We start from the raw sequence: 56,625 nt of genomic DNA, 5'->3' as shown, positions 1-56,625 counted from the left end.
ATCAGCAGCCGATTCGTACAAGCTGTCTTGATTTTCAAAGATCAATTTTTAAATTATACCATGACCGGAAAAAAGCGCAAGAATTTTTTTAATAAAATTCTCGTTTAATTACAGATGATTGTATCCCTGCGGTGCTGGGACAAATACAGTCTTTGGGGCAAAAATAAATTTTCCTGGGATGTTGGCCAAGGGGGACAGGAAAGCCCATCCCCCAATTTTTCTCCCAGGAGGGCCCCAGTATGGCCCAATGCCAAGGGGAAACCAAGGACCTGGCCCAGGGAATCCCAAGGGACCGGGTTTGGGGCAGCCCTCCTCATTCATCCCCTGGCAGCATGATTGTCACTACGGGTTCGCCTGCATCTCCGGGTCCTATGTGAAGGATGCAGTGCACGGTCTCATGCTCTCCGGGACGCATCAAGAACAGCACCTCGAACGCCACCCGGTCCTTGCCACGAGCCTTTTGGGCGGTCATGATGCTTTGGAAAAAAAGATCGTGGAGTCTGCCTTCGATGCTCTGGCCCTCTCCTTCGAGCCCAGGAGGCGGGATGATGTACTGGTGGAACAGCCGTTCAGTCACGGCCACGGGCACCTTAAAACCGGACTGCCTGGCCTGCGTTGTGACATCGACCAGAACTCCATCTGCGATTGCCTGGGCACGGGTGTAGGTGTAGATCACGTTCCAGGATTCATCGTTCGACATGGGAGCATCCTTTTGATTTAAATATTGAAAACTTCAAAAGGATATCCAAAATCATTTTCAAAGGCACTGGCTTGAAAGCTTGATAGAACTCATGTTTGATATAATTAAAACAAATCATAGATGTAATTAATAAAAAAGAGGGCGATGCGAAAAGCACCGCCCCTTGGAGTAATTCAAGTTGTTTGACTAATTTTTAATTCTAGTCAGAACTATCTTGTCGTCATCAAGTTCAACTTTGAATTCGTCTTTGACCTCGAATTTATCATTTTCGATTTGTTCATTGAGTCTGTTGATAACTGATTTTCCGATCATTATGCTCATGCGATCGTTGATAAAAGGATTTTCTGTTGAGTCGTTTTTCTTCTCTTTCTGTTTTAAAATCAACTTCGGAAGGCCAAGTGCGATTGCCCTGATGTAAATTTTATCGACCACAGAGGAAGAGACATTGAATTGTCCCGAAATTTCAGAATGATAAATTTCGTCATTATCATTCTTGTCTTTGAATTTATCAACAAGTGCATGTGCAAAATTGTTGATCTCCTCCTCAGAAACCTTTCTCTTTTTAGTTCCCTGGTCATTCATAGTCTATCTCCTTCAGGTAGTAAAATTGAATTAAATCTGGCAGTTAATTGCAGTGGTGGTTGTCAGAGTCTTAAGCAAATTCCATCATAGCATTGAAATTCATTTTGTCAAGACCGATAGCGCAACGACCGGCAAGAGATGAAGACATGTTGCCGTTGATACTTCAAAAGCCGACAATTATAAATCTAAATTATAATCATTTGCAATGAGATGGGCATTTAAAGCCTCACAACGATATTAGAGTTCAATGTGCTGCACAGAAGGCGTACTCATAATAAAAAATGCGTTCACGACATAGTTAATTCAACTAAAAAACTGCTGTGTTTTGATATTCCAATCAAAACACCATGAGTAATGTGATTAGATATGATTTGTAATCAATCTTAAGAATTATGATTACATTCTATCTTGTCGTCCATGTTTTCGCCGTTTGAAGTAAAGTTTTTTGTAAGATGTATCCGAAAAATTGCTGTCAAGCATAATCCAATCTCCGCATATTGACGCACAAGATCACCACCAATTGAAGCATCAGTGGCAGACATGACTTTGAACAATTGCTCTATTGGTCGAAAATTGATTATGAGTTCATCTAGTATGTCAATGTTTGCTTTGCTATCATTCGAGTTATTCATTTGATCCTCCAATCAGCATTCAAGTGGATTTTTCTTTTGGGAGGATATCCTGAACGGCAAAGGTGGTCACGAGGGCGAAGTTTAATATCTATCCACTCTTTAAGTTCAATATGCTCACCATACGCATGTCCAGATTATCCCTTATACAATGCCTTCAAGATCGCAAGCATCGAATTTTCATAAAATTTTGTATAAATATATGTCACGTATAGTCTGCAATGCAAACGCGCATGAATTGTATCAGCGTGATGCATTGATTGTATAACAATTTAAATGGAGATATTATAATGCAAATTGATTTCGAAGAAGAAGGATTAAAGTTTTTTGTTGCACGTTGTATTCATGCATTTGTTGCAAAACATAAAATACCTGAAGATGCAACTATACGTGTGATGATGAAACCTGTTGCGATTGGCAATGAAGATTATGACATTGATGATCTGGATGTTACATATAGAATATTTGAACACATTAAAATTGTTATAGAAATGTAAAAAGGAAATTGGGTTGTGATGCTTTGGCGTCACAGCCCCTTTTTTAAGTTCGATTTCTAGCCTATAATTGCGTCTAAGTTGATGGGCGGTTTCATTGTGATTGCTAATTCATCAAGCTCACCCATTCCAGGTTTTTACTTCAATAACATGGATAAGTAGAGAAGAATTCTCGCCCTGTACAAAGATTGCTTTTTGAATTCCATCATTGACGGAAAAAATTTATTTACAGCAATGTCAATGAGAGCTTGTGTGAGACAGGATAGACAAGTAACTGTATGATGACAGCCCCCAGCTTCATGTTGTTAAACCTCTTATAAAAAAAGACAGTGGGAGCCACAGCAGCTTTATTGCCGTGGCTCCCCTTTTTACCTTACATTCGAAATGTCTGAGGGTTCGTATTGGTCGACTTGGCCGGTGCCTATGCCCATCCAGGTCAGGAGAATTTGATTTCGCTCCTCATCGAACTCCATGCGAAATTCGGTGTTCTCGGGGTACTCGATCCCGGAAGCCTTGAGCTTGGAGAGGGAAAGTTTGATCCCTTGTTTCGTCAATCTAGCCCGAGTTGAGCTTCTCTCATACAATCCGGGTAGGGTCATGAGGTTCTGTGATTCGACGGAAAGTCTCATCAGGTGCTGACGCAAGCTCTGCATGGAACTCAAGCCCAGGGCCTGCTTTGCCTCCATGGCGGTGACACCTGCTTCACACAACTGCCGAAGCTTGATCGGATCGTACTTCGACTCCATCACCTGCTTCTTGTTCTCGGGTGATATTTTTTTCGCCATTGTCGATACCTCCAGTGGTGTTTTCCATGGGATATCTTTAGGAAGGACAACAAAGAGTCACGAATTAGAGGAACTTGCCGTTTGAACCCCTTTTGCCAATGGCCTCTGGAACGTGCATAAACCCCTCCTCCTGCCCGTTTTGGCTTATGGGGCAGAGTTGGGCAGGGGTTTGATGAAATTTCGAGCTGGAGGGCGTTTATGTGCGAAATACAGGGCGAGTCGTGACAGCTGCACAAAAAAAGGGAGTGTGGAAATATTCACTCAAGATTTCGGTTGACCGAAATTCATCGATAATTGACCATTGTAATTAAGCTTACCCACGGATGGTCTTTATCTGCATCTGCAATTAAAAAAAGAAAATGGACTCCTTCTGAAGACAACTTGCCTCAGAAGAAGTCCAATTGAATTTATCCGTAATACTTGCTGATTATCCAGAAGAGCAAGAGAATTCCACCAATTTTAAAAAGGTTCATGATTGCTGCACCGTTAGAAAGCTTTGATCCGCAATTGAAACAGGCGGTTGCTTTCAAAAGGTTCTCTTCACCGCACTTGTAGCATTTCTTCGTTTGCATCATACCTCCGATTTTGAGGTTGTTGATTTTAAACCGTCATCTTTCTCATGATTGATGCTTTTAAAGCATATGGATACCTCCCATTTTATGGAAATATCTATTTAAAATTGCTGAATAGTGATTACCCTGTAATTAATTGCAATGCCATTCTGGGCAGACTATTCGCTTGTGCAAGCATAGCTACTGCCGATTGTGTTAGTACCTGGTGTCGCACAAATTCGGTCATCTCTGTTGCAACATCGACGTCGGAGATACGGGATTCTGATGCTTGGAGGTTTTCGGCCTGGATGGAAAGGTTAGAGACAGTATTTTGTAGACGATTTTGCAGTGCGCCGAGGTTTGCACGGATGCCATCCTTTTTTACAATGGCCGCATCAATTTTTCCTAGCATCCTTTGTGCTAATTCTTGACTTGCGATTGATTCGACTTTTACACCTCCAGAAAGAAGAAATGAGTCAGAAATATTATTTTCTAAGACATCCCAAGTTCCTCGAACATCAAACCCTCCACCACCAACAGAAATGATTATAAGGTCTTCTTTGACATTATTTATCTCTAGTTTTTCATATGAACTTGAGACAGGCACATCGTCATCGGTGTGCCCATTGTTGTTTGTATCTGAATCTCCGCTATATCTTATTTCCATGTTGCGATAATTCGAAACTACGTTGGGTCTTGCAAAGTCATAGTTAACAGTCTTTCCATCTATTAAGTTTGAGTCGTCATATTTGGCATTGCTAAAAAATCCGTTATCTTCAATTATGAGGGTTTGATTCACATTTCCTCTTGTAATGTTGTTTGGAGGCGTTGTGAACCAACTTGTTGTCCAAACATAATCATCAAGATTTGTTCCAGCTAAATGCTTCCCGTCTCTTGTGAATACTTGAATGTCGTTGTCATTAATGTAGCTGTTAATTTCAATTGAAACATTCTGAGCTCCAACGGGAATAACACCAACAAGTTCCACTCCACTATTTATAAAGAACCATACTCCTTGGGTTGCAATATCATTGTTAACATAAGGAACATTCAGTGGCTCTGTCGCTAAGCCCAAATTAACTAATCCTGCGTCGGCAATGTTAACGTAATAATAATCTTCAGAACTATTATTACCTGTTCCGAAGTGGATTTTTGCAGCCCCATAAGAAGTCAACGACGTTCCATCATGAGTGCCACTTAGACTACCATCCAAAAGTTTAACCCCATTGAAGTCTGTTGACTTTGAAATCCTTTGAATCTCCAATGCCATTGCTTGAAACTCAGAGTTGATTATCAATCTTTGATCGGAAGTATAGGTTCCTGTTGCTGCTTGTTCTGCCAACTCTTTCATACGGATCAGCTTTTCGTCGATGACCTGCAGTGCTCCGTCTGCCACCTGAATCATTGATATAGCGTCGTTGGCGTTTCGGATTCCTTGGTTTATGGTGGAAATATCGGCGCGCATCATTTCACGGATAGCCAGCCCAGCTGCATCATCTGCCGCTGAATCCACTCGCAACCCCGAGGATAAACGTCGAACGGATGTGCTCAGTGAATCATAATGGGTGCCGAGGTTCCGACTGGCATTCATTGCCATCAGGTTGTGATTGATTACCAGAGACATCGATCTATCCCCGCCTTGCTAGGAAAATAATACCTGCGCCGTTCGTCAGGAACTCTAAAAACTGTTGATATACGAGGTGTCGGCTAGAAAACTCGTATATAGTTTATGTTTATATGCAAAAAATAGTCCATAGATTATGTTGACAGTGCGTTTCATCGTCTATCCTTGCTATTTCAAGGAGAGGCATGATGAACGATTTGCAGACCGCTTTTGGTGATCATTTGAGATTCTTGAGGAAAGCCAAAAATATGACTCAAGAAAAACTGGCGGAGAAGTCGGGCCTTTCCGTTCAATACCTTGGCGATGTTGAACGAGGAAAAGCCAATCCGACTATTGCGATTCTGGAGAAGATTGGTAGTGCTTTGGAGGTTTCTCTTGTTGAATTGTTTGACATTGAGGATTTCCAGGCACATAGCGACGATTTGAGGCAGTTCGTTCAAGAATACGTAATAAGGGCAGACAGTGAATCGATTCGCCGCCTGTACGGCATCATCAGGATAATATCTTCGTGATGGTATCCTGACGTACTTCATAGTAAACGGTCCTTCGGAAGACAAATCGTCAAGCATGCGCTTCCATCCTCATCAGGGCCTACCATTCCGAGCAATTCACTTTCTCTATGGTTCGGGGGTGCTTCAGAAGCATCACGTCAAAGAACACGTGTGATCCATCCCAGCGACACAGATGCCGCAGCTTTGAGCATTTCCAGTACATCATGAAGTCTGCCACGGGCTGATTGTCCCTCTCCTTCCAAGCCAGCAGCAGGTGTGATATAAAGGTGAAAATGATTAGCCGAGATTGCGGCGTGTATTTTGAAGCCGTCTTTTTTGCCTCCTGACTGATCTCGATGAGAACCCTGCCCGCAAGTGCTTGTTTTCGAGTGTAAGAATAGATAAGTTCAAAGTTGTCGAAGCGCATAAGGACTCCGTCTAGGTAAGGGATGTTGAGTCCTGAAGGTATCCTCGGGCTTGATCGTTGGTCACGGAAAAGATGCCAGGGCAGGGCCAGTGCAAGAGACGACATTTCGGTTGACCGAAGTTCTTCTGCAATAGACTAAAATCATACATGCTATTGGTTGACGAATGATATGAAAGGAGGGGGGCAATGGCTGACGAATTTGATGTAAACGCTAAAGTTTCCGACGAAGCAAAATACGTAGACGGAAAGATTTATGACCTTCCCGTTGGGGATATTCTTGAAGATAAGGAGCAGCCCAGGAAGTTTTTCGACAAGCAAGCCCTGGAAGCCCTCAAAGAGTCTATCAAAGCATATGGGCTCATGCAGCCCATCGTTTTTCGTCAAAGAGAGGATGATGGAAAGCTCATTGTTGTAGCTGGAGAGCGGAGGGTCAAGGCCATCAAGAGCATCCTGCGGAAGGCGAAAGAGAACCCTGACGACCCAGAGCTGCAAGTACTGTTTCAGCGTTTCAGAACTATTCCAGGAATGTTTGTTGAGGGAAAGCATCAAGAAATCGCTCTCATTGAGAACGTCCAGCGTGAGAACCTGAATCCGGTTGAATTGGCTGAGGGTTTAGCCAAACTCAGAGAAGAAGGAAAATACGGGCTGGATCACCTTGGAACGATGATTGGCAAATCCATGTCCAGTGTAAGCGAGATATTGTCTATCAATAAGATTCCCGAAGAAATTCTTGATGAGGCTCGAAAGCGCAAAGATGTTTCCCAGTGGGTGTTGGTCGAAGTAGCCAAAGCCAAAGGACCGAAAGCCAAAGCCAAGAAATGGGACCATCTAAAAGACAGTGGCATGACCCAGGCAGCGTACAAGAAGAAAAAGAAGGAAGCTGCCGAGATGGACGAGGAACGAGGGTTTAACTTTGGCAGCAGCGTGAGGGCCGTAAAAACCGCCTCGACTCAGCTCCAGAAATTGAAAGGTCCAGATATAGGCAGCATCCAGCCAGAGCAAAGGGAGGAGCTCCGTACTCAGCTTGAGACGTTGCGAGATGAGTTGGAGCAGGTGCTTGAAGGGTTGAAATAGTCCCGCCGTATTTCTAAACGTAACAAGTCGATCGCTATGGATACTGAATACAAAAGGGTAGCTGGCAATCTCGACAATAGCCAAAACCTCTGCTGTGACAATCCAGAGGTAAAAGAAGTTTTAGATTTAGTTTCTGGCGATGTACTTCTTGCGCAGGAAGCAATTGGTAGTGACGTGAATAGTGCAATGACGTTGCGTAGAGAATTGGCAAGACAACATAAAATTACTGAGGACGATCATTTGCTGATGATTTGTCCTTATTGCCATAAACCTCTGCGCCTGAATTGTCACCGAAATGGAGATCGATTTTATTTCGCACATATTCAACGAGAAAATAATTGCCCCCAACTCGATAAGAAGAACTGGACCAAAGAACGTATTCTTGCCGCCAAATTCAATGGTCAAAAAGAGTCTCTGCCGCACAAGGCGATGAAGGAAGATTTGCGCAAGGTATTGGAATTCGATTCTAGGTTCTCTGGCATCGAAGTTGAAGAAGTAGTCAAGGGTGAAGACCCAAGCACTTGGCGGAAACCAGATGTTCGGGCTTTGTATAATGGAACCCTCCATGTAGTTTTTGAAATTCAATTGTCCACCACATTTCTCGATGTCATATTAGAAAGGAGAGATTTTTATCGTGAAAAAGGTGAATTACTCGTCTGGGTGTTTAATAAGTTTTCTCTTTGCAATGCCCGGATGATGGAGTTAGATACTTTTCACGCTAACAATATGAATGCCATAGTGTTAGATCAGGAAGCTCGAAACTTGTGTGATCAACATCAAAGACTCTGCTTAAAGTGCTTTTGGGTTGAGCCGAAGCTTCAGGATGGCAAGCTTTCTCATTCAGGGCATTCGACAATAATTGACTTTGAGATGTTAAATAAAGACGTCGAGAAGCAGCTATTTTATTGGTTCGATTACAACTCTAAAAGAGCAGCTATTGCTGCGGAGTTGAAAAAGCAAGCGGAAGAAGTTCGTCTTCAAAACCTGAAGGAACAGTTTTTCAAATCTTTCGATCCGGCACTTGATGTAGACGATTTGGCCAAGCATGCAAGTCAATTCTTTCCTGAAATGAACCTATGTGACAATAAGATCAAAGTGAGACTAAAGGGTTACCTGCGGATGATGAATGCTGCTAAAACTGGTGATCCTAGCGCAAATGGAAGTGGCTGGAATTATACAAATTTTAAGAACATATATGACAATGTGTTTATATCACATACACCTCTCTACTTCTTGTTTTGCTGTGCAATGAAAGCATATGGCAGAGATGAGACGAGTGATTCAATAAAGGAACGCAAAGTGGAAGCATGGGGATCAATTTGTTCAGAGGGTAAAAAATCAAAATTCCATCACGATCCAATATACACTACTTTGACAGAAGTGTTGTTTCCTGAAGCTCATGGCATTTACACTGAGATATTTGCCAGGGCATGCCATCAATGTCACACCTCAAGCAAACAAAATGCCGCAGACTAAAAATTTATACTGTAGCGATTAAATGCGTCTTCATGTAATGCGGTAGGCATCGCCGATGGCTCCTTAACGAGGAAAACAGTAACTCGCCGTGTAATAGAAAATGGCAGTGAGGTAGTCACGACAAGGTATAAAGACATTAGTAGTTGACATGAACAAGTTTTAGAAGTTGACTGGATTAAAACTGAATTTTCAGACTGATGAATGGCAGAAGCACCGTGTTCACCTTGAACTGTTACGAGATGAGTGAGCAAGTTCTTGACGTGTTGTGCCAACTTGAATTATTCAATAAAACAAATTCCCTAGACAATCCTCGCAAACTAAGGTGGTTACACGAATTCTGGGATGAGTGCTAGTCTCCTCTCCGTATGCAAATTAGACAAAGTCAACTGCTTGTGTTAACAATAGTGGAATCTGTGAATGATACGCGATATAGAACTGAAGAATGATGGATCCCGAGAGTACGACCCTACGCCAGGACGTCCGAAGCATCGTTGGAAAAAGAATTATGCTGGGTTTCAATCTAGTGGAGGACACTTGATAGGCAAATGCCCTCAGGATTTAAAACTTAGTGAGGCGACTGAACTGTTAAAAGATGCAATCCCAGATTGCGCTTCTCCATTTGACACAACGCAATATCCAAAAAATTTTTACAATGTTTATCGTGGTGTTGTATACCGTGCGGTCGGTGGGGAATTCAGCAACTGCTACCATGGATTCCCTTGTAACAAAACAAACGACATTGACTCAAGTATCATTGCGCAATTGAAAGAACGAGCCAAAAAAAGTGGGCATGCTAGAGAATTTAAAAAATGGATGAAGATGTATGGCTAGATTCAACATTGAGAATAAAGTCTCAATTGAAATGAGCAGACTAACCAGTAGCCGACATAAACGATTCGGCTATGGTGAAATCCTTTTATCCATTGACAACACACCTGTATGGTCTTCTGGTCATGAACCGAATACTGTACCCTTAAAGTGGAATTGGCTTGGCTTACTGTCTTTTTTAGCTAGCAACTGGTCATGGATTTTTACAGAGCAAAATATTCCTTTTGCAGTGCCTCCAGAATCTATTCCTACATACTGGAATGGTGAATTTCAGAAAATTAGAAACCTTATTTTTTCTAAAGACCACTCCACGCCTGAAAAGGAATCTAATCTTAAATCTTTTTTTCTACGACATGATCTCTCTGAATCTGTTCCTGGGATAGAGATTCCTTCGGTATTTATTCTTCGGACAGGAAAAAATTTAATTTTTTCAGCCGAGCAAAGACAAACTATTGTGGATTTGCATAAAGCGTATAGCTTTTTTGAGAATGTTGGTAATGAAATTGTTTCATGGATCAAAGATATTAACGATAGAAATATCAAGTCAATTCTTAACGCATGGAAAAATAAAGACGATAACTCAAGAAAAATTATCAATGACAAACTGTACTTGATTGCAAGCATGAATCAATATGACTTTAATTATCTTTCTAATTCAAATCAAGATTATTGGGAACTGGAGTGGGTAGATCACATCCTCATTGAAAGTGAAATTTTTGCTGCTGCAAGATTAAGCAGTGGATATGTAACATTAGAGCAGCAACGAAATATTTTAAATTTAATCAAATCATCTGGGCATATAGATAGTAAATTGCTAGAAGCAGCAACAACTGAGATAGGTTGGATCCATTGGGGGAGAGCCCCGTATCGGCAGGGTTATACTATTGCAGCAAAATTGCGCGAGTATTTAAAAGTAACTCATGACACTCCTGTTAACCCTGACGACTTACTGAAATCATGGAATATTCCAATTCATGAACATGTCTTTGGAGGAACATCTCTTGAAGCTGTAGCCTGTTGGGGGAAAAAACATGGTCCTATTATTATTTTAAATACAGCAGAAGGAAACAAATGCTCACATTCACATGGGAGATTATTCACCTTAGCTCATGAAATCTGCCACCTCTTAGTTGACAGGAACAGTACTTTAGATGTCTGTGAAGTTTTAGGAGGTGCTACGCCAAAATTCTTTGAAAAAAGGGCTAATGCATTTGCTGCTGAGTTGTTATTCCCTCAAACATTGGCAATGCGCTTAGTAAGAGACTCGGAAGAACAAATTGGTACTTTAGTAGGCGGCTGGAGTAATGAATACAATGTAACTAAGGAGAATATCTCTTGGCAAATTTTAAACAACGAATCAACAAGAACACTTTTGGAATCTGATGAAGCCACTTATTTGAAACAATTAACCTCCATGCCAGAAGAGAATGACTGACGTTTCATGTAGCAGCAATCAATAACTTTACACCCTTATCTCCATCATTAGTATGGTTGTGTAAGTGCCTAATTGCTGCTGCGGTTCTCAGGTCGCATCGTTACACCAACTTTGGCCAACCATTCGACGAAACGGGAGCTTTTAACACCTATCTATTACCCTTCGCTAAACATACCCAGCTCGTGAGATAATTCTATGACTTTTCAATGGTTAGAAGCTGGTTGTCTGCAAGAGTATTCAGGTCGAGTATCGTCATGTGCGACTGAATTGCCAGCTTAATCTTATTGCTCAATGTCGTTGGGATTTCGATTATGCCTGATAAAAATAATAAAACAGTCACCGATTTAAGCTTAAGTCCGTATCGTGGAGAGCTATCGCCAGAAGATGTAGCAAAAGGAATGGAATGCGTAATTGACAATGCGAAAAGACTAGCTAATGACGCACGGATATTATTTGATGCAGGAAGATATCCATCTTCATGCGCTTTGGCAATCCTTTCGATAGAAGAGATAGGAAAGTTATCAATACTACGCCGCATAGCTTTAGGCGGAGACGATGACTCAATAAAGGCCATATGGAGAGAATTTTCGTCCCATACAGATAAGAATTTTATGTGGATGTTTTTGACAATGGCCTTGTCTGGAGCTAGAAAGCTTGCCGATTTCAGAAAGCTGTTCAATAGATCAAACGCAAAGCTCCTGAATAATATAAAATCAATGAGTCTTTATTCTGGATGTTACGGAAGAAAACATTGGTCCAATCCACATGAGGTGGTGGATAAAGAGCTAGCCATCTTTTTACTTAAAACTGCTGAGTTACTGTCAACTTCGAATAAAAGGTGCCCATCCGTTAGAGAAGTCCAGTTGTGGATAGAATATATGCAGCCAGTCTGGAATACTGACTATGAATCCCAAACAAATGCTTTGGCAAAATGGCACCAGGCTCTTACAGAAGAAGGTCTAGCCGAAGATGGAAAATATAAAATGGATGACTTTGTTAAGAATGGCGTAGTTACGCCATTTGGTAAGGATTTAAGTGAATTTTAACGAGTAAGTATATCAAAACAGCACGCCACCCCGGTCAACCTCCTGGTGAACCGGAAGCCTCTATCACCTATTTAACACCTCCGGTGAACTGTTGACAGTCAAAACAAAAAGTTAATAATTTCAATGGATACAACCAAGTTTTCTGGAATGGGGTTCAGGGGGTCGAAGGTTCAAATCCTTTCATCCCGACCAGAAATTTCAAGGGCTTGCGGTGAAAATCGCAAGCCCTTGGGTTTTTGGTAGGCTGTTTTGAAAAAAATCACTGTTTGCCAGCGTTTGCTTTTATCACCCCCCGCAGGCGTCGCCTGGTTCTTTTCGGGATGGCAGGTACGCCGGGGAGGGGCAACAAAACCCCGCCCCACGGAAAGGTGAGGCGGGGCGGGTTGACGGCCATGGGTGGCAAGGAAAACAGCGAGACGGTTTACGGCTCGAAGTTGATCAGGTCAAAGTACATGGGCACATATTTTGAGGTCTTGCTTTCCCACGGCAGCTCTTCAAACTGATTCCGCCGATAGAACCCCGTGACATCAATCTTGTTCTTCTTGTCCCGCCGTGCATCCACGGTGATGTACCGGCAGCCGGTTCTGTTTTCCGTTGTCAGTAACCACTTGAGCATGAACAAAAACAGGGAGCCAAGGTTGTTGCGCTGGTAGTCAACGTGAATGCCAAAGCGACCAATTTTAACGGCAGGGAAAGCCCGATAAGGATACTGGACGCAGATGTCTGGCAGGCTGTCGTCGCCATTGATGCGAATGGCGTCGTTCTGCAGCGTGGCAAAGCCCAGTGGGATTCCGGCCAATTCCGGATCAACCACTGATTCCAACTGATAGGTGACCGCCACCTTGTCTTTGAAGTGCCTCTCCGCATCATGCCTGATGAATTCGTCCAGGTCGCGGTCCTTGTCTTCTGGACGCAAACAGGAAAACCCCGTGAAGACCGAGAAGTCCTCCACGGGGTTTATGCGAAAACCGTTGTATTCCAGGCTATTTCTGGGCACGCGCAGCAGCGATCTTACGCACGGCTTCGTGCATTTTCTGGGTGTTGAACGTCGGCGGGGTGTACGGCTTGGGGTTCATCGCGGCCGTGATGAATTCTGCAGCACCCTTCCCCGTCAGCGCCGGGGTCGCTTCAATGGGCCTTGCCATCTCGCCTCCTCTGCGGGTAGTGGGTTGAATTGAGTTATCTTGCAAAGTGAACTTTTCTTGCCAGTAAGCAAGCAAGGCCATGCTGTCAAATTAATTCTACACAACCAGGCTCATCAAGGCGGAATAGTTTCTCCAGACATTCTGTCCGATCTCAAACCAACAACCCACCCCAGCCTCCGCCGCAAGTCCCCTGGCCCTACTGCGCCAGCCCCTTCGCCTTCACCAAGTGCTCCTTGTAATTGGTTGCAAGCTGGTCTTTTTGATACAAAACGGTTTTTTTGGGTACGAAATAGATCGTTTTAGACTCTTTCATCTTTCCCAATATCGCATATGAATCTTTTTGTGGGGCGAATGCGTATCGAAATCGAATAGCACGTCGCTCCGCAAGGAGAGCGCTATGTCTGGTGATGCGATTCTGGCGATTCTGGACGCGGCTGCCGGGGAATTTGGGCTGCCGTCCAACGTGGTCGTGGCCGTGGCCAAGGTGGAATCGGGCCTCAACTCCTACGCCATTCGGTTTGAGCCCCAGTATCGCTGGCTGGTGGATGCGCGGGACCTTCGCCCGTTGTCCACCCCAGGCGCCAGCCCCCCACAATCCTTTCCCTCCCTGCGTGGTTGCAGCGGCCTGACGGAGTGGGCCGCGCAAAAGACGTCCTGGGGACTCATGCAGGTCATGGGCGCCGTGGCCCGGGAGCGCGGGTTTCAGGGCGTGTTCCTTTCCGAACTGTGCGTCCCCGCGGTGGGCGCGCACTATGGCTGCAAGCATTTGCGCCATCTTCATGCCCGATTCTTCGACCGCCATGGCTGGGCCGGGGTGCTGGCCGCCTACAACGCGGGCAGCCCGACGGCGGACGCCGGCCGGGCCTATGCCCGCAAAGTGCAGGAGCGCATGCAATGAAAGGCGACACCGAACCCGGCGCCGGGCCGGTCGGAACGCCCATGTCCTTGTTCGCTCACATTCTCGGCCAGGTCCTTGCCGACGCGGACGGCGGGCTGTCCACCATGCGCGTGGTGGCCTTGGTTTCCTCTTTGGCGTCAGTGGGAGTGGTGTTCGGCGTGTGGGCGGCCCACGTGCTGACCACGGGCGAGTACCAGGACCCGTCAGTGCTCCTGGGCATCACCCTGGGCGCCAGCGTTGGCGGCAAGGTGGCGCAGCGGCGGTTTGAACAGCCCCCTCGCGAGGAGCAGCAATGATTTCCCTGACCTCGATCCTTCCCCTGCAGGCCCGTCTGGTGGTGCTGGTAATTTTGATTGCCGGCGCGGCTTTTGGTGGGTGGGAGGCCCGGCGCATGTTCGACGAGCCGACCATCATCGGCCTGGAAGCGAAGGCAGCCAGGGCGGCCAGCGTGGAGGCCCTGCGCACACTGGACCGGCTGCGCATGGCCAACGCCACGGCGGCCGTGCAGGGGCAGTTGGCCGCCTGTCTGGGCAGGACGGCGCAGATTCCCCGGCTGCTGGACCGCATCGCCTCGGCCCGGAAGAAGCCGGCAGTCGGCAGCGCCGCGCCGGTGGCTGCCGTGCCGGCCACTGAGGATCCTGGATTCGATCATCAGGTCATCATCGAGCTGCTGAATGAAGGGGCACAGGGGAAGGTGGACCAGTGAAACGCCTGTTCATGCTTGCCTTGCTGTGCTCCCTGACCGCTTGCGCCCCCAAGACGCCGAAGGTGCCGGCGGAGCCCATCGACGTCATCCAGCAGTTCACCCTTTGCGGCCGGCCCGTGCCGCCGGTTTACACGCCATGGACCCTGGACGTGCCCGAGGTGTTCCGCGGCTGGGAGCTTTGCGCTCCGGTCAATATCGAGGCCACGGCCCGCAACTGGAGTCTGGCCCAGGTGTACATCGGCCTGCTGGAAGACGCCCTGGACTGCTACAAGCGCCAGGCCTCGGCGTGGCCTTCGGCCCTGGAGGATGTGGTTGATGGACGCAACGCAACTGGTGGCCGAAGCGCGGAAGGCCTGGGCGCAGGCGCGAACCCGGCGCAGACACGCGAGGAGGCAGGGCGGTGAACGACGGGCACGAACAGACCCCGAAGCGCGTCTTTGCGGAGCCGGAGGCCTCGACCTTCACCGAGACCCAGCGGCGCGAACTCCAGGCGATCATCCAGAAAGCCACGGCTGAGGCCATGGCGGAGGCCCTGAGCCCCTTCACCAGCGAGTTGCGCGACGCCTGCCGGCCTCGCTGCATCCTGAACGAGGAGCAGCAAAAGGAAATCGGTCATCTTTTCGGCGTCTTCCGGGATGTGGGCGGCCGCGACGTGCCGGACGGTATCGAGCGTTTGCGCGGCGTCATGGCCTGGTATGCGCGGGTGGACGCCCTGGCCTCCCATCTGAGCAAGGGGCTGATCCTGTTCATTTTGATCGGTCTGATCGGCACCCTCGGCACCGTGGTGACGTTGGGGTTGCGGCAGTGGCTGCTGGGCGGGGGCAAGTGATGGCCAGCTGGCCCTACAATACGTCCCTCTGGCAGGGCCTGCGCGAGCGGGTGCTGCGCGAGGAGCCGCTGTGCCGGTTCTGTGCGCGGGCCGGTGAGGTCGTGTGCGCCACGGTAGTGGACCACATCACGCCCATTGCCGATGGCGGTGCGCCCTTCAACCGCGCCAACCTGCAGCCCCTGTGCGCCTCCTGCCACAGCCGCCACAAGCAGCGCCAGGACAACGGCGGGCTCCTGTCCGGTTGCGACGCCACGGGCTGGCCCCTGGATCCCCTGCATCCATGGAATCAAGGGGGGAACCAGGGGGGGAATCAGGAGGGCGCGCAATAATGGGCGCGCGCGGACCCAAGCCCCAGGGCCAGTATCTGCACGCCGTAGAGGTGGGCAAGCGAGTCAAAGAGCCGCCTGCGCCTCCTTCGGGGATGTCCGTCCAGGCGCGCAAGCTCTTCGTGCAGATCGTGGCGGAGCACTCCCCCGGCGTGTTTGACACCGAGGCCGTGTGCCTGCTGCGCCAGTTTTGCGAGGCCGAAGTCCGGGCCGTGAAGGCGGACAAGGCCCTGCGCAAGGAAGGCGAAGTGGTGCTGGTGCTGACGGAATACGGGGAGGTCCGCCGCAAGAACCCCTGGCTTGCCGTCTGGAAGGAATCCAATGCGCTGCTGACCTCCCTTTCCACCAAGCTGCGCAAAAAGGGCGTGACCATCGACCAGGACGCCGACACGGCCCGGCCCAAGAGGAAGCTCTACGGTGGCTAGCCCCTTCCGCCATAGCCTCCGCGCCGCAGCGGTTATTGAATTTCTGGAGACCCTGCGCCTGCCCGACGGCACCGGGGCCGGCCAGCCCTTTGTGCTGCGCGACTGGCAGAAGGACATCATCTATGAGGTCTACGGCCCCGTCTGCGCCCACACGGGCCTGCGGACCGTCCGCGAGGCGCTGCTGTCCATCCCGCGAAAGAATGGCAAGACCGCGCTGGTGGCCGGCCTGTGCCTGGTGCATCTCTGCGGCCCCGAGGCCATCCGCAATGGCCAGCTCTATTCCCTGTCCGTGGACCGGGACCAGGCCGGCATCCTGTTCAACTACGCCTGCGCCATGGTCTACATGGACGATGAGTTGCAGGCCCGTCTGAACGTCATCGAGTCCCGCAAGCAGATCATCGACCCGGTGTCCGGCTCCCGCTATTCGGTGCTTTCGGGCGAGAAGAAGGGCAAGATGGGCAAGAGCTCGTCGGTCATCTTCTTTGACGAGCTGGCCGAATTCGGCAGCGACCGCGCCCTGTACGACGCCCTCATGACCTCCCGCGGCGCCCATGCTGAGCCCCTGGTATGGGTGTTTTCCACCCAGGCCCCCGACGACCAGGCGCTGCTCTCCCAGCTCATCGACTACGGCGAGCAGGTCCGGGCCGGGGAGGTCCAGGACCCCACCTTCAAGTCCTTCGTGTTCGCCGCGCCCGAAGACGCGGACCCCTGGGACGAGGCCACCTGGCACGCCTGCAACCCGGCCCTGGGTGACTTCTGCTCCCTGCCCACCATGCGCGAAACCGCGGCCAAGGCCCAGCGCATGGCCAGCGCCGAGGCGGCTTTTCGCAACCTGCACCTGAACCAGCGGGTGGACGCCGCGGCCCATTTCATCACCCCCGGCGTCTGGAAGGCCAACGGCGCCGAGCCCGACATGGACGTGTTCGAGGACGCCGAGGTCTTCGCCGGCCTGGACCTCTCGGGCAAGAACGACCTGACAGCCCTGGTGCTCACGGCCTGCGACGCCGGCGGCACCTACCACGTGCTGCCCTTTTTCTGGACCCCCGGCGACGGCCTGCGGGAGCGCGGGGAGCGGGACCACATCCCCTACGTGCTCTGGCGGGATCAGGGCCACCTGGAAGCCAAGCCGGGCAAGACCATCGACTATGAATGGGTGGCCCGCAAAATTGCCGAGCTGCACGCGGCCTTCCGCTTCGCCTCCCTCAAGTTCGACCGCTACCGCATTTATGACCTGCTGCGGGAGCTGGACAAGCTCGGGGTGGACGCCTGGATTGACGGCGAAGAAGACGAGCTCCCCGACGGCATCCGGCTGGTGAAGCATGGCCAGGGCTTCAAGGACTTCACGCCGGCCGTGGAGACCGTGGAAGACCTGGTGGTGGAGGGCCGCCTGCGCCACGGCAACCACCCGGTGCTCTCCTGGTGCGCCGCCAACACGCGCATCCAGACCGACCCGGCCGGCAACCGCAAGTTCGACAAGCAGAAAAGCACGGGCCGCATCGACGGCCTGGTGGCCCTGGCCATGGCTTTGAACGGGGCCGTGGTGGGGGTGACGCCGCAGGAACAGTTTAACCCTGTCGCCGTGTGGGCCTGACATGTTTGGGTATTTGAAACGCCTTTTTTCCCGCGCCACCACGCCGGATGCCGTGCAAAGCCCCGTGCGCGGGGTGGTCTGGAAAAGGCCCCTGGCCGGCGTGCGCATCACGCCCGATGACGCCTTGCAGCTTTCCGTCCTGTGGGCCTGCGTGAGCGTGATTTCCAAGGCCCTGGCCTCCTGCAACTGGGAGGTCTATGCCGAACGCCCCGACGGCAACCGGGACCTGCGCCGGGACCATCCGGCAGCCCGCGTGCTGAACGTGCGCCCCAATCCGGAGATGACGGCCTTTTCCTTCAAGGAGGCCATGCTCATTCAGGCCCTGATCTTCGGCAACTTCTTCGCCGAGATCGAGCGGGACATGGCCGGCAGACCCGTGGCCCTGTGGCCCATCATGCCCGAACGGGTGGCCTTCGAGCGGGACCGGGCCACCCGGGAACTGGTGGTGCGGGTCAGCAATTATGGCGCGCCGGATGCGGTGCTGCCATACCGCAATGTCTTTCACCTGCATGGCCCCGGCCTGGACGGGGTGTCTGGCTTCGAGGTGGTGCGGGTGGCCGCGGAGAGCCTGGCGCACACCCGCGCCATGGAACGCTTCGGGGCGGCGTACTTTGGCAACGGCGCGCACATGGGCGGCCTGCTGACCACGGACGCCAATCTCAACCAGGAGCAGGTGCAGTTTCTGCGCGAATCCGTCAACGCCGTGCACCAGGGCGTGGACCAGGCGCACAAGTTCCTGATCCTGGCCAATGGCATGAAGTACCAGGAAATGAGCGCCATGCCGGACAAGGCGCAATTTGTGGAGTCCCGGCAGTTTCTGGTGGAGGAGTGCTGCCGCTGGTTCGGGGTGCCCCCGCACAAGGTGGCCCACCTCTACCACGCCACCTTCAGCAACATCGAGCATCAGTCCCTGGAGTTTGTGCGCGACGCGCTGACCCCGTGGGCCAAGCGGATGTGCGAAGAGGCCGCCTTCAAGCTGTTTCCGACGACCAACCGCCAGTTCACGGTGGCCATGGACCTGGACTGGCTCACCGAGGGCGATGCCAAGGCCCGGGCCGAAGCCGACGTCCAGCTGGTGGCCAACGGCATTGCCACCCGCAACGAGGTCCGCCGGCGCCGCGGGCTCAACACCCTTGGTCCGGAGGCGGACGTGCTCACGGTGCAGAGCCAGAACGTGCCCTTGGACAGCATCGGGCAATCTCAGCCGGCAGATGAAGACACGGACGGCACCCCAGGAACCGGCGATGTCTTTGCCGCCATCACCAACGGAGACAGGGATGAAGCCTAAAGGGTTCCATGTGGCCGCGCAGGGCAAGCGCGGCGAGGTCTGGATTTACGAAGACATCGGCGAAGGCTGGCTTGGGGGCTTGTCCGCCAAGCGCTTTGCCGACGAAATCAAGGCCCTGGGCAAAGTCTCCCACATCACGGTGCACCTCAACAGCGCGGGCGGGTCCGTATTCGACGGCACGGCCATCTACAACACCCTGCGCAAGCACCCGGCCCGGGTGGAAGTGGAGATTGACGGGCTGGCCGCCTCCATCGCGTCCATCATCGCCCTGGCCGGGGACGAAGTCCGCATGGCGGCCAACGGGTTCTTCATGATCCACAACCCCTGGGTGGTGGCGGCCGGCACGGCTCTGGAGCTGCGGGAAATGGCAACAACCCTGGACAAGGTGCAGGGCCAGTTGCTGAAGACCTACTGCGACAGGACCGGCCTGGGCGCTGACGTCGTGGGGGCCATGATGGACGCGGAAACGTGGATGACGGCGGAGGAGGCCTTGGCTCAGGGCTTCATCGACGGCGTGGCCGGCGAAATCGCCGTGGCGGCCTTCGCCCATGTGGACATGCAGAAATTCAAGCGCGCCCCTTCGGCCCTGGTGGCCACCGCGCAGGCAGCCTGCGGCATGGCCGGCCGGCCGCGCCTAGCCGCCCGTCAGGCCAGGCTGCACCGCATGCAACTCACGGCAAAACGAATGTCCCCTCCATCAGGCGGGGTTTCTACAAACCCGAAAGTCAAACAAGGAGTATCCTGATGACGACTTTCAATGCCTTGCTCCAGCGTGCGCTGGACATTGACCCCGCCGCCCTCATCCTGTGCGACGGGAGCCCGATTGAGGCCTTGCAGAATCGCCTGCTGGAGCTCAACGAGCGGTCCGAGGCCATCCTCGCCACGGCCGACGCCGGCAAGCGGGACCTGACCGACGAGGAGGCCGCGGAGCTGGACGACATCACCGCCGAGTTCCACCGCACAGAATCGGAAATCGCCCGGCGCAGGAGCGTGCAGGCCCAGTCCGACCGCCTGCGCGAGGGCCTGGGCCGCCAGACGCAGCACGATGACGAGTATCGCGCCGAGCAGGAGCCCGCCGTGCATCCTGGCGCCCAGCCCGCCCCGCATGCGGCGGCCCCCCGCCTGCCTGCCCAGGCCCCGCAGGCCGCCCCCCGTCGCAGCACCCGCCCGGCGGGCGGCCTGCACATTGCCTCCCAGGAAGAGCGGGGCCGCTGGGGTTGGCGGTCCATGGGCGATTTTGCCGCCGCGGTGCGCGCGGCGTCCCGCCAGGGCGGCTATGTGGACCCGCGGCTGGTGCAGAGCGGGCCTACCACCTATGGCAACGAAGGCACCGGGGCGGATGGCGGCTACATGATCCCGCCCGATTTCCGCCTGGCCATCATGGAAAAGGTCTTCGGGGAACAGACGCTCATTTCCCGCACCGACGGCCTGACCACCAGCTCCAACTCCATCACCATGCCCAAGGACGAGACCACGCCCTGGCAGGATTCCGGCGGCATCCAGGCCTACTGGACCGACGAGGCCGCGCAGATCAAACAGAGCAAGCCGGCCCTGGGCGAGGATACCATCAAGCTGCACAAGCTGACCGCCCTGGTCCCCGTGACCGAGGAGCTGATGGAGGACGCCCCCAGCCTGGATGCTTACCTGCGGCGCAAGGTGCCCGAGAAGTTCGACTTCAAGCTGAACCTGGCCATTGTGCAGGGCACGGGCGTGGGCCAGCCCAAGGGGCTGTTGCGCGCCGGCAGTCTGGTGCGCGTGGCCAAGGAGGCCGGCCAGGCGGCAGACACGGTGCTCTACAAGAACCTGGTGAAGATGTGGACCCGCATGCACGCCCCCTGCCGCGCCAATGCGGCCTGGCTCATCCACCCCGACGTGGAAGCCCAGCTCATGACTATGGAGTTCCCGTCCACCGCGGGGGCCTTCCCGGCCTACCTGCCCGCGGGCGGCCTGAGCGCCACGCCGTACTCGACCCTCATGGGCCGTCCCATCCTCCCTACCCAGGCCTGCAATGCCCTGGGGGACGAGGGGGACATCATCCTGGCCGACCTGAGCCAGTACATGACCGTGACCAAGGTCGGCGGCCTGCGCTCGGAAATCTCCATCCACCTCTGGTTCGACTATGACGTGACGGCCTACCGCTTTGTCATGCGCGTGGCCGGCCAGCCCTGGTGGAATACCGCCATCGCGCCCCGTGAAGGCATCAACACCCTGTCCTGCTTCGTCGCGTTGGAAGAACGGGCGGGCTAATCCCACACGGAAACGCCCCGGCCGCTTCCAGTGGGCCGGGGCGCTCCTGATGGAGAGCAGAAGGAGAAGAGTCATGCTGCACAATGCGAATCTTGCCGAGAACCTGGGCGTGCTGGCCACCATTGACCCCGCCACGGTGAACACCGCCGCAGGCACCGTGTTCTCCGATGTGGTGGATATGGCAGACGTCACCGACCTCATGGCCATTGTGACCCTGGGCGACATGGCCGCCGCGGACGTGGTGGTCTCCCTGGTGCCCTGCGACGCCAACGGGAGCAACGCCGCCACGGCCCTGAAGACCGTCACCGCGGCGGCCGGCTCCAACGACAATACCCAGGTGGTGCTGGTCCTGAACAACAACGACCTGGCCGGCCATGCCAAGGCCCACGTGAAGGTGGGGGTGGCCCACGCCGATGCCACGGGCGGCCCCGTTGCGGCTGTGGTCCTGGGCCGCACCAAGCATGGCCCCGCCTCGGGCCTGGCCTCTGTGACGGTGGCCTAGCCATGGCCAGGGTCAGGTTCATCGAAGACTACGTGGTGAAGGACCGTGAAGGCCGGCAGTTCAAGGCGGGTCAGATTTACGACCTGAGCGAAGACGGCGCCCGGCACTTCATTTCACGGGGGCGGGCGGTGGCCGTGGAAGACGTCGTGGAGGAAGTCGTGGAGGAGCCTGCGGTTGTATCCACTGGGACTTCGGCGACCACTCCGGCGGCCACCCTCGCAAAGGGCAAGGCCGCCGTCAAAAAGTAGTGTTTTGGTTTCTGAGGAGTCGGGAACGCTCCCGGCTCTTGCAGAAGTCGAAACCCTGAAACCGCCCTGCCGGGGTGCATCATGACGCATCGATCTCGCATCACCATCGCCCCCACGGCCCAGGCCCTGCCCCTGGACGCGCTCAAGGCCCACCTGCGTGTGACGCATGATGCCGAGGACGAGCTGATCCTGGCGGCTCTGGCCGCGGCGGTATCCTACGGCGAGCACCTGACCAACCGGCAGTGGCTCCAGGCCACGCGGGTGTTGACGCTGGACGCCTGGCCTTCCCGGCTGGCCTGGACGGCCTATGTTGAGCTGCCCTTTCCGCCCCTCCAGAGGGTGGAAAGCGTCGTCTATGTGGATGCTGCGGGTGAGACGCAGACCATGGTCGAAGGCGTGGACTACGTCGTGGACAACTCCAGCGGCACCATGCCGGCGCGGCTGTATCGCGGTGAGGCTTGGCCGCAAACAGTGATTCGGCCCGGCGCCGTGAGCATCACCTATGTCTGTGGCTTTCCGCAGACGGAATCGCCGGAGGTGGCCGTGCTGCCCCCCGGCATCGTGGCGTGGCTGAAGATTCGCGTGGCAGACCTCTACGCCCAGCGGGAGAGCCTCGCCATGGAAAGCCGGTCGCAGAGCTTCGTGGAACTGCCCAGGTCCTACGTGGACGGGCTCCTTGACCCCTGGATTGTGCCGGGAGGGATGTGATGACCACCGCTGAGAAGATCGACGCCGTGATGGAACTCTTGGGCCTGCCTGACGACGCCGTGAACATCTCCATCAAGATGGACCACGACCGCGGCAAGGTCCGGGTTGGCTATGACCTTCTGATGGATGAGGACAACGAAGTCTGCGCCCCCCTGAACTTGACCATGGTTGCGCCTGATCCCCGCGACCGGGCCGGCAATTCCAACAGCAATGGCGTGGTGGCCTGATGTTGCGCGCCGGCCAACTCAGGCACCCCGTGATGGTGCAGGCCAACACCCCGACGCAGGACGCGGGCGGGGAATGGGGCGCGGCTTGGGCAGACGTCGGGCTGGCGTGGGCGGACATTGACGACGTGCGCGGGCAGGAATCCCGGCTGGCCATGGAGAATCAGGGCTACGTGACGCACAAGATCAAGATTCGGCCCTTCGCCGGGTTGACCATCAAGCACCGCATACTCTGGGGCAGCCGGGTGCTGAACATTTCGCACATTGACGACACGGAACCTGACTTCTGGTGGCTGGATGCCATGGAAGTGGTGGGCCGGGAGGGCATGTGAGCGGGCGGCTTGCGGTCAAGGGCGATCCCCGCGCGGCCATTCGTGCGGCCATTATGGCGCACTTCAACGCCAACGCGACCAGCCCGCTGTACGTCGCCACCTCCGGCAGGCTGGCGTACCTGCACCCTTGGCAGCAGTGGGCCACGCCGTTTGTGGTGTTTTCCTTCCGCGTCATCGCCCCGGCAGACACGTTCACGGAGCGGATGCAGTGGGCCGGGGTGTTGTTCTCCGCGTTCGCCGCCAAGGCCGGCGATGTGGAGCAACTGGTGGGCAATGTCTGCGACCTCTTTGAAGGCGCAACCTTGTCTGCCACGGGCATTGCGGCCTTCACGTTGCAGCGTGTGGATATCGTGGAAACCATGCGCGACGAGTCCGGGTTGTTCTCCGGGGCCGTCGAGCTGTTGGGTATGGTGGAGCAACTTTCATAACCTATCGAGGTGTCAAGAATGGCTACTGCGAACTTTCTGCCTGCAGCCGATGCTGCGCTTGTTGTTGGGTACGGCACCGCCAATCAGGCGGTGGTCAAGGGCCTGAACTCCATGAAACTGCCGGATACCAGCCGGACGCCCATTGAGGCGTCGGAGTTCCGGCGTGACTTCGGCGTGCAATTCAACGGCGAAGGCAAATACGGCTCCATGCAGTTTTCCGGCTACATGATGGCCGGGGACACGTTTGGCCAGGGCGTGCTTCGCGCGGCACTCAAGGCCAACTCCAAGCTGACGGATGTTCGGGCTTATTTGAACCTGCTGGACTTCTACACCTGCGACCTGGCGAAAGACGCCACGTCCGGCTTCCAGGTCTCCAACGTCTCCCCCGGGGAAGCCAATAAAAACGGCCTTTTCCCTATCACCGTGGAACTGCTCTGCAACGGCGACGGCGCGTACTTCATGACGCACCTGACCGCCTCCACCATCGCCATTGTTTCCGGCGGCGCTGGCGATGCGACCATCACCGATTCCGCCAGCGGCTTTGTGACCGCCGGCTTCGAGGCCGGGCAGACGCTGATCATCGAAGGCAGCACTGCCGACGATGGCCAGTACCTCATCAAGACCGTGGCTGCCGGGACGCTGACCCTTGAGGGCACGGCGGACCACGCGGGCAATGCGATCACCGGCGAAGTGGCTGGCGATGCCATCACCCTGCACGGCGGCCGCTTCTAATCCGCGTCAAGGGAACTACGGTGTTGCCCCTGGTTCCCTTGGCCAACCCATTCAAAAGGACAACGGACAATGCGCATCAAGACCAAGATCCTTGTGCAGGACTTTCCCATTCCCAACGACCCCGATGGCGGCGTGCTGACACTGCATCACCTCCCGCCGGACGAGCGCGAGGGGTTGGGCGTGTCCTCGTCCTGGCAGTTCTCCAAGGGCGATTCCAAGGTGGTGGTGGAGCCCCATGCCGGGGATGCCCGGTATGCGCTGGCGATCAAAAGCATCAAGGGCTGGAAGGGCGTCTACGGCGAAGACGGCAACGAGCTGCCCTGTACCGACAAGAACAAAGCCCTGTTCGCCCGCCACGCCGTCGTTGCCGGTGATGACGGCGACATGAGCGTGCTTGCGTTCATCTCCGGCTGCCATCGGGAAATGGACGAGGCGCGGAAGGTTGCCAGGGAAGACGCGAGAAAAAACTAGAGGAGCTGGCGCGATGGATGGCCCAGGACAACCGCACCGATTGCGACACGTGCCGGGCCGCCTTCGCGCCAAGCCGATGGGACACACCGGAGGACGTGGAGCGCAAGAAGGATGGTCCGCCGTGTTGGAAGTGCCGGCCGGATGTGCTCCCAGAAAATACCCTGGCCGTGGACGTGTACCGGCGGTGCAGCGGGCAGCTGATCATGGGCATGGGGGGCGCGGTGGATATCAACCTGCTGGCAGTCAAGTGCGTGCTGGACATGCTGCACATTGAAGAATCTGCCCACCTTGAGCTGATGGAAGAGGTGCAGCTGATGGCGCAGACGGCCATTGTGGTCGGACGCGAGAAGCAGGAGCAGGAGCGCAACCGTGGGAAAGCTCAAGGCTGAAGTGGAAGTCAGGATCCCGCCATCGTTCAGCGTGGAGCTTCTGCGGCTTGTGAATGTCGCCATCGACGATGCGGCCATGGAGATTGCGGTGGCCATCAAGGCCAGCGCCAAGGCCAGTACGGCATTCCGGGACTACAAGAACACGGAACGTGAGAACGTATACAGCAAGAAGCACCACAAGAGCGGGACCATGCTGCGGCAGTCCATCAAGCACAAAAAGTCAAAATTCCCCGATGGTGGAGCAATTGTCTATTCCGCTGCCCCTCATGCCCATTTGGTGGAGTTTGGCCACGCGCTGGTGGAGGGTCGCAAGTTTTTGCCCACGTACGGGCAGGTTATTGGCCACGTGAAGGCGCACTCCTACCTGCGGTCCTCGCGGGAAGAAGTGATGGGGCAGGCTGCTGAGGCGTTCGCCAAGTCAATCGGCAACAAGCTGAGAGGTGCGTAAATGAAGGTGCCGGGCGGCATTTACATCGCGGTCAAGGGCGATACCGATCAGCTGCGGGCCGATCTTTCCACCATGCAGCGCATGGTAAAAGAGTCGTCCAGCAAGATGTCTGACGACATGAACAATGCGCTGACGCCCAAGCAGATTGAGGAGGGGTATCGGCGGCTCACTGGCTACATGTCGTCCTTGACGAACACCTCCCGCGCCACGATCCAGGGCGTGAAGGCGATGAATGTCGAGCTTGGCGACCTGCAACACCGCGTCGGCACCACCGCCGACAAGTGGGCGGAACTTCAGAATCGCATGTTGGACACGCGGCGGATGAAGGCGGCTGAAGATGCGCTCAATGGGCTGAAGAAGTCCCTCAACCTGAGCGACCTGGAAGCGCAGAAGTTTGCATCCAGCTTCAGCGGCGCAGCCAACGGGGCCACCGTGTTTGGGCAGCAGGTCAAGGCTGCCATGGCGCAGGTGTCCACGGCGCTTGCGGCCATGGCTGGACAGGCAACGCTTTCGCAAGAGACGTTGCAAAAGCTGCAGTCTGCTGGCGAAGTGAGAATCAAAACAGACCTTGCGCAAAAAGCACTGGCAGATGTTGCCGGAGCTGCAGACGCCAGCGCCGCGAAAATCCTGTACCTTTCCCGTCAAATGGAAGGGTTGCAAGGCGTGTTTGGCATTTCCGGTTCTGCTACTGCCGCGCAGAAGATGGAGTTGGCGCAGCTGGCCGCCACGCTGGGGCTGGCGGAAGCCGAGGTGGTCAAGCTCGAAACAGCCATGCAGGCCGTGGCCAAAAAAACGGCCCTGGAGCAGTCCATAGAGAATATCGGCAAGGCCGCGAACCTGACGGCTGCCGAGCTGGAATCCATGCGCGCTAAGGCAGGGTTGGCCACGACGGCGTCTCCGACGACGCAAAATTTCGGCACCTACGGCCCGGCCCTCATGGGCGGCAAGACCGCCGGGCAGCTTTCTGGCTTTGGAGGGTTTGACGACTTCTACGGCCTGCACGCTGCGGGCATGGAGAGCACCCTTTCTGCGGCGCAGCGTTCCGCGCGAGCGTTCGACACAAGCCTCACCACGGCCATGGACCGTGCACGAGAGCGCGCCCGGCAGTTTGGGGCGGCCCTTGGCGCGTCCGCTGACGAGCTGGAAGAGTTGCAGCGCATGGCTGCCCAACAGACGGAACTTCGCTTCAAAACGGACGCGCTGAAGGAGTTCGCCACCAACGCAAATTTGGCCCAGCAGAAAATTGCCGAGCTGGAGCGCCGCATGGGCGTGACAACGGGCATGGTCAATGCCCCGGCGGTGGTAGACCCATCTGCATACGTCCAAGCGAAAACATCAGCTACTGATGTGGCCATGAAAAACCTGGCCATCCTTGCCGAGTCCGCCAACCTCTCCAAGGACCGCATTGCCGCGCTGCAGTCCCAGGCATCCAAGGGCGTGGAAATGAAGGTCCGCGCCCAGGCCCTGCAGGGGCTGGTGAGCACCCTGGACCTGTCCAAGCGGGAAATCAAGGCACTGGAGAAGGAGTTCAGCGTATCCTTGTCCACCATGGACCGTGGTGTGAAGGGCTTTACCGCGGCCTTCACCAACATTGCATTGTACGGCGGGATTTACACGGCCGTCGCAGGCGTCCAGCAGCTGGCGTCCGCGTCGGTCAGGGCCGCCATGGACATGGACAAGCTGCGGCTGACCCTGGAGGGCGTCTACGGAGATCGGGCCGGGGCCGAAGGGCAATACATCACGAACTTTGCCGACACCTACGGCAAGGGCATCGTGGAGACGTCGCAGGCCTACATCAAGTTCGCTGCGGCAGCAGAGTTTGTGGGCGTGTCCACGAAGGACATTCGGGACATCTTTGAAGCGACTACGCAGGCCATCACGAAGGTGGGCGGCAGCACCGAAGACGTATCCGGGGCGTTGGTGGCCCTGGGGCAGATGCTCTCCAAGGGCACAGTGAGTGCGGAAGAATTCCGGCTGCAGTTTGGCGAGCGCATCCCCGGCGCCATGAAGATGGGCGCGGATGCCCTGGGCGTGACTGTGGCGCAGTTCAAGGAGCTGCTCAAGTCCGGCGAAGTGGTGGCCACAGACTTCATCCCCAAACTGGCAACGCAGCTGGAGAAATTCGGTCAGGGCTGGGAAAAGGCGGCGGGGAGCGTTGAGTCGAACATCCAGCGAATGAAGAATGAGTTCGCGCTGCTGTCAGAAGCGGTAATGTCGCTAGACGAAATCGAGTCTTTACTTTCTGGACTCACAGAAGGATTGGCTGGAATTCGTAAAGTTGCGGAATTGCATTCGGCCATGGAGATGTTGCGCGCCGCTGTTGATGACGGAAGAATGTCACTGAAAGAGTTCTCTGATGCTGGCGGCAGCGCGTTCATGTCGCTTTCGTCGATGGCCAATGTCCCAGGATTTGGGTTGATCGGTTCATCGCTCGCCACACTTGCGGCGGATGCGGACAAGGCCAATGCCGCGTTGAGCAGGCTGGCGGACGAAGACAAAAAGCGCGTGGATGGGCTGGTCAAGGAATACAAAGTCCTTGCCGAGTCGCACCGCTACATCAAGGAGCACGCCGAGGCCTTTGCCGACGCATCCGCCACGGCCAAGACCTTTGCCGACGAGATTGACCGCGTGCTTGTTGATCTGACGAAGCTCACGAGCAAGGAATATGTCATCAGCCTGCGAACAGAATTTGAATCTCCGTTCGCTGCATCGCTACGCGACCTGAACATGACCGAAGCTGATCTTCAGGGCATGCAGGATACCTTTTCGCGCGCATCAAGTCGCCCTTTGACGGCTGACAGCAAGTATGTCCTTGACCAGCGCAACGCCATGGCCAAGAGCGACCGCGAAACGTGGTTGAAAGACCAGTACGGCATGGGCGACAAGGGCAAGATTGACGGCGAAGTGCTGGTGGGGTCCGCTGTTAAGACCCTCAGTTCCAGCATCCAGAGCGCGCTTGGCAAGCCCTACGATTGGGGCGGCACGTCCATGGCGACGGGGTTTGACTGCTCCGGGCTGGTGGAGTGGGGATACACTGGCCTTGCCAACAGCCTGGGCAATGAGCTTGAGTCCTTTGGCGTGAAGCCGGAAGAGTTCAAAAAGCTGTTCGCTGGCGCGACGTCTGACAAGATTTTTACCAACGTCAAGGAGTTCGTCGGGAAATCCTATGAATCCCGCGCGGAAGATTTTAACGCCGCATGGATCAAAGCCGGCACGATCCTGGCCACGGATAATGGGAAGCGCAACTACGACAAAGGGCGATACGGCGGCATTGACCACATCGCCATGGCCGTTTGGGATGAAGTGGAGCAAAAGCTCAAGGTGGTGGAGGCCGTAGGCGGGAACATCGACAAGGTGATTTCCACGGATGCGTCTGCGTGGCTGGCACGGCAAAAGAAAAAAGGCACGGGCATCTACGCCGTAAACCCCATGGAAAAGCTGGGGATGAGCGGCGAGAGCATTGCCGACTACCAGCGCTTTGCCGACGAAGCCCGGTCCATCCAGGAGAAGCTGACAGCGGACAACATCCGCCTGACGCAGGGAGACTTTGCGGCACGACGCCGCGAGGTGGATGATTACGTCGCCAAGGTGCGCGAAAGCGACGGCTACATCATGGCCAGTGCCGAGAAGCGCCAGCAAATTGAAGCCGACCTCGCCACGTACAAAGCCGCCATGCTCGCAGAAATCACGAAGGACGAGCAGGAATCCGCGCAGCAGACCATCGAGGCGCAGCGCCGCGTCTCTGAAGAAACCGCCCGGCTCATGGAATCCCTGGGCATGTCCACGGGCAACATGGACCTGCAGCGGGAAGGCCTGCTGGCGCAAATCCAGGCCGAAGCCAAGGCCACCGAAGAGGCGTTGAAGCGCGCCAACCTCCCGGCGGAAGAGCTGGCCCGGCTGCTGGCAGAGCTGGACAGCGCCACGGCCATCAAATCGCGCGATGCCAAGATGAGCACGTCCAAGGACTTCAGCGAGTGGTGGGACTTGGCCAACGAAGGCCCGACGTCCTACATCGACCGGAAGCGGAGGGACGAAGAAAAGCAGGTCTGGTCCGGGGTAGCGGATCACTACATTGAGACCACGCAGCTCATGAGCGGCGCACGCGAGGCGTTTTACGACGCCGTGATTGCCAAGGCCCAGGCCTCCGGCGATGCGGAGTTGGCGGTCATCGCCCAGGTGGCCAGGGAATCCGCCGCCCTGGAGCGACTGCAGACCATCCAGAAGACCGGCACGCCGGGCGAGGCGTTCCTGGCCCGGCTCTCCGAAGGCCTGGAGGAATTCAAGAGCGAAGCCACTAAGGCGCGGGAAGGGGCGGTGGCCTTTGCCGATGGCCTCTTGGAGCTCAAGAGCTCAGCGGCCTCGGCCCTGGGGCAGGTGGCCGGGGATTGGGTGTACGGTTTTCTGACCGGGACCGCCACCGTGGAAGACGCCTGGGCCGGCATGCTGGACAACATGGCCCGCGCCTTTAGTGATTGGGTGGCCAAGCTGACCACGGATTGGACCAATGACATCCTGGACGCCGGCATGTCGTTTCTGAAAGGAGGGCTGGGCAGTTTGTTGGGTGGCGGCTTTGACAGCAGCTCGATCTGGGCGGGCGTCGAGGGCGGGTCGTTTTCCACGGCCGGTATCTTGGCCAGCGCCAAGGGCAACGTGTTCAATGCTCCCGGCCTGTCCGCCTATTCCAACAAGATCGTAACCAAACCCACGCTGTTCGCTTTTGCGCAGGGATTGATGGGCGAGGCCGGCGCGGAGGCCATCGTCCCCATGGTTGGTTCCGGGGTGCGTGCTGTGCTGCCCGGCGGCAAGGAAGGTAGGGTTGACCTGACCCGCACCGCGTCCGGGCACCTGGGCGTACAGCTGCCGGCTTGGCTCGGCGGTGTGTACCCCTTTGCCATGGGCGGGGTGCCAGGCGCGTTTGGCGTGCCTGGCGGGGCCACCGCGGCCCTTGCACCGTTGCCGGCCTTGCAGCCCGTCCAGGCCGGGGCGCGTGTTGCTGGCGGGGACGGCGTGGCCGCGCCGGTGCAGATGACGGTGAACATCCAGGAAGCGCCGGGCACGACGACACGGGCGGAACAAAGCGCGGATGGCAAGACGTTGAACATCATCGTGGAGGCCGTGACCCAAAAAATCCTGGCCGACGGCGGCCGCGGCACGGGCATGGTGGCGGCGTTGGACGCGAGATATGGGAGGCGGTTCTGATGGCGCTGGCGATCTGGCCCGCCACCCTGCCGCAGGCTCCGTTACTGGACTTCGAGGCCGCGCCCCGCGCCGGGACGCTGGACCCCGAAGAAGCCCGCCACCCCATGCGCACGCGGACGTACCCGGAGCACGAGGCGACCTTTCATTTTGTCATGACCATGGCGCAATGGGCGACGTTCTGCGCGTTTTACGAGGATGCCCTGAATGGCGGCTGCGCCCCGTTCGCTGCGCCGTGGCTGCCGGACATCCAGTACACACACCACTTTTTGCGGTTTGTTGAGCCGCCCACAGACCAGACCTACAATCGCCGGCACACAAAGGTCACGATCAAGGTGGAAGTCATCGCCGGCGTGCCCCTGGTGGATGGCTCGCCAGCCCTCTGGACAGGAGGCGAGTGATGGCCGTGTTGTGGCCTCAAGGGTTGCCCGGCCCGCAGCGGCAGATATCCAGGCAGCTGGGCAGCAATCTGCTGTCCAGGGAGCTGCAGTCCGGACGGCACGAGGTGCGGCGGTTCGGCCGGGGTGCGCCGCATGTGCTGCGGGCGCAGCTGCGGCTGCTCCATGCCCAGGTGCCTGCGTTCCTGCAATTTTACGAACGTGACTGCAATCTTGGGCTCAACTGGTTTGCGGCGGATTGGCTGCCGCTGCTGGGCTATGCCGCGCATGTGGCGCGCTTTGCCGGGTATCCGCAGCGCAAGGGCGTGGGGACACTCTACAGCGATTTTTCCGTGGCGCTCCATGTCAAACGGGCGGACAGCGTCGGCGTGGACACCGTCTGGCCCTTGGCCGGGCCAGGCGTGCCAGGGGTAGACGCGCTGTACGACTCCGTGGTGTTGCTGCTCAACGCCAAGGGCCGGTTTGGCAGCAGCAAGGCGATTCGCGACGAAACAGGGCGCACGCTGATAAACCAGGGCATCTGGATTCAGGCGGATGCCGATGGCGGCAGGTCCATGCGCTTTGACGGCTCCGGGTACCTGCACACGCCGGCGGCGGAGGCTTTCTACCCGACCTACAACCCACACCCGCTACCGACTTACAAACTGTGGGTCGAGGCCTGGGTGTGGTTCGACGACGTCCCGTCAAGCGGTGCGGCCAATCGCATTGTCGGGTTTGACAATGGGTGCAGTTACTCCAGCGTGACGTGGGGATTGCAGACCTACAACGGGCGGCTGTGCGCCATGAGCTGGCCCAGCCGTTCCGGGGGCGTCATATTGCCCATATTGGGACCGGTGGTGCAGCCGCACACATGGCACCACGTGGCCGTTGAACTCGCAACGTCCGTCAACAACAGGTTTGGCATCACACCATTCGTTGACGGGTTGGCGTATTCCGGCTCCAACGCATCCAGCCACCCCCCCGCGCCGGCATCCCCCCTGGGCATCGGGCAGTGGGGCAATTGCCCTGGCAGCCGCTTGCGCGGCGCAATCCGGGGGCTCCGTATTACAAAAAGCACAACCGGCAGATACAGCAGCTATGGGTTTACTCCACCGGCCTTGCCGTTCCCGGAGCAATAGATGGACGCCTACTACGCGACCCTGGACGACGCCCAGCGGGAGGCCTGCGCCTACGCCGACCCGCAGGACACGATTTTCGAGACCCTGACCATCACGCATGCGGCGCTCCACGCGCCCATCATGGTGGTGTTCTCCCATGACGCCCTGCCCACGCCCCAGGGCACGTACCTGCCGGCTCAGTTTGAATTGCAATTGCCGGGGTTGGAGCGCCGCACCTGCGGGGAGATGCGCATCCGCACCGGCGCGCTGACCCGCGGCATGCACCGTGCGCTGTACGACGCCGGCATTGCCGGCCCTCCCATCGAAATCCTCTACCGCCAGTACCGCGGGCCGAACCAGCCGCCATCCATGGAATTCCCGCTGCCCCTGGAGGTGGCCCAGGTGGACCATGCCCACGGCGGGGCGGAAGCCTCAGCCAGGGTGGCGAACATGTCCGGGGTGCAAGTGCCACGGGCCAAGTACACCAGCACCACGGAACCGGGGCTGATCTCATGACGCATTGTACGCACCCGTTGCCCCCGTCCCTCCCGTCACACGTGGCCCGCCAGCCTCATTGGTCGGATCAATACAAAGGGCGGCCCTGGTGTGAGGATCAGGATTGCCTGTGGTGGTTCAGGCTCTGGAGCCGTGAGCATTTTGGGCGGGAGTGCCCCGATTGCTTCATCGACCATGCGCGCACGGTGTTTTCCGCGGCCCGCCTGCTGCGCGACGAGCCGCGCGTCATGGACACCTTTGGCTATGCGCCCACGCAGCAGCCACGGGAGGGGGACGCCGTGTCCCTGACCCGTGGCCAGGCCGCCCACCACATCGGCATGGTGGTGGAGCTGGGCGGACGCATCCTGATCCTGCACGCCCTGGAGCACATGGGGGTGGTCCGATCCAGCATGCTGGACCTGCGCAGCATGTTCTGGGCAATCACGGGGTATTGGCGATATGTTCGATAACTGCCTGTGCAATACGCCGTCGTTGTGGCGCGCCCCTGACCCCCAGCCGGCCCTGCCCATGTTGGCGCATCCCTTCGGGCCAGGCCGCCGCATCCGCAACCCCATGACCGGCCTGGACGATCTGGCCGTGGCCCAGGTGCGCCCCGGCACCACGCCCCTGGCCATCCTGGCCCACTACCGGCCCCAGACCTCCGGCCCGCTGATGCTGCTGGTCAATGGCCGGCCCGTGTTGCGGCGATGGTGGGGCACGCCCTTGCCCACGGGGGCGGATGCGGTGTTCGTCCAGTTGCCGCGCGGCGGCGGGGACTCCAACGCCCTGCAGATTTTGGCCAGCATCGCCGTGCTGGCCGCAGCGGCCCTGGCCCCCTATGCCTTCGGCCTGGCTGGCACCTGGGCCGGGTCGCTCATCAGCGCCGGCATCCTGGCCGGCGGGACCCTGCTGGTCTCCCTGGTGTTTCCGGCCCGCAAGCAGGCCTCTGCGGTGACGTCCAATGATCTGGACATCACCATGTACAGCCTGGCCCCCGGCGGCAACAGGCCGCGACTGGGGCAGCCCTATCCGGAACGATTCGGGACCACCAAATACTACCCCGACCTGTTGCAATCAGGGTTCGTCAACATCGACGGGGCCACGCAAAATCAGATCTTTTACGGGCTGTACATGCTCGGCAGGGGCGAGCACCTGGTTGAGAACGTCACCATCGACGACACGCCCATCCAGGATTACGCCGGCACATCCCACCGCATCATCCGCCCCGGCCAGTCGCCCACCATGATCCCCCGCGTGGTCTGGACCTGCGAGGAGGTCAGCGGGCAGGAGCTCAAGTGGAACGAATATTTGACGGTGACGGTCAACCCTTCGGGGACGGCGGTGGCGGAAATCGAATGGGACATCACCATGCCCGCCGGCCTGTGGCAGCTGGTGGCGGGCCTTAAGTGGTTCGCCAGCGCCATTGCCGACGTGCATGTGCGGCTGGTGGATAACAGCGGCTCCCCGCTGACGGACTGGACGCAGGTGTGGACCTTTGCCTGGACCCTCGCCTATCCGGAGCCCCTGCGCTGGTCGTACAAGATTTCCCCGCCCTGGGGGCCGGGGCGCTACCAGTTCCGCATCAAACGCGGGTCAGAGGAGTTCCTGCAGCCCGACGCCGTGGATGACGTCATCATCTCCGGGCTGCGCGGCTACGGCCCGCCCCACCGGACCTACGAGGACTGCACGCTCCTGGAAGTGAGCATCATGGCCACCAACCAGCTCTCCAACAATGTGGCCGACAAGGTGCGCGTCAAATCCACGCGGCTGCTGCCCGTGGTGACGGCCACCGGGCTCACGACGCCGTACCAGCCCACGCGCTCCATCGTGGACGCCGTGGCCTACATGGTCTGCGCGCCCAACATGGGCGGCCTGCCCCAGGGCATCCTGGACTATGCCCTGTTGGCGGAGGCCAAGGCGGCCATGGCTACGGCGGGACACTGGTTCGACTACGCGGTCACGTCGCAAACAGATTTGTTGGAACTGGTGTCTCTGGCGGCCGAGGCCGGGCTTGCCGCGCCGGCCATGCCGGGCGGGAAGCTGGCGCTGGTGCTGGACGAATGGAGCGACGAAGCCATCCAGCTCACGGAAGACGATTATGACAAGGACAGCTTCAAGGTCAGCTACCTGCCACGAAATGGCACCTCGCCCACCTGTGTTTACGCAAAATACCTCGACCCGGTGACCTGGACCGAAAAGACCGTGATTTGCCTGGATGAAAACGGCAGCGAGGAGAGGCCACGGAAATCACCATCCACGGCTGTACCAGCAGGCAACAGGCCTACGAGGTGGGCATGCGGCGGTACTACGAAGACCGGTACCACCGCAATCCCGTGGAATTCACCGTTGGCATGAAGGGGTATTTGCTGCGGTTCCTGGGGCGGGTGCAATGCACGGCCAGCATGACCGACGCCGGACAGTGCGGCCTGATTGCCGCCCTGGACGGCGAGCGCATCTGGACATCGGAGCCCGTGGATTTCATGGGCTTCCAGGCGGCTGCCCTGTACCTGCAGTTGCCCGGCGGCTCCCCCGCCGGCCCCTTTGTCGTGCAGCCTACGGAGCATGCCCATTGCGTCACCGGCGCGCTGCCGGCGGAAACCAAGACCATCCAACATGACGACGTGCTCGCCACCCAATACACCTTCGTGGTGGAGACGGCAGAGCCCATGGACGTGCGGGTGCTGCGGGTCGAGCCCCAGGGGATCAACTCGGTCAGGGTGGTGGGCAATCTCATGGACCGCCGGGTCTACCTGCCCGTGGGGACCGCCCCGGCAGAAGGGAGCGCCATCGGCTCCCTCGCCCCGTGCGTGGCGGCGACCCTGCAGTACCGGGGCGAGTCCGGCGGCATGCATCAATTCACCCTGTCCTGGTCGGGCAGCGCCACGGTGTTTGACGTCCGGGCCCTGGTCAACGGGGCCACCTATGCAGTGTGGGCCGGGGTGGCCGCATACTCCCTGTCCTTTGCCACGCCGGGGCTGCCCGTGGAGGTGTGGGTTGTGCCCCATGTGAATGGCCAGCCCGTGGATGGGCAGAAGGTGACGGCGTCCTACAACGCCGTGGCCGTGCCGCAACACCTCCGCATCGTGACCATGGACGGCGCGCAAACCACCGTTGCCTGGGACGCGGTGGCAGGCATTGCCACGTATCAGGTCTCCATCCATGTGGACGGCGCCCTCAAGGCCGGCGCTTCCACCACGGACACCGCCTACACGGTCACCACGACGCAGCTGCAGCTGCTGGGCGGGCCCTGGCCGGAGATGGAGGTCAGGGTCGCTGCGGTGACGGCGGCGGGCACGCCCGGCGGGGCCGCCACCCTGACGATTGTGCAGCCCCCGTTGCCCGCGCCCACGGGCCTGGCTGTGGCAGGGATGCTGACGGCAGCCGCGGTGCTGACCTGGCAGCCCGTGGCTGGAGCCACGGGGTATGCAGTGCTGCTGGGGAGCCCGGAGAATTTTGGCCCGGCGGACGGAAGCCAGGTTTACACCGGCACGGCTACATCCGCTGTGGTGGCCATGGACGCCACGCCGCCATATCTGCGCTACGTCCGGGCCGCGGCTACGGACGTAGCGCGGGACCTGGTCGACCTGAACTGGAGCAGCGCCGTGGCCGTGGTTGATGCGACCAACGGGCTGGTCACCCATACAGGCGCGCTCATTATTACAGATGCCGGGTCGCCCCTGGCCATCGCATAAATTTAGGAGGCATCATGGCAGGCGAAGGGACTCGCATCAGCGCTCTGGCTGAAACCACCGCCCCGGCTGGTACGGACAATGTGGCCGTGGACACGAGCGCCGGTACCCGCAGGGCCACGGTCAATACCCTGCGCAACCTGGCCACGGCAGCGCCGGTCATGGACGGGTCCGTCGCCGTGGGTGCCAGCGCCAAGGCCGCCAGGGAAGACCACATCCACCCGACGGACACCAGCCGAATGCCCGCCACGCATCCGNTGCCGTGGCCTGGGACGCCGTCACCGGGGCCACGGCCTATCAGGTGGGGTTGTACGTGGACGGGGTGCTGGTGGCTGGCCGGATGACGTCCGACCTCGCCCATGCCGTCACTGCGCAGGAGCTGGTCCAGCTGGGCGGGCCGTGGGCCGCCATGGACGTCAAAGTATCCGCCGTGACGGCAAATTATCAGGTGGGCGCGGCTGCTGTGCTGACCGTGACCACACCGCCGTTGCCGGCTCCGGGCGGGCTGGTCGTAGCCGGCATGCTGACGGCAGCTGCGGTGCTGACCTGGCAGCCAGTGGCCGGAGCCACGGGGTATGTGCTGCTGCTGGGGGATTCGGAGGGGTTCTCCCCGGCGGACGGCATCCAGGTCTACAGCGGCACGGTGGCGTCCGCTGTGGTGGCCATGGACGCCACGCCGCCGTACCTGCGGTATTTCCGGGTGGCGGCAACGGATGCCGTGGCGCGCGAGCTGGCGGACCTGACCTGGAGCGCCGCCGTGGCCGTCGTCGATGCGACCAACGGGCTCGTGACACACACGGGCGCACTCATCATCACCGAGGCCGGGTCTCCCCTGGCCATCGCATAAATTTTGGGAGGAAAACCATGGCAGGTGAAGGGACTCGCATCAATGCATTGACCGAAACCACGACTCCGGCTGGGACAGACAATATGGCCGTGGACACACCCACCGGGGTGAGGCGGGCCACGGTCAACACGGTGCGCAACCTGGCCACGGCAGCGCCGGGTATGGACGGGGCTGCGGCGGTGGGGGCCAGCGCCAAAGCGGCACGGGAAGATCACATCCACCCGACGGACACCAGTCGAATGCCCGCCACGCATCCGGCATCGGCCATCACCGGCCTGGGAGACACCACGCCGGCCGCGGTGGCAGAGACAGGGGCCATTGGCGCGAGCACGAAGCCGGCGCGGCAGGATCATGTGCACCCGATACCATCGTGGATCGCCCGGCGCTTGACGGGCAACGTCACGGTGGACCTCAATCCGTCGATGCCCGCTGCGCAAATGCAGGCGTTGATTGACGCGCAGTACAAGGATCTGAACGGCTATGCCTTGACATTCCAGCTCGCGAACGGTCTGTACAGCATGGCGGCGAAGCTGTCGTTTATCGGGTTTTACGCCGGCAGCCTGCGCCTGCAGGGCAACCCGGCGGAGACGGGTCTGACCGCGGACAAGCTGGCGGCGCTGCAATTTGCAGCCCTGGGCAGCGAGGGCATCCTGATGAGCGGCGGCGGGGCGGAGTACGTGGTGCGGTATCTGAAAATCATCATGGGAGATGCCAACAACGCCGTGTATCTCCTCAATTCCACGCGCGCGCATATGGTGGCAGCATCCATTGCTATTCCGGGGTCAACTGGGTCTGGTGTGCAGGTCAATGCCGTCGCCTCCGTCAATGTAAGCAACAGTTATTTCGCGGGTGGGGGCTACGGAATCACATCCCTAAGCGGCTCCAACGTGATGTCCATCAACAACGCATCAGACCCCGCGAACCTACCACTATACGGACTGCGGGCATCTTCTGCGATTATCTACAAGAACGGCACACAACCAGCCGGCAGCATCGCGAATGAAGCGACAGCGTATGGAGGACTAATCCTGTGATAGCCATCATCGACACCGCAACGCATACGGCGCTTGATCTGCTGGAGCCCGGCACCGTCNGAATACGTGGTGCGGTATCTGAAAATCATCATGGGCGACGCCAACAACGCCGTATATTTCATTAACTCGCTGCGCGCGCATCTGGTGGCCGCGTCCATTGCTATTCCAGGCACCACAGGGGCTGGCGTGCAGGCCAACGCCGTCACCTCCGTCAATGTCAGCAACAATTATTTCGCGGGCGGGGGCTACGGCATCGCATCCCTGAATGGCTCTGGCGTGGTGTCCATCGGCAATGCCTCTGACCCGGCAAACCTGCCGCAATACGGGCTGCGGGTTGCCGCGGGGAATATCTACAAAAGCGGCGCGCAGCCGGCAGGCGTCTGGGCTGAATCCGTAAACACAGGAGGGCAGATATGGTCGTAATCATCGACACCGCAACGCATACGGCGCTTGACCTGCTGGAGCCCGGCACCGTCCTGACCGGCCTGCGCCCCGGGCTCATCGCCGTGGCATGCGACTGCAAGACACTGGACGATGCCCAGGCACAGGCGGCGGGGCTTGTCGAGCAGCACCAGGCCGCCGCCGACCGCGCCCTGTGCCTAGCCGACCTGACCGACCTGGCGCTGCTGACCATTGACCCACTGCGGGCGGTGGTCCTCGGCACGGCAACGCAGATCGACCGGGACCGGCTGCAGAGTCTGGAGGCCGTGGCGCGGGCGGTCAAAGAGGAGATTGGAGGGGGGTAAGAGAATGGCGCAGGCATAACGGAGGCGCAGGCGGGGTGGTAGCAACACCCCACCGGCCCGGTGCTGACACACCTGTCATTTTCGGTGTCCAAGATAACCCTAGGGTAATATGCATGTCATTGAATAGCAGCGAATAGAGTGATTTGTGGCGCTAGTATAGGCTGCCCTGAAGAAGTCCTGTAACGCCGGCTAGTAAGGTGAGGCCCAAAAAAAATCCTGCTATCGAATGAAAGATAAAGTAGTACTTTACTATTGCTGAACGATTGCTGTAGTTGGCGGACTCAAAAAAATCGGAAAACTCTTTGCCAAGAGAAAGTACTGGGAGGAGCTTGTGTAAGCTTGCAAAGAAATACCATCCCCTGAACTTAGTTCTTTTGTCTAGATTCTGAATTAGGACGCGGTAGCCAACAGCAGCGAAGAGAAGTATCCAAAGTAATATTCGAAAAGCATAGATGCCCTGTCCGTTGTTTGCGACTGCTTTTAACAGTAAAATCCAAGCAGATAACAGCAAATTTCCATCCGATAAAGAGTTGTGAATGAGAATGGAATAATAATCTTCGAGGATCGATGTCGATATCGCAATGTGCCCATATGCCCTCAGCAGAGAAGCCAAGTGAAGGTAGGGTTGAGGACTAAATTCAGAATTTAATGAAAGGAAATATTCTAGAGAGGCTGCGGAGGGCGTCGACATGTTGCTAACAGACTTAAAATATGGAATCAGCGAATACTTAAGGCCGGTCAATGTCAGTCTTCCAGCTTGCGGCCAGCCACTTTGAAACGCATCTTCGTACAGCTTATCACTTGAAATACCAAACAAAAAACTCCGAATCCCGTAAACTTTAGCGTTTCTTAATACAAGACTGGAATTAGAATCCCAGCGAGGGGCGAATTCTTGAGATAGGCCGAGTATTAAATTCCCATCAAGTTGCATGCTAGTACAGTCAACTTCTTTTTCAAAGTTAGAAACTGTTAGTGAGAGCGAACCTCCAATTTGTGCATAAGACAAACACAAATCACCACGAACCGTCGAATTGCAATAGAATTTGACGTCGCCTTTGCAGTGCAGGTTACAGGCTTGGATGATGGATATTGTTGAATTTTCAAATTGAAGGCTTCCATCAATTGCTGAGTTCTTTAAAATTAGCGAATTATCTATAGTGGTGTTGCCGTAAATGTATAAATCGTTTGCGACATGGATTGAGTGAGCGTCAACTGTGTTGAATAAAGAAGTTGACAGCTTAATGCTGTCGCCAATTATGCCGCCAGATATATCAAGGCATGAAATGTTTGAATCGTGAACCATAAGCAAGCCACCCACCCGAACCCCTGTTGCGTCAAGGAAATTCGCGTTGCAGTCAGAACAAAGTCCCGAGCTAGTATTGTCAGCCAATGTACTGTCGAAAATTGAACCGAATGTAGAATTAAAAATGTAAAGATAGCCAGAAATATTCGCAGAAGAGACATCAAATGATTTGACTGATGTATTTGCGAGCATAAAATAATTGTTGCCATTAATCCTGTAGAAATCGACATCTTGTAATGTGCTGGCGTCCACATAAATTGGGCCAGTAACACTAGCACCCATAAGGCTTAACGTGCTATTGCAGGACGATTGTATCATGTCCAAGCCAGATCCAACATGAATAAAATCTGCGTTCACCGTGCTGTTAAGCGTTGAATATGATAGGTCGAGACTTCCTCCGAAGACAGAATCCTGAAGGTTAAATTCACCATCGACAACGGTAGAGTTGTTGAAAAAAAAGTTTTTACCAACGCGGATAGCGTATAAATTCAAATTTTTTCTGAAATAAGCATAGTTCATAAGCAGAGAGCTGCCAATTATTGCTTTCTGGATATAAATCCCGTCATGTATAGTTGAGTTGTTCAGAGAGATGTTGCCGCCAATTTTTGCAGCATTCGCTTCAATGATAGCAAAGCATGAAGTGTCCATTTCTATATTGCCGTTTGCATGAGCCATTTGAAGATCAAGTNGAAAATTCCCGTTACCCATGTCGAGTGAGCTCCCAACGCTTGCCATGTTGAGATTGAGTGTGCCGTTAACCTCGGATTTATAGAGACTTACATTGCCTCCAGTGTTTATGCCTCCAGCCTTGATAATATTAAATCTTGAGTCGTCCATTTGTATATTGGCTTTAATTTGAGCCATTTGAAGATCAAGTTCACCGGAAACCGTTGCGTTACTGTTTATAAATATCCCTTGTTGAACCTGGATTGAATTTAGGTTTACATTTTGAAAATTCCCGTTACCCATGTTGAGTGAGCTGCCAACGCTTGCCATGTTTAATTTTAGCTCGCCAAAAACCTTTGATCTCATCATTGTTAAATCGAAACCAATTTTTGAGCCGCCGGCCATGATTTTATTAAATATTGAGTTGTCCAGAGCAACATTATCTTTGACCTCAGCTAATTGAAGATCAAGCTTCCCCTGCACGGTAGCATTGCGAATATGTAGTGAGTGGCCAACTCGAATAGAATTGAGGCTAGCTTCTTCTTTGAAAATCCCACCGTCCATGTCGAGAAAGCCACCGATAGAAGATTTATTAAACGTTAATGATTTTTTAACGATGGTCCCTTTTAGGCTAACATTATCGTCAACTTTTAGACTCCCAGCCTTTATTGTGTTGAAATTTGAATTGTTCATTTCAAGCGTGCCTTTAACAACAGCAGCTTGAAGATCGAGATCGCCTTTTATGGCTGTAACGTTATTTAGTAATAGACTTTTGCTAACGCTAAGTGAATTTAGCCCTAAGCTATGCAATTGGCTTCCATTAAAAGTAACATTTCCACCGATTTTTCCGCTAGTGAAAATAATGTCGCCGCTAAATGTTGCATTGTTTAGTAGCGCTGTGTCTCCTATGTCTACGGAAAATGCAGTGATAGAGCTGAATTTTGAACCGTGCATTGCAAGTGCTGAACCTATTTTCGCATACGAAATGTCCAGATTACCTGTCACCACGGTATCATTGCGAAGGAGTACGCTGCCATTGATTTGAGCAGCGTTTAAACTGATCGAATTGAACTTGCCATATTGCATGTCAAGATAGGTTCCAATATTCGCGAATGCAAGGGAGATGCTATCTGTTACGGTCGATTTCCACAGCGTCAGGTCCTGGGCAACCGTGACCCCTTGCGCCGTAACGTTGCCAAACGCTGCCCTCTCCAAGTCTAACGAGCCGTCAATTTTACTGTTGGTTAAGTTCACATTCTTAAAAACGACAGCGGAATTGTGCACACGAAAAGCACTCTCAAAGTGTGCACGCTCTGCGTTAATGCCATGAATGGTGCTCCCAGAGAGCAACACTGGAAACGCGGCTTTTGAATCATAGAGCCGCAACTCGCCGTTAATATAGCTTGATTGAATCCAGAGCGGTGTGGTTATGTTGGAATTTTGAAGGTCAAGATCGTGTGGAATAAAGGCATGCAAGACCCTGACGCCATCTTTGGTGATGGAGTTCCTCCAGGGGTCACGCGTCAGTACGTCTTCAAAAAAAAGAGAACGCAAGGTTGAACATTCTGATCTTGAATAGTTATCCTTTTTCTTTGTATTAGTTCCCGACGAAGTACAAAATTCATCGAGGTTGGCGATTTCTCCAGCAGTTATTTTCTGCCAAACCCAGCGCTCTGTCTCAGTCCATGCCGATGAGGGCGAAGGGATCGATGCTGCGTTCGCAACCTGGATTTGAACTAATAAAATTAACAACATAATACAATGCTTCATATTTCGCCTTGCGTCGTTGTGAGGTTACTCGATGTAATTCTCTGGTAAGTGCTATGCTATAGCTCGCCGAGCCGCAAGTGGTTTTCTGCCAGCATGTCCAGCCAGAGCGAGATGGGGCCGTTTTCCGCGATCTGGCCAGTCAGATGCCACTGCATCCACTCGTCCATAATGCTTCCGGCCTCCTCGCTCAGTGAATAGAGCGTGAGTTCGAGTGATTGATGGTGGCCACCAACGGGTTGCATCTGGTCCAGGCGGAGGATTGATTCTCTTGCCCCAGGAACAGGGAGCATATCCCAGAAGAATTGCGAATATTCTCCGGCCTTCACTCTGGCAGTGAAGGCCGGAGGGTAGCCAGCCCGTTTTCCTGTCCCGGCGTCAACGCCATAGTAGGGAACGCAGAGATATGAGGATGCGAAGCTTCGCTTCGGAAATCCTGTCTGTAACTGTTTGTGAACTGTGGCACCGAGATCAGCGGCTATCAGGACAGGGCGTTTTTTGGCACGATAGACCGCAAAAATCTCTTTTGGGTCGTGTCGGGGCAACGCTGCAACCGGGAGCCTTGGGAGTGCTGGGGGTGCCGCAACATTGCAGGGCGCAATTTCGCATTCGGCACGATCATGCTCCCTGTCATCTGTCCGGGCTTTGGGTATGAGCTGATAAGGGAGCTGGTCGACATAAGGGACAAATGCCCAGGCCAGCCGCCATTTTGTTGGGGTTTTATTGTCTGTCTGAACCCACCATGCGTTGGTGAGCGTCTGAATGCAGTCGTCAGGATAGGTCGGGATCATACCTGGCAGGGGATTTCCAGACATCAGGGGAGATTGAGCATGTCATACCGCCCGAAGGAACGGATTCACCAGCCTGTTCATCCAGAGCCGCCAGCCCGGCGAAATAAACGTCGTCGAACCTGGGCGGGGGGGGCGTGATCCTTTTGCTTTCCCGAGCTTTTTTTTCTGCAAGGCATCGCTGGAATCTTGCGCGACCTTCCTTCTTCCATGCCTCCAGTTTCTTTGCTTGCTTTGGCGTCATCGTTTTGATTTGGGCCGCCTTCTGCTCCTGATCGGAGAGTGGCCTGGCCGCTAGGGTAAAATCGAGAGGCTCTCTGGGAGCCGCACGCAGGAGGGGCTCTGTCCCGTAGACATGCTGCAGCAGACTGTCAGTATCTGCGCCGAATTTTTTGACCTTGTGCGCAACGGAAGTCGCAACAATGACATCAAGCTTGCGTTCAAGCCCTGCCCTGGGGGCATGGCAGGGCGCGAAATACCGTTCCAGCTCGCCGTAGGCATCGGTCTGGAAAGTGCGTCGCTCCGCGCCCATGGCCCTGGCAGCGACAGGAATCCTTTCCTGGATTTCCGCGGCCCATGGCCCGAAGCGGAAGAACACCCAGGGAATCCCTGTGTACGTTTCCCCGCCGTGCATTGCCGCATAATCGAGATCAGCCAGGTAGAGGTACTTGATCAGATGAATGGAGCCGAGCTCCCGGTCGCGATACTCATCCTGCTCGCTGGCAATGGTCAACGCGTACTGGATGATGGTGTCCACGCGGATAGTGTCCATGAAGGCTCCGGGGCTGCACCGGGCAAAAAAGCCCTGAATCCTGGGTTGTCCGACCAGCATCCAGAGCCTTGGGAAACGTGATTAGCTTAAGTTCGATTAATCACATGGGCAATGTCTTTGCAACGATTTTTTCAAGGCGGATATGATGGCAGCCTGTCTGCCGGCTCCTGCCCTCGCGCAGGCCCCCCCTATTTTTGACTCCGGCCGTGCCCGATGCTAATTACCCCTCAGGCCCGCCTAACGGGAGGGGCCCTGCGCAATGTTTCCGGAGAATGACTGATGCCCTTTGACGTCCAGAAAAAGATCGACAGGCTGAATAACGGCGGGGCTCCGCGGGTGCTGGACCTCTTTGCCGGCTGCGGCGGCATCTCCCTGGGGTTCCATGCCGCCGGGTACGCGCTCTGCGCCGCCATCGAGATGGACCCTGTGGCCGCGGCCTCCCATGCCCTGAACTTCTTCCCGCATCATGATGAGGCCGGACGAAACCGCCACGCCCGCAGCCGTGACATCGTCCTGACCGAGCCATATCCGTTCCTGCAGGAACTGGGCTTTGCCGAGCCGGAAGCCGCCATCGATGTTATTGTGGGCGGCCCTCCCTGCCAGGCGTTTGCCCGGGTGGGCCGCGCCAAGCTGCGTGAGGTGGCCGAGCACCCCCATGCTTTCATCAGGGATCCACGCAGCGACCTGTACCTGCGCTATCTGGAGTATATCCGGCAGCTGAAACCTGTCGCGCTGCTGGTGGAGAACGTGCCCGACATCCTCAACCACGGCGGACACAACATCTACGAGGAGATGGGCGAGGTCCTGGAGGACCTTGGCTATACCTGCAGGTACACCCTGCTCAACGCGGTCCATTACGGCGTGCCGGAGATGCGCGAGCGGGCGTTCCTGATCGGGTATGCGGCGGGGGTGTCCGCAGAGGTGGTCTTTCCCGCGCCAACCCACCGGCATGTGCTCCCAAAGGGCTATGAGGGCTCGCGGCAGGTGGCGCTCAAGTACCAGCCCGAGGCTGGTTGTTGCGGCCCCGATGGGCAACATTCACGGCTTGTCGCCACCCCGCAGGGCGGTCCGGAACTGCCGCCGGCCATTACGGCCTGGGAGGCGCTCCAGGACCTTCCCCCCATCAGGGATCACCTGGAGGGCAGGCTCAAAAAAGGGCCGCGGCGGTTCGACAGGCTGTGCCCGTACGACGAAACCCGGCCGGTCACAGAGTATGGCAGGCGCATGCGCACCTGGCCCGGGTTTGAAAACAGCCTCGGCGTCTATGACCACGTGATCCGGTACCTCCCCCGGGACTACGCCATCTTTGCCCGGATGCAGGCCGGGGACCAGTATCCGCAGGCCTACCGGCACGCCCTTGCCCTCTTCGATGAAAAGCTTGCGGCACTGCAGGCGAAGGGGCAGGCCCCGGCCGAGGGGAGCCATGAGTACACAAGTCTCCGGGATGCGACGGTCCCCCCGTATGATCCGGGTAAATTCCCGAACAAGTGGCGGAAGATGGAGGCTGACCAGCCCGCCAGGACCCTGATGGCGCACCTGGGCAAGGACAGCTATTCCCACATCCACTATGACAGCAGCCAGGCCCGGACCATCTCCGTGCGCGAGGCGGCCCGGCTGCAGTCCTTCCCGGATGGATTCAGATTCGTCGGCCCCATGAATCCCGGGTTCCGGCAGATCGGCAACGCCGTGCCCCCGCTCATGGCCAGGGCGCTGGCGGACGTCATGCTTTCAACCCTGCGAGGACACGGTGGCCGGTAAAATCGCCTTGAAACAGCTGACCCGCTCGGACCTCACCTTTTTCCAGCACCAGCATGAGGTCCTCCAGGCCGGGCATCAGAAGTCCATCAATCTGAACCAGGATGTGTTTGTCGGAGCGCTGTTCCCCGCGCTGCCGGATACGCCGGAGGGGCGGTCTGGATACCTGGGCATGGACCTGGTACTGCTGGGGCCGGGGATCCATACTGCCCTGCGCCTCCAGCGCAAGATTGTCAAACGCAGCACCTACAAGAACTGGCGGCTCAACGGCGAGCTCGTCCCAAAAGCTGCCGCCGGGGCACGGTTTGACCCCCTGCAGCCCGGCGACTTTGTTGTTTTCGATTTCTCCGGCAATGTCTTCCCCACTGCCGCGCGCCTGCTGTTTGTCGCCGCAGCTGTGCCGGAAGACGCCACGCTTCATGGAATCCTTGCGGAGCGCCTGGGTTCCCGGAAAATGATTCCCCTGGACTCTTCCGAACTGGGCAGCCTCATTGACGCCGCAGCGCTTCCGGATTCCCACCCGGCGCTTGAGTTCACCCTGGGTGAAGCCATTGAGGATGCCGCCCTGGGGGGCGTGGCAGGGGTGGAACGACTGTTCCGCCGCCGCTCCGGGACCACGATGGACCAGGAGGCCCTGCAGCGTGCCCGGCTCAGGGCGGAGGCCGTCGGGCGGGAGGGCGAGGCCCTGATCGACGGCTGGCTTGCCTTACAGGCCCGCCAGGGCGTGATCCGGAGTCACCGCTGGGTGTCGGACTTGAATGCCGTCGCCCCCTACGATTTCTCTGTGGAGGACGCGGCCGGGAACACGATCAGGCTGGACGTCAAATCAACTGCCGGCCCCTTTGAGCGGACGCTGCACATCTCCATGGCTGAGCTTCAGGAAATGGCCGATGCAGGCCGGCGGTACGATCTCTACCGGGTCTATGCCCTGGAAGCGGGGACGGCCAGGCTCAGGATTGCGGAGGACATGGCCGGGTTCGCAGATTCCCTGCTCCACACGTTTTCCGAACTTCCGGAAGGTGTCACCCCGGACGGGGTTTCCATCTCTCCGGCGGTGCTTCTGTTCGGCCCTGAGATTGAAATCCGCCTGCCAGAGGACGAAGAGGACTAATGGATGCAGGGCGGTAACGGCCATGACACCGCGAACGGTCCTGATCATGGCGACCATCGCCACGATCAGGAGAGCCAAGGCCAGGGCCGCGCCCGGACGGATGTCCTGACCCGGGAACAGCGCCGGCGCTGCATGGCCGCCATCAAAGGGAAAAACACCAGGCCGGAGCGCATGCTCCGGCAACGCCTCTGGCGCATGGGCTACCGCTACCGCATCGGGCACGGTCTGCCGGGGAGGCCGGACATCGTCTTCCCCTCGCGCCGGGTGGTTGTTTTTGTGGATGGCTGCTTCTGGCACCGTTGCCCGGAACACTACAGGCCGCCCAAAACGAACCAGCCGTTCTGGGAGGCCAAAATCCAGCGCAATGTCGACCGTGACGCTCTGATCAATGCGCAGCTCGCCGTAGCGGGCTGGCAGGTCATCCGCGTCTGGGAGCACGAGCTGCGGCAGGATGCCGAAGCGGTCGCCGCCCGGATTGCGGCTGTGTTGGAGCGGGAGGCGACCTGCCGGCCTTCTTCGGACCACTGATTACTTGAGAGTCGCGCTCCGGTTTTGGCCCGTCGCGGTCTCTTTGTAGGCCGTCGGGGTCAAGTTGCACAGGCTGGAGTGCGGGCGCACGGTGTTGTAGTGCCGCCGCCATCCCTCAATGATTGTCATCGCCTCTGCCCCGCTGTGAAACCACTCAATAGATAGGCAATTTTCGTGATTCTTGCCAGTCCAACTATCGACGGTGCCATTATGCCATGGCTTGCCAGGAACAATCAATGCCGAGCCGAGGGATTTCATTGCCGCCCAACGCAGCAGCGCGGCGGACTCACTGACGCCGTATCGTTTGGCCACCAGCGGGCCCCCTCGTTTCCTTCTGGAACCCGTAGTCTCAAGTTCAAATTGGCATGGAAGTGGGGTCATTCTTTATTGGCCAATTGATGAAGCCATTGGGATTTGTTTACACCGACACGACTGACCTTGGACGCGTATTCATTGGCGAAAGCCTGGGCGACCTGGGGCTTAACGTCTGCCACCCAACGCACGGTTTCAACATTGTCGTCCTCGCTCTTAATTTTGAACACCCAGCTTCCGTCTTTTTCGACAGCCTTAACCGGCTGACCGGCAGTTGATGCAGCAAACCTGATAATAATGGTGTCATACGGGTGCATGCTTATGCCGAGATCAACTAAGTTATTGTTGTCTTTTACAATGATATCAATTTGTGGTGGAGATTTATCGACAAGCTGGATAAATAAGAAATTACGTCCTTTCGTTGGGACTCTGGCACTGTCGCATCGTGGTAGGATGCACAGGAGGTAGCGTTCCCCATCATGTACGATCGAACCCAAAGTAAGTTTCGGCACGTAATCCTCATAGCGTGTCTCAAGTGTAGATAGGATGGCGAATCGCCGATCTTCATCCTTAGGTTTTTTTCCGCCCAGGATTAATGTCATCTTAGATTCTTTTACAAATTTTTTGCTACGTACTTTGGAACAAATACTTTGATATACATTATCGTGAGAATGGTCGCTATGGTTTATGCCAAACTCTATCAGTTTCTCCAGGGCTTGAGGAGCGAAATTTGGGTTGACGTTTAACTCATCATAATTGAAATTTTTTCTTGCATCTGACTTCATCCACGCCTGTATAGCGCCGCTATTGATGTAAGGAATTTTTGGTGATTGATGGATTGCAGATTCCAGCTCAGAACATATAACTGATAATATTTCACTCTCAGAATTATCAACAGGAACTGATAAAATACGGTGCGAAATATAAGCTTGGTCCAGTGATGAATCAAATTTCTGGATGATGCGGTGTGTGTTGCGTCGGATACCAGTCAAAGCCGCCAACACCGCGTTCGAGAGCAATCCCCTTGTAAAAATCGAAAAACAATTAAATAGCTCGTCTGCAAGGCGTTCGACGGGTACGACAGATTTCCCCAGAATCGTCACGATAACATGATCCTTTCGTAAAAGGAGTTTATTGTTGTCGTGGCAAGTAAATCCAAATTTTTTTCCAGTAATTTGGTCCGATATTTTCTCGAGATCGGGCTCGCCACTGTAGACGCATAGCAGGCGCAGCCGATTCCCGCAGTCTCCCTCGCAGAGATGCTTGATAAGCGAAAGGGTCTGCTTGCCATCGTCGTTGAACATTTGCCAATCAATGATGACGATGTCACAGCGATCCACCACACTACCCAAGCGCTGCTCGACAGGCTCGTCCTTTTGCGGCGCGATGACGGCGCAAACCAGCCCCTTACATGCAAACGCGCTCACAAGCTGAGATGTATCAAGCGAATGCGCGACTTGGGTCCTGGCCGCGTCTTCGGAGGAATCGTCCGCCTTCGCCTGGCCACGTGAAGGTGATTTGAGAGGAATGGCAGTTTTTTCGTTTTGAACATCATACGCCTGGTCATCGATAACTACGACAGTCTGGAGGAAGCCGGCCAAAACGTCTTTCGACAATGCGGCAAAATCGGTCATGATTGCTGTTCCTCTTTTGGTGCGATGGTGAACGTGGTGCCGGCATTTGTGTTGGCGATAGCCAGATCGTAATCCGCTCGAGACAGAGCCTCACGAGAAATGTACAAGCCCATCCCCCGTCCTCCGGGCTTTCGGGAGAATCCGAGTTCAAACACCGAGGTTCGGTCCCGTTCAGGAATACCGGGGCCGGTATCGGCGACCAAGATGCGACCTTCACGCACGTCCAGCGTGATGTGGCGCATTGGACGATCCTTGAGCCAATAGATGGCGTTATCCGCAAGATTGACGAACACAGGGTAGAACGTCGAAGGATATCCCTTGATTTCCAAATTTAGGAATGCATCCGTGGATTCCAGCGTGACCTTGTGCCTTTCGAACCGCGCGGAGAACAGGTCTGCTATGAATTTTGCGATGTCGCGACCCCGGATAACAATTTCCTTTCGGTAGAGCCGGCGATGCAACGGCGTGAAAAGGGTAAGGTATCCGTCCAGATGTTCAAAGCTGTTCCTGATCCCGGCATACAAGTCCTGAAGGTCTGGATTCACATCCGCCCAGGACTTGAGGCGGCGGACATTGGCTCGGATTGCCCGGATGTTCGCGTCAAACTCATGGTTGATGACCTCGATGGCCATGCCCAACTGTGTAAGTTGCAGATCGACATCCGCCTGCTCCTCCAAGGCGATGGCCCGTTGCTCCACGGCCTCCATTTGGTCCAGTGAACCACCCTCACCACTGAGGTCGATGGCCTCCAACTGCTCACGGATAGTCTGCAGGAAATTAAGTTCGCTATCACGTGTAGTCTGCAGCGCCGTTTCAAGACGGTCGCGAGTAGCCATGGCTTCGGACGCAGGCAAGTCAGTCATATCCAAGGCGGCGAATTCGGCGAACACTTCATCCAGGGTCCGCTTGACGCGCTTGGTGCTGGACCGTGCGGCCTCGACCACGCCCTTGGACACCGTGTCCAGGCTTTCGTGGGTGGCCTTGCGCTCGCGAGCGGTCTTGGATTGGGTCTCGTTGGACAACAACTTCAGCGATCGTTCGAGTTGCAAGCGGCGATCCAGCATGAGTCTGGCTCGGGCAGCATGTTCGCCGACGAGTTCGTCAATTCGCTTCCGGGCTGGTATCAAAAGGGTTTCTTGCAGTTCCCCGACGGCGTTGACGTAATTCTCCCAATCTCTGGTCAGGTTTTTCGGCAGTCCGACGCCGCGCGGCCGGGCCACTTTGTAGCGGGCATCCAACTCCGCAATGCCCTTTTTGGCCTGTTCCTCCAGATCGAGGAACACCCTCGCCGCTTCAGCTGGATCGTCCAATGAGGCCGCATAGTCCAGTTCGCGCCTGAGCTGGTCAAGTACCGCGTCGACTCTGTTGCGTGGTTCGGCTGCATCGTATCGGTCGAAAAACGTAGCCAACTCTTCTGTCAGTTTGCGTCTTTTAGCGCCGACCTGCTTTTCCCTATTCTTTCGTAATTTGTCCTGTCTGTCGTACTCCATCTTGGTGTCGTAGTATCTGGTCTCCGGCGATTCTTCCCGGAAAAAATCGGCTGCCAGTTGGACAAAAAAATTCTTGAGGATGGATTTAAACTCCCGATAGGCTGCATTCTCGCGAAACCCTTCACGGCCGGCCTTTTCTGTCAATCCTCCGTTGGCCGTGCTGTCGATCTCCACCACACCGAACATGCGCCGAAAGGAGAAGTAATAGTAGCTGGCTTTCTTGGTTCTGTTTTTCTCGATGTCCAGAAAGTCAAAATCGTTGTTGCCATAGGGGAGAACGCGGATGCCGTCACGATAGATGTACAGGCCGCCGAAACGATCCATCTTGGAGCACATGGCGTTCCAGTCTTCTAATTGCAATGTCGAAGCCCGCGACTCCCCCTGTACAACGGCCACCTGAATACGGAAGGGGCCGCATCGCGTCGGGAATCCGTGACCGCCCTGCCAGGATACGATATGGTCATGGAATGGTTGACCATAGACGGAAACAGAGCCCCGAAATTGGCCGTATTCGTCGAACCGACCCGCGATTTGGTGGTCGGCGTTGCGGAATTCTTCGGGCGTAAAGAACTTGCCTTCCTCAATGAGGTCGTCGGACAGATCGTCGGTCTTGTGGTCGCGAAAGGCAGGTTTGATGACCGGCGGCGTGTGCCCCGGCGTCATGGTGTTGGAAAAGCCACCAAGCAGCTTTACGAGGTTCGACGGGCGGTCGCCCCCGTCATCCTCGATATCTGCAGCCAGCATGTCCGAAGCTGGTTTGATGAAAAAATGCGTGCCGTGTCCGTTGCCGGTAAGGCTCATGTCCGGCAGGTAAGTGTCCACTTCTGAGGGGTCCAGGTCGAACTGCCGGAGATCGGACAGAATTCGGTCATGCACCTTGTCGTCCATGACGTTTCGTAGCCGTGCGAGGTTGTCCTCGAAGAGGCGTACCATGGACTGAAGGTCGGCGGCGTTCGGCAGGACGCCCCCCGAAAAAGTACGGACGGGAATTTCGATCTGGTCCAGATCCACCCCCGCGCATTCAAACAACCCCCAATGGATGAAGGCAGCCACAGTGTCCTGTAGCATTCCATCCCGTTTGGCGCGGGTCAGCACCAGCACCTGGGGACCAATGATGGCGATGGCCAAACGCCCCACGCCCTTTTCACCAAGCAATCGCCGGTATGGCTTGGACGGGTCCACGGGCGGTTTTGCCATGTTCTTGGAGGTGATCTTGCTCTCCGTGCCCAGCGTCAGCCAGCGCTGGACGAACTCCTCCTCGGTCATGCCCAGACCGTTGTCCCTCAGGACGAACAGTCCATCGGTTCGATAGTAGTCCGCCTCCACCCGATCTGCGTATGCGTCGTGCGCATTTTTGAAGAGCTCACTAATAGCCGTGGGGATGCCCGCGATCTGTTGGCGTCCTAACATGTCCAAGGCCCGAGCGCGGGCCTTAAATGTCGCCATGACGACTCAACCTTATAAGATGTTTTCCGATGTGTCTGGCCAGTAACGGGGGGACGGCGTTGCCGATTTGCCGGGCTACGGAGTTGCGGCTCGGCCCGAAGAAGCGATAGCTTTTCGGAAATGTTTGCAGACAAGCTCCTTCCCGAAGAGATAGGGCCCGATCTTCCTCTGGATGGCCGAAACGGCCGTTGGACAGGCTGTTAAACCGGGTGGTAATGGTCGGTGCCGGCGTATCCCATCGAATGCGACCATAAACGTCCTTAAAGATGTCATCCCTGCCCTTGTAGGCGTCGATTTGCAGCTCCGGGTCGTCCTTCCAACTAAGCCTGTCCCCGCCGTCGTGCGGCGTCGTCTGGATGCGACGCAGATTTAAAGCTGAGAGTTCAGCTGAGGTATGCATGAAGTTTGTATTGTCTGCATGGCCAGCTGCAATGCGCGGGAAGCCGTTTTTCTCGCCTATTACCTGCCTCACGCTGACTGTAGGTGTATCACCTATTGGCAAGGTTACGGTTGCACATGTACGCGAGGCTACGAGAAGATACCGATGACGATGCTGGGGCACGCCGTACCGGCTCGTATCGATGACATCGTCGGCAAAGGAATAGCCGGAGTTTTTCAGGAAGTCTCGGAAGTGGGGGAGGTAGCTTTGCGGATTGCTTCGCAGGCCGGGAACATTTTCCAGCACGACGAATCCCGGCAAAAAGGAGTCTATGAACCGTTGAAATTCCTTGAGCAAAAAGGCACTCTTCTCACTTTTGCCGCGGTCCGTGCGAATCTTGCTCCAATACTGACACGGGCTGCAGCCCACGAAAATCAAGTTGGGGGCGTCTCGGCGGATGTCGAAAATGCTGCCCAAGGCCTCCGCGTCAAGTCCGGCAACGTCCTGCTCTACGAAGCGCGAGGGACGGTTGTTGAACTCGTATGTTTCCCTGCAATCGGCCGCAATATCCAACCCTCCAAGAACATTGATTCCAGCCATGCGTAAACCGCATGTCATCCCTCCCCCTCCGCAGAAGAAATCAACAGCCCGAAGCGTCATAGGATCTAGATTATTTGCTGAATGAGAAGTTGCCATACAAACCTAACCGTATTTTTGAACATAATAGCAACAGGATGCCTGTCAAATCAACCCGTAATCACGCCGAATCTTCCTGGGTTCGTTGGCCCATTGGTACAGTACGGCTGATGCCGCTCGGGATAACTCCCTTCCTAGCCTTGCCGATGTTCTTACCCTTCGGGGAGGGCCTGAAGGAAAGAGGACGTCGCCATGCCCGCCGACACTTGTGCTGGCGATGAGCATACGAAACACGATTAGGCACGTCCAGAGGCAGGCGATATTTGCCGGTATTTGCATTCCGCGCGTTTCCCCTTCACCCCACCACAGCGCTTCTCCATATAGGACCTGAGGGTGTTTTGTTTATGGGCGTCCGCATCCCCACCCTGAGCCTGAAAACTGGCCAGCACATCCGGTGCGCTTCAATAGGTTTGTTTGGGATTCCAGCCTAGTCCTTTGATACATGCGTTGCCATGGAACCGGAATTCGTTGGCCGCGTGCTACTCCGTTGGGGGCCAGTCTTCCTTGCTGGCCTTGACCAATGCCGCCCAGTCGTCAGGAGGATGCCCACAGTGCAACATCTTTTGGAAAACAGCATACGGGTCTGACCTACTGCCGGCCGAGCGCAGGGTCTGCTCGTCGTTCACCCACGCGAACACGATGACCTTGGCGTTGGAGTCAAACCGGAAAAATAGCCGGAAACGCCTGCCGATCTTGGCACGCCGCCAGTGCCGGAATGTAGGCCCCATGGTGTTGCCTTGCCGGTACTCCTCGCGATTGGGATCGTCGGGGATGGTCTCCAGGATGAGGCGGGACAGGGCGCGGAACAGCTTGACGTTGGCGTTGGAGGCGGCCTCTTCGGGGTTCCGGGCCATGGCACGCGCTGCCGCCTGCTCAAGTCGCTGCAGTTGTTCGATCAGGCAGTCATGGAAAAGCAGGGTCCAGCCGTGCCGCTGCATCACAGTGCCACGTCGCCTTCGATCTCATCCTCCATGGGAGATGCGTCTGCAGCCGCAAGCATCGATTGCGCCAACCCCTCGGGCAGTGTGCCGAGATGCCGGCCACTGCGGATGTCCTGCTCCAGCAGCGTGAGAAAACCCACGATGGCCGGGTCCGTATGCGGCTGCTCCCCGGCGCGGCTGACAACCACTCGCGAGCCGTCCAGTTCGAAGGCGACCTTGTCGCCAGCACCCACCCCAAGCAGCTGCCGGATAGACTTCGGCAGGGTGATCTGTCCCTTGGATGTGATGGAGGCGAGTTCGTGAATGGTGCCCATGAGAAACTCCTTGGTTCGACCTTGAGGAGGTAAGGAATAATTCTTACAAGGTCAAGGAGGGGTAGTTGGCAATGCAGCTAGTTGCAATAACCATGGTAGAGATCAATGTTTGCCACTGGCCCGCTTAGCGCATTCCAGGCCAATTGGAACTTGAGAACGCGGGTGCCACTCTCAAGGAATCAGTTGCCCGTCGCTAGCCGGCAGATCAAAGCTGGCGACGATGCCCTCCTTGGCCTGCTGCTTCCAGGCGGCCACCTGGTTGGGGTGCACGCCGTGCCTGCTGGCCAGCTCGGCCACTGCTCAGTGCTTGGGCAAGGAAGAGCTGGGGTACGGGATCAAGAGGCCACTTTCAAAAGAGTTGGCCAGGGCGGCGAAGTTTCCCGAAAAATTGATTTCTTAAATTGACTTGCGAATTTTTCCAGTCAATATCGCAAGCCTGTATGCAACTAGTATGGAAGCTAAGATCTTAACCAATATTTTCGGGATAGAAAAAATCAATCCTTGGAAGCTATTGCTAATAACAAGTGAAGCAGCGTCTATACGAAGTTGGAGTATTTGATTGTAAAATTTAAGAGAGTCGTCAATTGCACCTATGGCAACTTCATTGTACAAATTAAGGAATTGACGCAGGGGAATGTGGTGGTAGTATTTTTTGAAAATTACAGTACTGTTGTTTTCTGTTGTGATGTCAGTAATTGCATTGAAAATTTCTGGATACGAACTGGCAAGATTGTTATGTCCTTGATCAAAAGAGATTATTTGGCGAGAAGTTGAATGCCACTTGCTTGCAATAGTATCGTAGGAATCAGCAAATATCTTGTCGCAAAGTATGATATCCAGCAGAAGACGGTTAAGGGGTATGAGGCTTGATGAAACAGTTATGCAGATTAAAATGCCATAATATAGGTAGTCAATTTTCACGAGAAGATTGCGTGATGGATTGCTGCGACTTATGAAGCGGTTAAAGTAAAATAGTGACGCGATAAAGAAGATTATTACAATAAGCATTTTTGATATTGCAATAGCGTCATTCATTTGTAATGTCCCCCTTACTATACCATGAATTCAACTCGATGGAAAGTGTCGTGATTTTGAAAGCAAGAGCAATTGATATAATAAGTTTACCAATTATAATGATAAGT

Annotated in this window: 59 protein-coding genes and 2 pseudogenes (1 of these 61 only partly in view); 42 read left to right on the top strand and 19 right to left on the bottom strand. The window is 56.1% G+C overall.

Features of this window, described 5'->3' with window-relative positions:
- Positions 1-313 precede the first annotated feature (313 nt).
- Together DGI_RS09580 and DGI_RS09575 are read right to left on the bottom strand one after the other, a co-directional pair.
- A complete protein-coding gene (locus DGI_RS09580) occupies positions 314-700 on the bottom strand; it encodes a DUF6573 family protein (protein ID WP_021760764.1) in 387 nt (128 codons plus the stop codon).
- Between the two features lie 186 nt (positions 701-886).
- Positions 887-1,282 (bottom strand): hypothetical protein, encoded by a 396-nt coding sequence (locus DGI_RS09575; protein WP_021760763.1) that lies wholly within the window; start codon positions 1,280-1,282, stop codon positions 887-889.
- Between the two features lie 919 nt (positions 1,283-2,201).
- Between DGI_RS09575 and DGI_RS18410 the strand changes: the two genes are divergently transcribed.
- A complete protein-coding gene (locus tag DGI_RS18410; protein WP_144284162.1) occupies positions 2,202-2,408 on the top strand; it encodes a hypothetical protein in 207 nt (68 codons plus the stop codon).
- A 365-nt stretch (positions 2,409-2,773) separates the two neighbouring features.
- On the opposite strand, the gene DGI_RS09570 is transcribed toward DGI_RS18410, so the two are convergent.
- The 3 genes and pseudogenes from DGI_RS09570 to DGI_RS17935 form a co-directional block, all read right to left on the bottom strand.
- On the bottom strand, positions 2,774-3,190 hold the full coding sequence (locus DGI_RS09570) for a hypothetical protein (RefSeq protein WP_021760760.1): 417 nt from the start codon (positions 3,188-3,190) through the stop codon (positions 2,774-2,776).
- A gap of 693 nt (positions 3,191-3,883) precedes the next feature.
- Positions 3,884-4,183 (bottom strand): annotated as a pseudogene (locus DGI_RS19240) (flagellin); the annotation flags it as partial.
- A 624-nt stretch (positions 4,184-4,807) separates the two neighbouring features.
- Positions 4,808-5,365 (bottom strand): annotated as a pseudogene (locus DGI_RS17935) (flagellin N-terminal helical domain-containing protein); the annotation flags it as partial.
- Positions 5,366-5,550: 185 nt separating this feature from the next.
- Here DGI_RS17935 and DGI_RS09565 point away from each other — a divergent pair.
- Positions 5,551-5,877: a helix-turn-helix domain-containing protein gene (locus tag DGI_RS09565; protein WP_051286213.1), complete on the top strand. Its 327-nt coding sequence runs from the start codon at positions 5,551-5,553 to the stop codon at positions 5,875-5,877.
- Positions 5,878-5,956: 79 nt separating this feature from the next.
- On the opposite strand, the gene DGI_RS09560 is transcribed toward DGI_RS09565, so the two are convergent.
- Positions 5,957-6,283, bottom strand: a complete 327-nt coding sequence (locus DGI_RS09560; protein ID WP_021760756.1) for a hypothetical protein — start codon at positions 6,281-6,283, stop codon at positions 5,957-5,959.
- Between the two features lie 186 nt (positions 6,284-6,469).
- Here DGI_RS09560 and DGI_RS09555 point away from each other — a divergent pair, with 186 nt between their 5' ends.
- From DGI_RS09555 to DGI_RS17925, 5 genes are all read left to right on the top strand, one after another.
- Complete coding sequence (locus DGI_RS09555; protein WP_021760755.1) at positions 6,470-7,357, top strand: ParB/RepB/Spo0J family partition protein; 888 nt, start codon at positions 6,470-6,472, stop codon at positions 7,355-7,357.
- 36 nt (positions 7,358-7,393) lie between these two features.
- Positions 7,394-8,833 carry a DUF6035 family protein gene (locus DGI_RS18405; protein ID WP_021760754.1) on the top strand — a complete coding sequence of 480 codons (1,440 nt, stop codon included), beginning with the start codon at positions 7,394-7,396 and terminating at the stop codon, positions 8,831-8,833.
- Between the two features lie 417 nt (positions 8,834-9,250).
- A complete protein-coding gene (locus DGI_RS18400; protein WP_021760752.1) occupies positions 9,251-9,664 on the top strand; it encodes a hypothetical protein in 414 nt (137 codons plus the stop codon).
- Positions 9,657-11,096: an ImmA/IrrE family metallo-endopeptidase gene (locus DGI_RS17930; protein ID WP_021760751.1), complete on the top strand. Its 1,440-nt coding sequence runs from the start codon at positions 9,657-9,659 to the stop codon at positions 11,094-11,096. Before DGI_RS18400 ends, DGI_RS17930 begins: the two co-directional genes overlap by 8 nt.
- 311 nt (positions 11,097-11,407) lie before the next feature.
- Positions 11,408-12,142: an AbiV family abortive infection protein gene (locus DGI_RS17925; RefSeq protein WP_021760749.1), complete on the top strand. Its 735-nt coding sequence runs from the start codon at positions 11,408-11,410 to the stop codon at positions 12,140-12,142.
- 421 nt (positions 12,143-12,563) lie between these two features.
- Here DGI_RS17925 and DGI_RS17220 read toward each other — a convergent pair whose 3' ends face one another.
- Positions 12,564-13,094, bottom strand: coding sequence for a hypothetical protein (locus DGI_RS17220; RefSeq protein WP_051286215.1), 531 nt, complete (start codon positions 13,092-13,094; stop codon positions 12,564-12,566).
- A 31-nt stretch (positions 13,095-13,125) separates the two neighbouring features.
- Positions 13,126-13,287: a hypothetical protein gene (locus tag DGI_RS18770; protein WP_154661655.1), complete on the bottom strand. Its 162-nt coding sequence runs from the start codon at positions 13,285-13,287 to the stop codon at positions 13,126-13,128.
- Between the two features lie 397 nt (positions 13,288-13,684).
- Here DGI_RS18770 and DGI_RS09540 point away from each other — a divergent pair, with 397 nt between their 5' ends.
- From DGI_RS09540 to DGI_RS09385, 32 genes are all read left to right on the top strand, one after another.
- Entirely contained in the window at positions 13,685-14,185 is a 501-nt protein-coding gene (locus DGI_RS09540) for a lytic transglycosylase domain-containing protein (protein WP_051286217.1), read from the top strand.
- Positions 14,182-14,481, top strand: coding sequence for a hypothetical protein (locus DGI_RS09535; RefSeq protein ID WP_027192795.1), 300 nt, complete (start codon positions 14,182-14,184; stop codon positions 14,479-14,481). Before DGI_RS09540 ends, DGI_RS09535 begins: the two co-directional genes overlap by 4 nt.
- Positions 14,478-14,891, top strand: coding sequence for a hypothetical protein (locus DGI_RS09530; RefSeq protein ID WP_021760743.1), 414 nt, complete (start codon positions 14,478-14,480; stop codon positions 14,889-14,891). Before DGI_RS09535 ends, DGI_RS09530 begins: the two co-directional genes overlap by 4 nt.
- Entirely contained in the window at positions 14,888-15,295 is a 408-nt protein-coding gene (locus tag DGI_RS09525) for a hypothetical protein (RefSeq protein ID WP_027192796.1), read from the top strand. Before DGI_RS09530 ends, DGI_RS09525 begins: the two co-directional genes overlap by 4 nt.
- Positions 15,292-15,720 carry a hypothetical protein gene (locus DGI_RS09520; RefSeq protein WP_021760741.1) on the top strand — a complete coding sequence of 143 codons (429 nt, stop codon included), beginning with the start codon at positions 15,292-15,294 and terminating at the stop codon, positions 15,718-15,720. Before DGI_RS09525 ends, DGI_RS09520 begins: the two co-directional genes overlap by 4 nt.
- A complete protein-coding gene (locus DGI_RS09515; protein WP_021760739.1) occupies positions 15,720-16,049 on the top strand; it encodes an HNH endonuclease in 330 nt (109 codons plus the stop codon). Before DGI_RS09520 ends, DGI_RS09515 begins: the two co-directional genes overlap by 1 nt.
- Positions 16,049-16,471 (top strand): P27 family phage terminase small subunit, encoded by a 423-nt coding sequence (locus tag DGI_RS09510; protein ID WP_021760737.1) that lies wholly within the window; start codon positions 16,049-16,051, stop codon positions 16,469-16,471. Before DGI_RS09515 ends, DGI_RS09510 begins: the two co-directional genes overlap by 1 nt.
- On the top strand, positions 16,464-18,062 hold the full coding sequence (locus tag DGI_RS09505; protein ID WP_021760735.1) for a terminase large subunit: 1,599 nt from the start codon (positions 16,464-16,466) through the stop codon (positions 18,060-18,062). The genes DGI_RS09510 and DGI_RS09505 overlap by 8 nt, the downstream gene beginning before the upstream one ends.
- Before the next feature lies 1 nt (position 18,063).
- Entirely contained in the window at positions 18,064-19,350 is a 1,287-nt protein-coding gene (locus tag DGI_RS09500; RefSeq protein ID WP_021760733.1) for a phage portal protein, read from the top strand.
- On the top strand, positions 19,340-20,095 hold the full coding sequence (locus DGI_RS09495) for a head maturation protease, ClpP-related (protein WP_021760731.1): 756 nt from the start codon (positions 19,340-19,342) through the stop codon (positions 20,093-20,095). Before DGI_RS09500 ends, DGI_RS09495 begins: the two co-directional genes overlap by 11 nt.
- Complete coding sequence (locus DGI_RS09490; RefSeq protein ID WP_051286219.1) at positions 20,095-21,597, top strand: phage major capsid protein; 1,503 nt, start codon at positions 20,095-20,097, stop codon at positions 21,595-21,597. The genes DGI_RS09495 and DGI_RS09490 overlap by 1 nt, the downstream gene beginning before the upstream one ends.
- Before the next feature lie 73 nt (positions 21,598-21,670).
- Positions 21,671-22,099, top strand: a complete 429-nt coding sequence (locus tag DGI_RS09485) for a hypothetical protein (protein WP_021760728.1) — start codon at positions 21,671-21,673, stop codon at positions 22,097-22,099.
- Positions 22,100-22,101: 2 nt separating this feature from the next.
- Entirely contained in the window at positions 22,102-22,347 is a 246-nt protein-coding gene (locus tag DGI_RS09480) for a hypothetical protein (RefSeq protein WP_021760726.1), read from the top strand.
- Between the two features lie 81 nt (positions 22,348-22,428).
- Positions 22,429-23,055: a head-tail connector protein gene (locus DGI_RS17215; RefSeq protein ID WP_021760724.1), complete on the top strand. Its 627-nt coding sequence runs from the start codon at positions 22,429-22,431 to the stop codon at positions 23,053-23,055.
- On the top strand, positions 23,055-23,282 hold the full coding sequence (locus DGI_RS09470; RefSeq protein ID WP_021760722.1) for a hypothetical protein: 228 nt from the start codon (positions 23,055-23,057) through the stop codon (positions 23,280-23,282). The genes DGI_RS17215 and DGI_RS09470 overlap by 1 nt, the downstream gene beginning before the upstream one ends.
- The gene (locus DGI_RS09465) at positions 23,282-23,611 is read left to right on the top strand and encodes a phage head closure protein (RefSeq protein ID WP_021760720.1); all 330 of its coding nucleotides are present in this window, start codon (positions 23,282-23,284) and stop codon (positions 23,609-23,611) included. The genes DGI_RS09470 and DGI_RS09465 overlap by 1 nt, the downstream gene beginning before the upstream one ends.
- Positions 23,608-24,039 (top strand): hypothetical protein, encoded by a 432-nt coding sequence (locus DGI_RS09460; RefSeq protein WP_021760718.1) that lies wholly within the window; start codon positions 23,608-23,610, stop codon positions 24,037-24,039. The genes DGI_RS09465 and DGI_RS09460 overlap by 4 nt, the downstream gene beginning before the upstream one ends.
- Before the next feature lie 18 nt (positions 24,040-24,057).
- Positions 24,058-24,771 carry a hypothetical protein gene (locus tag DGI_RS09455; RefSeq protein ID WP_027192797.1) on the top strand — a complete coding sequence of 238 codons (714 nt, stop codon included), beginning with the start codon at positions 24,058-24,060 and terminating at the stop codon, positions 24,769-24,771.
- A gap of 69 nt (positions 24,772-24,840) precedes the next feature.
- Positions 24,841-25,242, top strand: coding sequence for a hypothetical protein (locus tag DGI_RS09450; protein WP_021760714.1), 402 nt, complete (start codon positions 24,841-24,843; stop codon positions 25,240-25,242).
- Positions 25,243-25,259: 17 nt separating this feature from the next.
- Positions 25,260-25,631, top strand: coding sequence for a DUF1799 domain-containing protein (locus DGI_RS09445; RefSeq protein WP_021760712.1), 372 nt, complete (start codon positions 25,260-25,262; stop codon positions 25,629-25,631).
- A complete protein-coding gene (locus DGI_RS17210; protein WP_021760710.1) occupies positions 25,612-26,079 on the top strand; it encodes an HK97 gp10 family phage protein in 468 nt (155 codons plus the stop codon). Before DGI_RS09445 ends, DGI_RS17210 begins: the two co-directional genes overlap by 20 nt.
- Complete coding sequence (locus tag DGI_RS09435) at positions 26,080-31,278, top strand: tape measure protein (protein ID WP_021760709.1); 5,199 nt, start codon at positions 26,080-26,082, stop codon at positions 31,276-31,278. It begins immediately after the preceding gene.
- Positions 31,278-31,676 (top strand): hypothetical protein, encoded by a 399-nt coding sequence (locus DGI_RS09430; RefSeq protein WP_021760708.1) that lies wholly within the window; start codon positions 31,278-31,280, stop codon positions 31,674-31,676. The genes DGI_RS09435 and DGI_RS09430 overlap by 1 nt, the downstream gene beginning before the upstream one ends.
- The gene (locus DGI_RS09425) at positions 31,676-32,791 is read left to right on the top strand and encodes a LamG-like jellyroll fold domain-containing protein (RefSeq protein WP_021760707.1); all 1,116 of its coding nucleotides are present in this window, start codon (positions 31,676-31,678) and stop codon (positions 32,789-32,791) included. Before DGI_RS09430 ends, DGI_RS09425 begins: the two co-directional genes overlap by 1 nt.
- Positions 32,792-33,286, top strand: a complete 495-nt coding sequence (locus tag DGI_RS09420; protein WP_021760706.1) for a DUF1833 family protein — start codon at positions 32,792-32,794, stop codon at positions 33,284-33,286.
- Entirely contained in the window at positions 33,283-33,735 is a 453-nt protein-coding gene (locus DGI_RS18395) for a hypothetical protein (protein ID WP_144284160.1), read from the top strand. Before DGI_RS09420 ends, DGI_RS18395 begins: the two co-directional genes overlap by 4 nt.
- Positions 33,725-35,620: a hypothetical protein gene (locus DGI_RS09410; protein ID WP_027192800.1), complete on the top strand. Its 1,896-nt coding sequence runs from the start codon at positions 33,725-33,727 to the stop codon at positions 35,618-35,620. Before DGI_RS18395 ends, DGI_RS09410 begins: the two co-directional genes overlap by 11 nt.
- Entirely contained in the window at positions 35,560-36,957 is a 1,398-nt protein-coding gene (locus DGI_RS09405; RefSeq protein ID WP_027192801.1) for a hypothetical protein, read from the top strand. The genes DGI_RS09410 and DGI_RS09405 overlap by 61 nt, the downstream gene beginning before the upstream one ends.
- Positions 36,958-37,216: 259 nt before the next feature.
- Positions 37,217-37,801, top strand: a complete 585-nt coding sequence (locus tag DGI_RS09400) for a hypothetical protein (RefSeq protein ID WP_021760704.1) — start codon at positions 37,217-37,219, stop codon at positions 37,799-37,801.
- 17 nt (positions 37,802-37,818) lie between these two features.
- A complete protein-coding gene (locus DGI_RS09395) occupies positions 37,819-38,835 on the top strand; it encodes a hypothetical protein (protein ID WP_021760703.1) in 1,017 nt (338 codons plus the stop codon).
- 90 nt (positions 38,836-38,925) lie between these two features.
- Positions 38,926-39,258: a hypothetical protein gene (locus DGI_RS09390; protein WP_144284159.1), complete on the top strand. Its 333-nt coding sequence runs from the start codon at positions 38,926-38,928 to the stop codon at positions 39,256-39,258.
- Entirely contained in the window at positions 39,249-39,581 is a 333-nt protein-coding gene (locus DGI_RS09385) for a hypothetical protein (protein WP_021760701.1), read from the top strand. Before DGI_RS09390 ends, DGI_RS09385 begins: the two co-directional genes overlap by 10 nt.
- 3,795 nt (positions 39,582-43,376) lie before the next feature.
- Here the strand turns inward: DGI_RS09385 and DGI_RS18385 are convergent.
- Together DGI_RS18385 and DGI_RS09375 are read right to left on the bottom strand one after the other, a co-directional pair.
- Entirely contained in the window at positions 43,377-44,108 is a 732-nt protein-coding gene (locus tag DGI_RS18385; protein WP_021760699.1) for a hypothetical protein, read from the bottom strand.
- The gene (locus tag DGI_RS09375) at positions 44,089-44,877 is read right to left on the bottom strand and encodes a hypothetical protein (protein WP_021760698.1); all 789 of its coding nucleotides are present in this window, start codon (positions 44,875-44,877) and stop codon (positions 44,089-44,091) included. Before DGI_RS09375 ends, DGI_RS18385 begins: the two co-directional genes overlap by 20 nt.
- A gap of 279 nt (positions 44,878-45,156) precedes the next feature.
- Here DGI_RS09375 and DGI_RS09370 point away from each other — a divergent pair, with 279 nt between their 5' ends.
- From DGI_RS09370 to DGI_RS09360, 3 genes are read left to right on the top strand one after another with little or no spacing between them, the layout of a single operon-like run.
- Positions 45,157-46,635: a DNA cytosine methyltransferase gene (locus DGI_RS09370; protein WP_021760697.1), complete on the top strand. Its 1,479-nt coding sequence runs from the start codon at positions 45,157-45,159 to the stop codon at positions 46,633-46,635.
- Positions 46,625-47,743 (top strand): protein NO VEIN domain-containing protein, encoded by a 1,119-nt coding sequence (locus tag DGI_RS09365; RefSeq protein WP_021760696.1) that lies wholly within the window; start codon positions 46,625-46,627, stop codon positions 47,741-47,743. Before DGI_RS09370 ends, DGI_RS09365 begins: the two co-directional genes overlap by 11 nt.
- Positions 47,744-47,746: 3 nt before the next feature.
- Positions 47,747-48,271, top strand: coding sequence for a very short patch repair endonuclease (locus DGI_RS09360; RefSeq protein ID WP_021760695.1), 525 nt, complete (start codon positions 47,747-47,749; stop codon positions 48,269-48,271).
- On the opposite strand, the gene DGI_RS09355 is transcribed toward DGI_RS09360, so the two are convergent.
- From DGI_RS09355 to DGI_RS18375, 9 genes are all read right to left on the bottom strand, one after another.
- Positions 48,272-48,583, bottom strand: coding sequence for an integrase core domain-containing protein (locus DGI_RS09355; protein WP_021760694.1), 312 nt, complete (start codon positions 48,581-48,583; stop codon positions 48,272-48,274). It abuts the gene before it with no gap.
- Positions 48,584-48,648: 65 nt separating this feature from the next.
- Positions 48,649-50,217, bottom strand: coding sequence for a response regulator receiver domain (locus tag DGI_RS09350; RefSeq protein WP_021760693.1), 1,569 nt, complete (start codon positions 50,215-50,217; stop codon positions 48,649-48,651).
- A complete protein-coding gene (locus DGI_RS09345) occupies positions 50,214-53,153 on the bottom strand; it encodes an ATP-binding protein (protein WP_021760692.1) in 2,940 nt (979 codons plus the stop codon). Before DGI_RS09345 ends, DGI_RS09350 begins: the two co-directional genes overlap by 4 nt.
- Positions 53,140-54,228: a DNA cytosine methyltransferase gene (locus DGI_RS09340; protein WP_202961822.1), complete on the bottom strand. Its 1,089-nt coding sequence runs from the start codon at positions 54,226-54,228 to the stop codon at positions 53,140-53,142. The genes DGI_RS09345 and DGI_RS09340 overlap by 14 nt, the downstream gene beginning before the upstream one ends.
- 479 nt (positions 54,229-54,707) lie before the next feature.
- A complete protein-coding gene (locus DGI_RS09335) occupies positions 54,708-55,166 on the bottom strand; it encodes a type II toxin-antitoxin system YhaV family toxin (protein ID WP_021760690.1) in 459 nt (152 codons plus the stop codon).
- Entirely contained in the window at positions 55,166-55,483 is a 318-nt protein-coding gene (locus DGI_RS09330; protein WP_021760689.1) for a type II toxin-antitoxin system PrlF family antitoxin, read from the bottom strand. Before DGI_RS09330 ends, DGI_RS09335 begins: the two co-directional genes overlap by 1 nt.
- Before the next feature lie 171 nt (positions 55,484-55,654).
- Positions 55,655-55,780, bottom strand: a complete 126-nt coding sequence (locus tag DGI_RS17920; RefSeq protein ID WP_021760688.1) for a transposase — start codon at positions 55,778-55,780, stop codon at positions 55,655-55,657.
- Positions 55,781-55,879: 99 nt separating this feature from the next.
- Complete coding sequence (locus DGI_RS18380) at positions 55,880-56,518, bottom strand: hypothetical protein (protein WP_021760687.1); 639 nt, start codon at positions 56,516-56,518, stop codon at positions 55,880-55,882.
- On the bottom strand, positions 56,511-56,625 hold the end of the coding sequence (locus tag DGI_RS18375; RefSeq protein WP_144284156.1) for a hypothetical protein. It continues 908 nt past the right edge of the window; the window shows 115 of its 1,023 coding nt (coding positions 909-1,023); its start codon lies off the right edge, out of view; its stop codon occupies positions 56,511-56,513. Before DGI_RS18375 ends, DGI_RS18380 begins: the two co-directional genes overlap by 8 nt.

Source organism: Megalodesulfovibrio gigas DSM 1382 = ATCC 19364, from assembly GCF_000468495.1.
Taxonomy (GTDB): Bacteria; Desulfobacterota; Desulfovibrionia; order Desulfovibrionales; family Desulfovibrionaceae; genus Megalodesulfovibrio; species Megalodesulfovibrio gigas.
The sequence above is the reverse complement of the archived record's forward strand: the minus strand, read 5'-3'. Positions and strand labels throughout refer to the sequence as shown.

Coding starts and splice junctions, on each gene's coding strand:
- DGI_RS09580 (WP_021760764.1), bottom strand. CDS start 700: ATGTCGAACGATGAATCCTGGAACGTGATCTACACCTACACCCGTGCC.
- DGI_RS09575 (WP_021760763.1), bottom strand. CDS start 1,282: ATGAATGACCAGGGAACTAAAAAGAGAAAGGTTTCTGAGGAGGAGATC.
- DGI_RS18410 (WP_144284162.1), top strand. CDS start 2,202: ATGCAAATTGATTTCGAAGAAGAAGGATTAAAGTTTTTTGTTGCACGT.
- DGI_RS09570 (WP_021760760.1), bottom strand. CDS start 3,190: ATGGCGAAAAAAATATCACCCGAGAACAAGAAGCAGGTGATGGAGTCG.
- DGI_RS09565 (WP_051286213.1), top strand. CDS start 5,551: ATGATGAACGATTTGCAGACCGCTTTTGGTGATCATTTGAGATTCTTG.
- DGI_RS09560 (WP_021760756.1), bottom strand. CDS start 6,283: ATGCGCTTCGACAACTTTGAACTTATCTATTCTTACACTCGAAAACAA.
- DGI_RS09555 (WP_021760755.1), top strand. CDS start 6,470: ATGGCTGACGAATTTGATGTAAACGCTAAAGTTTCCGACGAAGCAAAA.
- DGI_RS18405 (WP_021760754.1), top strand. CDS start 7,394: ATGGATACTGAATACAAAAGGGTAGCTGGCAATCTCGACAATAGCCAA.
- DGI_RS18400 (WP_021760752.1), top strand. CDS start 9,251: ATGATACGCGATATAGAACTGAAGAATGATGGATCCCGAGAGTACGAC.
- DGI_RS17930 (WP_021760751.1), top strand. CDS start 9,657: ATGGCTAGATTCAACATTGAGAATAAAGTCTCAATTGAAATGAGCAGA.
- DGI_RS17925 (WP_021760749.1), top strand. CDS start 11,408: ATGCCTGATAAAAATAATAAAACAGTCACCGATTTAAGCTTAAGTCCG.
- DGI_RS18770 (WP_154661655.1), bottom strand. CDS start 13,287: ATGGCAAGGCCCATTGAAGCGACCCCGGCGCTGACGGGGAAGGGTGCT.
- DGI_RS09540 (WP_051286217.1), top strand. CDS start 13,685: ATGTCTGGTGATGCGATTCTGGCGATTCTGGACGCGGCTGCCGGGGAA.
- DGI_RS09535 (WP_027192795.1), top strand. CDS start 14,182: ATGAAAGGCGACACCGAACCCGGCGCCGGGCCGGTCGGAACGCCCATG.
- DGI_RS09530 (WP_021760743.1), top strand. CDS start 14,478: ATGATTTCCCTGACCTCGATCCTTCCCCTGCAGGCCCGTCTGGTGGTG.
- DGI_RS09515 (WP_021760739.1), top strand. CDS start 15,720: ATGGCCAGCTGGCCCTACAATACGTCCCTCTGGCAGGGCCTGCGCGAG.
- DGI_RS09510 (WP_021760737.1), top strand. CDS start 16,049: ATGGGCGCGCGCGGACCCAAGCCCCAGGGCCAGTATCTGCACGCCGTA.
- DGI_RS09500 (WP_021760733.1), top strand. CDS start 18,064: ATGTTTGGGTATTTGAAACGCCTTTTTTCCCGCGCCACCACGCCGGAT.
- DGI_RS09495 (WP_021760731.1), top strand. CDS start 19,340: ATGAAGCCTAAAGGGTTCCATGTGGCCGCGCAGGGCAAGCGCGGCGAG.
- DGI_RS09490 (WP_051286219.1), top strand. CDS start 20,095: ATGACGACTTTCAATGCCTTGCTCCAGCGTGCGCTGGACATTGACCCC.
- DGI_RS09485 (WP_021760728.1), top strand. CDS start 21,671: ATGCTGCACAATGCGAATCTTGCCGAGAACCTGGGCGTGCTGGCCACC.
- DGI_RS09480 (WP_021760726.1), top strand. CDS start 22,102: ATGGCCAGGGTCAGGTTCATCGAAGACTACGTGGTGAAGGACCGTGAA.
- DGI_RS17215 (WP_021760724.1), top strand. CDS start 22,429: ATGACGCATCGATCTCGCATCACCATCGCCCCCACGGCCCAGGCCCTG.
- DGI_RS09470 (WP_021760722.1), top strand. CDS start 23,055: ATGACCACCGCTGAGAAGATCGACGCCGTGATGGAACTCTTGGGCCTG.
- DGI_RS09465 (WP_021760720.1), top strand. CDS start 23,282: ATGTTGCGCGCCGGCCAACTCAGGCACCCCGTGATGGTGCAGGCCAAC.
- DGI_RS09455 (WP_027192797.1), top strand. CDS start 24,058: ATGGCTACTGCGAACTTTCTGCCTGCAGCCGATGCTGCGCTTGTTGTT.
- DGI_RS09450 (WP_021760714.1), top strand. CDS start 24,841: ATGCGCATCAAGACCAAGATCCTTGTGCAGGACTTTCCCATTCCCAAC.
- DGI_RS09445 (WP_021760712.1), top strand. CDS start 25,260: ATGGCCCAGGACAACCGCACCGATTGCGACACGTGCCGGGCCGCCTTC.
- DGI_RS09435 (WP_021760709.1), top strand. CDS start 26,080: ATGAAGGTGCCGGGCGGCATTTACATCGCGGTCAAGGGCGATACCGAT.
- DGI_RS09430 (WP_021760708.1), top strand. CDS start 31,278: ATGGCGCTGGCGATCTGGCCCGCCACCCTGCCGCAGGCTCCGTTACTG.
- DGI_RS09425 (WP_021760707.1), top strand. CDS start 31,676: ATGGCCGTGTTGTGGCCTCAAGGGTTGCCCGGCCCGCAGCGGCAGATA.
- DGI_RS09420 (WP_021760706.1), top strand. CDS start 32,792: ATGGACGCCTACTACGCGACCCTGGACGACGCCCAGCGGGAGGCCTGC.
- DGI_RS18395 (WP_144284160.1), top strand. CDS start 33,283: ATGACGCATTGTACGCACCCGTTGCCCCCGTCCCTCCCGTCACACGTG.
- DGI_RS09410 (WP_027192800.1), top strand. CDS start 33,725: ATGTTCGATAACTGCCTGTGCAATACGCCGTCGTTGTGGCGCGCCCCT.
- DGI_RS09405 (WP_027192801.1), top strand. CDS start 35,560: ATGCGGCGGTACTACGAAGACCGGTACCACCGCAATCCCGTGGAATTC.
- DGI_RS09395 (WP_021760703.1), top strand. CDS start 37,819: ATGGCAGGTGAAGGGACTCGCATCAATGCATTGACCGAAACCACGACT.
- DGI_RS09390 (WP_144284159.1), top strand. CDS start 38,926: ATGGGCGACGCCAACAACGCCGTATATTTCATTAACTCGCTGCGCGCG.
- DGI_RS09385 (WP_021760701.1), top strand. CDS start 39,249: ATGGTCGTAATCATCGACACCGCAACGCATACGGCGCTTGACCTGCTG.
- DGI_RS18385 (WP_021760699.1), bottom strand. CDS start 44,108: ATGATCCCGACCTATCCTGACGACTGCATTCAGACGCTCACCAACGCA.
- DGI_RS09375 (WP_021760698.1), bottom strand. CDS start 44,877: ATGGACACTATCCGCGTGGACACCATCATCCAGTACGCGTTGACCATT.
- DGI_RS09370 (WP_021760697.1), top strand. CDS start 45,157: ATGCCCTTTGACGTCCAGAAAAAGATCGACAGGCTGAATAACGGCGGG.
- DGI_RS09360 (WP_021760695.1), top strand. CDS start 47,747: ATGCAGGGCGGTAACGGCCATGACACCGCGAACGGTCCTGATCATGGC.
- DGI_RS09350 (WP_021760693.1), bottom strand. CDS start 50,217: ATGACCGATTTTGCCGCATTGTCGAAAGACGTTTTGGCCGGCTTCCTC.
- DGI_RS09345 (WP_021760692.1), bottom strand. CDS start 53,153: ATGGCGACATTTAAGGCCCGCGCTCGGGCCTTGGACATGTTAGGACGC.
- DGI_RS09340 (WP_202961822.1), bottom strand. CDS start 54,228: ATGGCAACTTCTCATTCAGCAAATAATCTAGATCCTATGACGCTTCGG.
- DGI_RS09335 (WP_021760690.1), bottom strand. CDS start 55,166: ATGCAGCGGCACGGCTGGACCCTGCTTTTCCATGACTGCCTGATCGAA.
- DGI_RS09330 (WP_021760689.1), bottom strand. CDS start 55,483: ATGGGCACCATTCACGAACTCGCCTCCATCACATCCAAGGGACAGATC.
- DGI_RS18380 (WP_021760687.1), bottom strand. CDS start 56,518: ATGAATGACGCTATTGCAATATCAAAAATGCTTATTGTAATAATCTTC.